The 57671-nt window shown below is 61.7% G+C and carries 41 protein-coding genes and 3 pseudogenes (1 of these 44 running past the window's edge); 26 read left to right on the forward strand and 18 right to left on the reverse strand.

Annotation, left to right across the window (positions count from 1 at the left end):
- The 5 genes and pseudogenes from NKJ81_RS06695 to NKJ81_RS06710 form a co-directional block, all read left to right on the forward strand.
- Positions 1 to 749 (forward strand): glycosyltransferase family 4 protein (locus NKJ81_RS06695; RefSeq protein WP_352540043.1); only part of this gene is annotated, 749 nt, incomplete at its 5' end.
- 540 nt (positions 750 to 1289) lie between these two features.
- A complete protein-coding gene (locus NKJ81_RS06700) occupies positions 1290 to 2603 on the forward strand; it encodes an amylo-alpha-1,6-glucosidase (protein ID WP_352540044.1) in 1314 nt (437 codons plus the stop codon).
- 56 nt (positions 2604 to 2659) lie between these two features.
- Positions 2660 to 3007: pseudogene (locus tag NKJ81_RS32625) on the forward strand (amylo-alpha-1,6-glucosidase); the annotation flags it as partial.
- An 89-nt stretch (positions 3008 to 3096) separates the two neighbouring features.
- Complete coding sequence (locus tag NKJ81_RS06705; protein WP_352470473.1) at positions 3097 to 3447, forward strand: hypothetical protein; 351 nt, start codon at positions 3097 to 3099, stop codon at positions 3445 to 3447.
- A 627-nt stretch (positions 3448 to 4074) separates the two neighbouring features.
- Positions 4075 to 4968, forward strand: a complete 894-nt coding sequence (locus NKJ81_RS06710) for a hypothetical protein (RefSeq protein ID WP_352540045.1) — start codon at positions 4075 to 4077, stop codon at positions 4966 to 4968.
- Between the two features lie 322 nt (positions 4969 to 5290).
- Here NKJ81_RS06710 and NKJ81_RS06715 read toward each other — a convergent pair whose 3' ends face one another.
- The gene (locus NKJ81_RS06715; RefSeq protein WP_352540046.1) at positions 5291 to 6061 is read right to left on the reverse strand and encodes an IS110 family RNA-guided transposase; all 771 of its coding nucleotides are present in this window, start codon (positions 6059 to 6061) and stop codon (positions 5291 to 5293) included.
- 908 nt (positions 6062 to 6969) lie between these two features.
- Between NKJ81_RS06715 and NKJ81_RS06720 the strand changes: the two genes are divergently transcribed.
- Positions 6970 to 7275, forward strand: coding sequence for a hypothetical protein (locus NKJ81_RS06720; protein ID WP_352470477.1), 306 nt, complete (start codon positions 6970 to 6972; stop codon positions 7273 to 7275).
- Positions 7276 to 8003: 728 nt separating this feature from the next.
- Here the strand turns inward: NKJ81_RS06720 and NKJ81_RS06725 are convergent.
- Positions 8004 to 8603 carry a type IV secretory system conjugative DNA transfer family protein gene (locus NKJ81_RS06725; RefSeq protein WP_352470694.1) on the reverse strand — a complete coding sequence of 200 codons (600 nt, stop codon included), beginning with the start codon at positions 8601 to 8603 and terminating at the stop codon, positions 8004 to 8006.
- 144 nt (positions 8604 to 8747) lie between these two features.
- Here NKJ81_RS06725 and NKJ81_RS06730 point away from each other — a divergent pair, with 144 nt between their 5' ends.
- The 4 genes from NKJ81_RS06730 (at position 8748) to NKJ81_RS06745 (ending at position 10500) form a co-directional block, all read left to right on the forward strand.
- Positions 8748 to 9101, forward strand: a complete 354-nt coding sequence (locus NKJ81_RS06730) for an ArsR/SmtB family transcription factor (protein WP_352470478.1) — start codon at positions 8748 to 8750, stop codon at positions 9099 to 9101.
- Positions 9098 to 9586: an SRPBCC family protein gene (locus NKJ81_RS06735; protein WP_352470479.1), complete on the forward strand. Its 489-nt coding sequence runs from the start codon at positions 9098 to 9100 to the stop codon at positions 9584 to 9586. The genes NKJ81_RS06730 and NKJ81_RS06735 overlap by 4 nt, the downstream gene beginning before the upstream one ends.
- Positions 9587 to 9902: 316 nt before the next feature.
- Positions 9903 to 10073 carry a hypothetical protein gene (locus NKJ81_RS06740; RefSeq protein ID WP_352470481.1) on the forward strand — a complete coding sequence of 57 codons (171 nt, stop codon included), beginning with the start codon at positions 9903 to 9905 and terminating at the stop codon, positions 10071 to 10073.
- Between the two features lie 106 nt (positions 10074 to 10179).
- A complete protein-coding gene (locus NKJ81_RS06745) occupies positions 10180 to 10500 on the forward strand; it encodes a GGDEF domain-containing protein (protein ID WP_352470483.1) in 321 nt (106 codons plus the stop codon).
- 416 nt (positions 10501 to 10916) lie between these two features.
- Here the strand turns inward: NKJ81_RS06745 and ligD are convergent, their stop codons facing one another.
- Positions 10917 to 11228 (reverse strand): non-homologous end-joining DNA ligase LigD, encoded by a 312-nt coding sequence (gene ligD / locus NKJ81_RS32630; protein WP_502904274.1) that lies wholly within the window; start codon positions 11226 to 11228, stop codon positions 10917 to 10919.
- Positions 11229 to 11319: 91 nt separating this feature from the next.
- Here ligD and NKJ81_RS06755 point away from each other — a divergent pair, with 91 nt between their 5' ends.
- Entirely contained in the window at positions 11320 to 11766 is a 447-nt protein-coding gene (locus NKJ81_RS06755) for a KOW domain-containing RNA-binding protein (protein ID WP_352540047.1), read from the forward strand.
- 157 nt (positions 11767 to 11923) lie between these two features.
- Entirely contained in the window at positions 11924 to 12061 is a 138-nt protein-coding gene (locus NKJ81_RS06760; RefSeq protein WP_352540048.1) for a hypothetical protein, read from the forward strand.
- Between the two features lie 469 nt (positions 12062 to 12530).
- On the opposite strand, the gene NKJ81_RS06765 is transcribed toward NKJ81_RS06760, so the two are convergent.
- Positions 12531 to 12749, reverse strand: a complete 219-nt coding sequence (locus NKJ81_RS06765; RefSeq protein ID WP_352470486.1) for a KTSC domain-containing protein — start codon at positions 12747 to 12749, stop codon at positions 12531 to 12533.
- 304 nt (positions 12750 to 13053) lie between these two features.
- Between NKJ81_RS06765 and NKJ81_RS06770 the strand changes: the two genes are divergently transcribed.
- Complete coding sequence (locus tag NKJ81_RS06770) at positions 13054 to 13563, forward strand: ferritin-like domain-containing protein (RefSeq protein ID WP_352540049.1); 510 nt, start codon at positions 13054 to 13056, stop codon at positions 13561 to 13563.
- A gap of 220 nt (positions 13564 to 13783) precedes the next feature.
- Here NKJ81_RS06770 and NKJ81_RS06775 read toward each other — a convergent pair.
- The 7 genes and pseudogenes from NKJ81_RS06775 to NKJ81_RS06805 form a co-directional block, all read right to left on the reverse strand.
- Positions 13784 to 14546 (reverse strand): annotated as a pseudogene (locus tag NKJ81_RS06775) (Gfo/Idh/MocA family protein); the annotation flags it as partial.
- A complete protein-coding gene (locus NKJ81_RS06780; protein WP_352470490.1) occupies positions 14539 to 14859 on the reverse strand; it encodes a putative quinol monooxygenase in 321 nt (106 codons plus the stop codon). The gene NKJ81_RS06780 and the pseudogene NKJ81_RS06775, both read right to left, overlap by 8 nt.
- 1 nt (position 14860) lies before the next feature.
- Positions 14861 to 15832 carry an ABC transporter permease gene (locus NKJ81_RS06785; protein ID WP_352540050.1) on the reverse strand — a complete coding sequence of 324 codons (972 nt, stop codon included), beginning with the start codon at positions 15830 to 15832 and terminating at the stop codon, positions 14861 to 14863.
- Positions 15822 to 17408 (reverse strand): sugar ABC transporter ATP-binding protein, encoded by a 1587-nt coding sequence (locus NKJ81_RS06790; protein ID WP_352470493.1) that lies wholly within the window; start codon positions 17406 to 17408, stop codon positions 15822 to 15824. The genes NKJ81_RS06785 and NKJ81_RS06790 overlap by 11 nt, the downstream gene beginning before the upstream one ends.
- Positions 17405 to 18574: a levoglucosan dehydrogenase gene (locus NKJ81_RS06795; RefSeq protein WP_352470494.1), complete on the reverse strand. Its 1170-nt coding sequence runs from the start codon at positions 18572 to 18574 to the stop codon at positions 17405 to 17407. Before NKJ81_RS06795 ends, NKJ81_RS06790 begins: the two co-directional genes overlap by 4 nt.
- A 62-nt stretch (positions 18575 to 18636) precedes the next feature.
- Complete coding sequence (locus NKJ81_RS06800) at positions 18637 to 19758, reverse strand: substrate-binding domain-containing protein (RefSeq protein WP_352470495.1); 1122 nt, start codon at positions 19756 to 19758, stop codon at positions 18637 to 18639.
- 41 nt (positions 19759 to 19799) lie between these two features.
- Positions 19800 to 20627 (reverse strand): sugar phosphate isomerase/epimerase family protein, encoded by an 828-nt coding sequence (locus NKJ81_RS06805; protein WP_352470497.1) that lies wholly within the window; start codon positions 20625 to 20627, stop codon positions 19800 to 19802.
- A gap of 352 nt (positions 20628 to 20979) precedes the next feature.
- Between NKJ81_RS06805 and NKJ81_RS06810 the strand changes: the two genes are divergently transcribed.
- Complete coding sequence (locus tag NKJ81_RS06810) at positions 20980 to 22338, forward strand: ROK family protein (protein WP_352470499.1); 1359 nt, start codon at positions 20980 to 20982, stop codon at positions 22336 to 22338.
- Between the two features lie 49 nt (positions 22339 to 22387).
- The gene (locus NKJ81_RS06815) at positions 22388 to 23401 is read left to right on the forward strand and encodes a substrate-binding domain-containing protein (RefSeq protein ID WP_352540051.1); all 1014 of its coding nucleotides are present in this window, start codon (positions 22388 to 22390) and stop codon (positions 23399 to 23401) included.
- 685 nt (positions 23402 to 24086) lie between these two features.
- On the opposite strand, the gene NKJ81_RS06820 is transcribed toward NKJ81_RS06815, so the two are convergent.
- On the reverse strand, positions 24087 to 25673 hold the full coding sequence (locus NKJ81_RS06820; protein ID WP_352540052.1) for a serine hydrolase: 1587 nt from the start codon (positions 25671 to 25673) through the stop codon (positions 24087 to 24089).
- A 1125-nt stretch (positions 25674 to 26798) separates the two neighbouring features.
- On the opposite strand from NKJ81_RS06820, the gene NKJ81_RS06825 reads away from it, so the two are divergent.
- The 11 genes from NKJ81_RS06825 to NKJ81_RS06875 all read left to right on the forward strand — a co-directional run bounded on the left by NKJ81_RS06825 (position 26799) and on the right by NKJ81_RS06875 (position 49907).
- Entirely contained in the window at positions 26799 to 27008 is a 210-nt protein-coding gene (locus tag NKJ81_RS06825) for a hypothetical protein (protein ID WP_352470503.1), read from the forward strand.
- Between the two features lie 80 nt (positions 27009 to 27088).
- On the forward strand, positions 27089 to 27643 hold the full coding sequence (locus tag NKJ81_RS06830; RefSeq protein ID WP_352470504.1) for an Lcl C-terminal domain-containing protein: 555 nt from the start codon (positions 27089 to 27091) through the stop codon (positions 27641 to 27643).
- Positions 27644 to 28017: 374 nt separating this feature from the next.
- Complete coding sequence (locus NKJ81_RS06835) at positions 28018 to 29148, forward strand: hypothetical protein (protein ID WP_352540053.1); 1131 nt, start codon at positions 28018 to 28020, stop codon at positions 29146 to 29148.
- Entirely contained in the window at positions 29145 to 30473 is a 1329-nt protein-coding gene (locus tag NKJ81_RS06840; protein WP_352540054.1) for a hypothetical protein, read from the forward strand. Before NKJ81_RS06835 ends, NKJ81_RS06840 begins: the two co-directional genes overlap by 4 nt.
- Positions 30470 to 34318, forward strand: a complete 3849-nt coding sequence (locus NKJ81_RS06845) for a hypothetical protein (protein WP_352540055.1) — start codon at positions 30470 to 30472, stop codon at positions 34316 to 34318. Before NKJ81_RS06840 ends, NKJ81_RS06845 begins: the two co-directional genes overlap by 4 nt.
- The gene (locus tag NKJ81_RS06850; RefSeq protein WP_352540056.1) at positions 34315 to 35655 is read left to right on the forward strand and encodes a hypothetical protein; all 1341 of its coding nucleotides are present in this window, start codon (positions 34315 to 34317) and stop codon (positions 35653 to 35655) included. The genes NKJ81_RS06845 and NKJ81_RS06850 overlap by 4 nt, the downstream gene beginning before the upstream one ends.
- Positions 35652 to 37697 (forward strand): hypothetical protein, encoded by a 2046-nt coding sequence (locus NKJ81_RS06855; RefSeq protein ID WP_352540057.1) that lies wholly within the window; start codon positions 35652 to 35654, stop codon positions 37695 to 37697. The genes NKJ81_RS06850 and NKJ81_RS06855 overlap by 4 nt, the downstream gene beginning before the upstream one ends.
- Before the next feature lie 19 nt (positions 37698 to 37716).
- Positions 37717 to 39834: an RICIN domain-containing protein gene (locus NKJ81_RS06860; RefSeq protein WP_352540058.1), complete on the forward strand. Its 2118-nt coding sequence runs from the start codon at positions 37717 to 37719 to the stop codon at positions 39832 to 39834.
- A gap of 65 nt (positions 39835 to 39899) precedes the next feature.
- Positions 39900 to 42737 (forward strand): leucine-rich repeat domain-containing protein, encoded by a 2838-nt coding sequence (locus NKJ81_RS06865; RefSeq protein ID WP_352540059.1) that lies wholly within the window; start codon positions 39900 to 39902, stop codon positions 42735 to 42737.
- Positions 42738 to 42762: 25 nt separating this feature from the next.
- Positions 42763 to 49224 (forward strand): RHS repeat-associated core domain-containing protein, encoded by a 6462-nt coding sequence (locus NKJ81_RS06870; protein ID WP_352540060.1) that lies wholly within the window; start codon positions 42763 to 42765, stop codon positions 49222 to 49224.
- 32 nt (positions 49225 to 49256) lie between these two features.
- Complete coding sequence (locus NKJ81_RS06875; protein WP_352502906.1) at positions 49257 to 49907, forward strand: hypothetical protein; 651 nt, start codon at positions 49257 to 49259, stop codon at positions 49905 to 49907.
- A 722-nt stretch (positions 49908 to 50629) separates the two neighbouring features.
- Here the strand turns inward: NKJ81_RS06875 and NKJ81_RS06880 are convergent.
- The 6 genes and pseudogenes from NKJ81_RS06880 to NKJ81_RS06905 all read right to left on the reverse strand — a co-directional run.
- A pseudogene (locus tag NKJ81_RS06880) lies at positions 50630 to 51620 on the reverse strand (substrate-binding domain-containing protein).
- Positions 51621 to 51693: 73 nt separating this feature from the next.
- Complete coding sequence (locus NKJ81_RS06885; protein ID WP_352540061.1) at positions 51694 to 52749, reverse strand: ABC transporter permease; 1056 nt, start codon at positions 52747 to 52749, stop codon at positions 51694 to 51696.
- The gene (locus tag NKJ81_RS06890) at positions 52749 to 54266 is read right to left on the reverse strand and encodes a sugar ABC transporter ATP-binding protein (RefSeq protein WP_352540062.1); all 1518 of its coding nucleotides are present in this window, start codon (positions 54264 to 54266) and stop codon (positions 52749 to 52751) included. The genes NKJ81_RS06885 and NKJ81_RS06890 overlap by 1 nt, the downstream gene beginning before the upstream one ends.
- Complete coding sequence (locus tag NKJ81_RS06895) at positions 54263 to 55261, reverse strand: LacI family DNA-binding transcriptional regulator (RefSeq protein WP_352540063.1); 999 nt, start codon at positions 55259 to 55261, stop codon at positions 54263 to 54265. The genes NKJ81_RS06890 and NKJ81_RS06895 overlap by 4 nt, the downstream gene beginning before the upstream one ends.
- Before the next feature lie 297 nt (positions 55262 to 55558).
- Positions 55559 to 56014 (reverse strand): CopG family transcriptional regulator, encoded by a 456-nt coding sequence (locus NKJ81_RS06900; RefSeq protein WP_352470524.1) that lies wholly within the window; start codon positions 56012 to 56014, stop codon positions 55559 to 55561.
- A protein-coding gene (locus NKJ81_RS06905) for a conjugal transfer protein TraG (RefSeq protein ID WP_352540064.1) crosses the window boundary here: on the reverse strand, positions 55998 to 57671 show its 3' portion. It continues 324 nt past the right edge of the window; 1674 of the gene's 1998 nt are visible here — the last part of the coding sequence; its start codon lies off the right edge, out of view; it ends in the stop codon at positions 55998 to 56000. The genes NKJ81_RS06900 and NKJ81_RS06905 overlap by 17 nt, the downstream gene beginning before the upstream one ends.

Consider the following 57671-nt stretch of genomic DNA (forward strand, 5'->3'; position numbering starts at 1 on the left):
ACGTTCCCCTGGTCTCGATTTCCTTCGACCAGCGCCGGCCCATGCCGCCCGTCAATTGGGTTGGAACCGTGCATCATGGCCTACCCCGCGATCTTCTGCCATTTCACCCGAACACCTCCGGCTATCTTGCGTTTCTCGGTCGCATCTCGCCGGAAAAGGGGCCGGAAGCGGCCATACAAATAGCAGCGCGGGCCGGGTTTCCCCTGAAGATCGCCGCCAAAATCGACAAGGTGGACCAGTCGTTCTGGAAGGAAAGGGTCGAGCCGCAAGTGCTGCGGCATTCGAACGTGGAGTTCATTGGCGAGATCGATGAGCGGCAAAAGGCGGATTTTCTGGGCAATGCGAAAGCGCTTTTGTTTCCGATCGACTGGCCGGAACCCTTCGGTCTCGTAACGATCGAAGCAATGGCCTGCGGTACGCCGGTGGTTGCGTTCCGGCGTGGCGCCGTCCCGGAGATCATCGATGACGGTGTGTCCGGATGGATCGTGGATACGGTGGAGGAAGCCGTGGGCGCGCTCCGGCGCATAGACAGCCTCGATCGCGCACGAGTGCGGCAGACGTTCGAGAAGCGGTTCACGGTCGAGCGCATGTGCAGCGATTATCTGGCACTCTACCGAGCACTCACGAACACCGGGATAGCAACACTTGGGTCCGATCACCATGAGAGCATGCGCCGTCGAGCGCGCTCCGCGCCGTTACGGTTGCCTGCCCATGCACGGAATGGTCATCGCACGCCACCTGGTCCCTGAAGTGCCGCCGTATTCGAACACTCTGGTGCAGACGGTGCTGCCAATGTGGTGTCCATCGTTCTGGGCTGCGCGACTTCACGCCTTCGGGTCTAGCCTCGGTGGGAATATCGGACTCGCCTGGTTTTCAGAACCGCAGTGGTCGTTCGCAACGTGGAGCATGCAGCCAATGTAGGCCTCGCTCCGGGCGGCGCTTCCCCATATAACTGGGACGCACCTCTGCTCAGCCAACGGGCGCGCTTTAGGCTGGCCTTCGTTTATGGAGTGCAAAATGCGTTGCGCGGCCTGCCGTTCTCCTCGTTGACAGTCGCCCAGAATACACCAGTTTGATCTGAAGACACGTCGAAGGGTTGTCCGCCTCTGTTCGCGGCTAGGTGCTCGAGGCGGCAGATTGTTCGAACTCTCGATGGATGATTTTGTGACGGTCTGGGGCCAAGCGTTCAAGGCAGGCGTCAGTTCTCGTGGCCGAAGATCGCGATGCCGGCGCACAATGGCTGTTCAATCTGTTCCCGTGGATGCCGATCAAGGGTGACGATTGAACCAATGACGCTAGAGCTCACAGTCGGACCACCCCGCCTGGCAATTAACCAGGGACGCAGCTTCCTTGTCACCGAACCGGATGGCCAGATCGCCTGGCCGACGTACAACGGGTTGTATGCGTCTGACACACGCCTGATATCCAGCTGGCAGATCTTTGCCAATGGGCAACGATGGGACCTCCTCAATTCCGGAAACATCGCCTACTTCGCCGCCAAGATCTATCTGGTCAATCAGGCGTTCACTGCTGAAACGAACCGTGTACCAGCAGGCAACCTGGGGCTGGTAATCGGCCGCGCCTTGGATGGGGGGCTGCATGAGGACTTTGAACTCGTAAACCACGGGCAAATGGCAGCGCGCTTCAATTTGGAAGTTGCCATGCGCAGCGACTTTGCCGATCTTTTCGAAGTCAAGGCCGACGCAATCATCCGCCGCGGACGTATCACCACGGAATGGTTGTCCAGAGCGGCGAGCCTTCGTACCTCCTACGTCAATCGGGACTTCAAGCGAGACGTCATTGTCAAGGTCCGCCGGACGGCCACAAGGCCCGTCTATGCCAATGGCCGGATCAGCTTCGACATCGAGCTCGAACCGGGCGCGACATGGCATGCTTGCCTTCTTTACAACTTTGGCAACGGCGAGACAATCTATCGGGCACCGCGAGCCTGCATTGACAAATGCCTCGAGTCGAAGGCTGCAAAACGCCTCGCGGGATGGCAAGGCAGCGCATTGAAGTTCCACTGTTCCAATGACGAATTTCACAGCTTCTATAATCAGGCGGTCGAAGACATGGCGGCGCTGCGGCTGCCGATCGAAGGCACGGACGAGCTCGAATACGTCCCGGCCGCCGGACTACCATGGTTCATAAGCCTGTTCGGTCGCGACAGCCTGATAGTCTCGCTTCAGAATGCTTTGGTCTACCCAGATTTTTCGCGCGGTGCCTTGGACGTTTTAGGGCGATTTCAGGCCACCGAACGCGACGACTACCGCGATGCGGAACCGGGAAAGATAATGCATGAGCTTCGCAGCGGCGAACTCGCTCATTTCAATTTGATCCCCCATACGCCCTATTACGGCACGGCCGATGCCACCCCTCTGTATCTTATCGTGCTCCACAATACCTGGCGTTGCGCCGGTGACGCCAGCCTGCTCGAGCGACACATGGCAACGGCCGAGAAGTGCCTGGATTGGATTGACCGGTATGGTGACCGTGACGGCGACGGTCTCCAGGAATACGAAACCCGCTCGGTTGCGGGGTACGAGAACCAGAGCTGGAAAGACTCGGTGACGCCTTGGTTTATCCCGACGGCACCCTGGTGAAGGGACCCAAGGCGCTTTGCGAATTGCAAGGCTATGTCTATGATGCTTGGCAGCGCATGGCTGAAATCTTCGATGCCACAGGCGATGGCGCTCGTGCCGGGCAGCTTCGCCTCAAAGCCAAAAACCTGTTCGATCGATTCAACCAGGTCTTCTGGGACGAGGCGTCCGGCTTCTACGCATTCGCGTTGGATGGCGACAAGAAGCCGGTGCTGAGCGTCGCTTCCAACCCCGGTCACTGTCTTTGGTCGGGAATAGTCCCACCCGAACGAGCCGCCAGGGTGGTGCATAGGCTGATGAGGCAGGATATGTGGAGCGGTTGGGGGATCCGGACACTTTCGGCCGATCACCCGGCCTACAATCCACATTCCTATCAACGCGGCTCTGTATGGCCGCATGACAACGGGCTGATCGCGCTCGGCTTCCGGCGCTATGGCTTTTTCGCGAATGCCTGCCGCCTCTCTCGCACGCCGCAATCTACTTCATGCAACATCGAATGCCAGAGCTGTTCGCCGGATTGTCGCGAACGCCCACGACTTTCCCCGTGCAGTATAAGGGAGCGAACGTTCCGCAGGCATGGGCAGCCGGATCCTGCTTTTCGCTTCTGCAGGCGATCATCGGCTTCCAGCCCGATGCTCCTAATGGCAAACTGTACATCGATCCCAGGCTGCCCGACTGGATCGAGGAACTCACCTTGAACGACATGCGCCTGGGCAACAACCGCCTCGAACTCCATTTCTGGCGCGTCGGCGCCGCGACCCGTTGGCAAGTACGCGGCGGCGATCCTTCACTGGTGGAAGCGCGAAGTTGTGCCACCGGGGCAAACTTGCGCTCGGCCTGCGTATGAGGTGAGCCCCGGCGGGTTCGCTCCCTGTCGCCTCGGCGGAGCAGATGCCTTCTTGCCCGTGAAGCGCCGTAACCAGCATCGTTGCGGGCATCATAGGGACTTCTCGTTCCGCATCTTAAATTCCTGGAGGCAACAATTCGTCTGCGGTCATTGGGCAGTTGCCGACAGCCTTTACGTCAAGATTGCGACGGTGGTCATTCGTCACCTCAAGCCCCGCCTCGGAAGTGCTTAGCTGTCGTCCTTGTAAGACTTGGCGGCTTCATCGATCTTACGCCAATCGTTTCCGTGGCGCCGCACAAGCTCTCGCGCCTGGGCTGGCGATATACTTTGCGTTTCGACGATGTGGTTCACTTCCGTCTCCTCGCCTTTCAGGGGACGCGAGCGAGGGCCCGTTGGCAGTCCGGCCGTTGGGTTTTTTGCATATCTTCTGGGCATGGATGGACCTCTCCTGGAGCAATATAAACGGTCCGGCGCAGCGAAGGTTTCGCCACGTTAGCGTGTTGAGCAGTTTCACCGATCGCCTCATCGGCTTCCCCTTGCAGGTCTGACTATACGTTCTGATGTTCTTGGACCCAAATGAGCTGCACCGCGTTGTTTGCGCGCATGCTGTGCTTCGCAATCTGACTGATGGAAAAATCCGACGCCCCTGCTGAACCGCAGACAACTCCTGGCGCCGAAGCGCGCTTTCCGTACGATCGTGCGGCGGTTGAGCGGTTTCGACAGAGATTCCCGCGCGCCAGGTGGAGTGACGAGCGCAGAACCTGGTTCGTGCCAGGAAAGACTGCAGCGCGGCGCATCCAGCGCTGGCTTGCGCAAGAGGCGGATCTACGAGCAGCACATGATGACAGCAAGGGACGGGATGCCTTCGCCTTCGATCCTCTGTCGAGCCGGTATCTGGAAGTCGCGGACGACCTTCGCATCCGCACGCCTTATTCGCGGACGGTTCTCGAGGAACTGCGAGCCGTTCCATGGGCGAGCTGGGACGACGAACTGCGGGCCTGGAGGGTGCCTTTCCGCTCATACGAGGAGTTGAAGCGCCATTGGCCAAGCATCGAAAGGGCCGCAGGCCGCGCAGAACCGGAGGAGAGGAAACGGCGACGAGAAGCCTCCAAAGACTCCGAGGAATATAAGGCCGCCAGATTGCGGTATGCCGAACGCAGGCGACGTCGCTATCCACTGCCCCCAGACGATTTACCCCTGCTTGGCCGTGCCGTGGCAACGGAGCAATACGGTATCGTGGTCTTCACCGAGATTTCGGGTGAACTCGTGGACGCCTCGCAGATAGCAGCGTTCTATCCGCATTTGATCGAGGCGAACGTCGACCACGTCTGGGGCCGATGGCGTCCGGCGACGTTGGCTGAATTGATTAGAACATGGCCCGCTCGGCGTGCTGCCGGATTAGCGGAACGGCAGCGAGGCTGGTGGCAACCAACGCTGCCCGAACTCAGGATAGCTCGCCAAAGAGCTCGAAGCCTGGTGCGAAGAAGGGCACAAGGCTTATGGCATTGTTCTAGCCTTTGAAGCTGGGGCCGTTTTCCACCGTCTGTCCGGTTGCCTTAGTGTTGAGGTGTCACCCCGACCGGAGCCTTCGATGTGCAACGATTTGTCTGATTGCGATTGTCACCGCAACCTTCCTCTGCCAACTGCACGTCAAGTCCCGCGAGGCTCTCTCTTGTCTACGAGCTCGATGCTTGATCGCCTCAAGATGGTGGTCCGATAATCGAAGGCTGCTATCTACGAAACGTGCACTGGAGCACAATCGTTGCAGCGCAGTCACTTCGACCAGGTCCTTGCGGGACATCACTCTGCCTCAGGCAGATTCTGGAATTCGATTCACGCCAAATCAGTTGGCAGTCGCGGCTTTGCTCTCCCAATGATATTCGGTTCCGTCCGCCCAGACGCGATGCATGACGATGGCGAGCTTCCGAGCGACGGCCACCACTGTCCGCCGAAAGCCGCGTCTCTTCGCGACTGCGAGACCCCACGCCCTGATGCCCGAGTTCTTGGTCGAGCGCGTCAGTAACGCGAGACTGGCTTGGTAGGGGGTAGACCGCATCGCGACGTCACCACATCTGGAGATGCCGCTGTTTCGGTCGACCTCACCGGAAGCGTATTTCTTCGGCGTCAGGCCAAGGTGTGCACCGACGTCTCGAGAACGTTCAAAACGGGCTGGATCATCAATGGTCGTGAGATAGGTCACGGCGGTGATCGCTCCGACGCCAGGGATGGTCATCAGCTGACGGCACGTTTCGTCCTTCCGAACCATGTCCAGCATCATCTTGTGCAACACCGCGCATTGCTGTCGAAGAGCCGCTCGGGCGATCAGCATCGGTTTCACCATGGCCGCCAGGCGAGGCGTGTTCTCGATCAGCTCTAGAACGCGCCCTTCGAAAGGGCCGGAGGTTATGCGACCGGCGAACTTGATGCCGAAAACACGGAGTGTCCCGCGGATGTCGTTCTCGATGTCGATCTGTTTCGTCTGAAGCGTAAGGCGGTTGCAGAGAAGCATCCGGATTTCCTGGCTCTCATCACTTTTGACATCGACGATGGAGAACCAGCCATGCGCATGCAGCCGGCGACTCCGGTCGTTCATGATCGGCATCGTCTTGGTCAAGCCCGCAGCCGCCGCGGATCGATGGAGATTGCGGCCAGTCCGCGTTTCATCAGGCCGTTGTACAGCCAAGCTGCGGTTGCGCCGGCTTCAAGCCCAACCTTTGCCAGGTTCAGATCGAGCCGCTCGAGCCAGTCGGCGATCTCGTTTGGACTCCGAGGCTGCTACTCCTTCCCGGAAAATGATACCATCCTCGTCGACCACACAGATTGCGGTTTCAGCCAACGACACATCAGACCGACATAGTGCTTCATGCCCTGCTCCCTTCTCGATCATCATATTGCGCGAAGCAGACCAAGACCTGGGAGCGACCCCAATCACCCCATCTGCGAACAACATATGGCTGAACATTGCTCGATGATGACGTCGCTGGCCTTGAAGTTCCCATGCATGAAACCGAACCTGACGTGCGCGTAGGCGCACGACACCAGCATCGATGATCCGGCTCCAATAACCCGCGTGGCAGTAAAGCCATCGACCGGCTTCTATGACGTTTGGAACGCACCGGCCGGACCTAGACTAACGGTGGGCGGGTGGTCAACTTCCCTTCCGAGGGAGCTTGGGAACAGCACACGATTCCTGCTTCCGGCGTGGCGTTCCTCGAATTTACTAGAACGATGTACCTGAACGCGAAAGATTCATTTCCGCTCCACGCTCAGCGTTTATGGCCATCGCCGGACTGCGATGAAGTCCGCCGCTCCGCTACCGCGTGGCGGGCGCGCCAAGGTCGTCCTGAGCGTCAAACCGTTTGTGCAGAATTTTGACGCACAAGGCCGATCCGAGGCCAACTGGGAGTGCACACCAGCTTGGAATTGTGCGGAACCGTACGAAGTCGATTGCAAGCAACCAACCTGGTTGGCCGGGCATTAATTTAGCAAAGCGTGAATTAGGAAGGCATCGGGAGGAAGACCATGCTGCACGTTAACATGCCTCGCGAATTTGAAGTCGGCGATGAGGTGGCGCTGGCAGGTATCGTCATCGCGATTCTCCCCAGTGGGCGCGCCAGGGTGAGCATTCCTTCGTATGACCATCCTTATACGATTGATCCCCCACCGAAAGTCCGGGCCGGCGACAGAGTGGTTCTTGTTGGGGACGTCACCCGCGTCGATCGCGGGGTGAACAAACTCACTGTGCGGATTGACTGCGGCGGGGTGATCACTGTCGACAAGTCGGCGATTACTCGGCTGAGAAAGCACAACCGGACTTCAGCGGGTTGACGCTCCGGATACAGCGGCCGGTGTCGGCGCAGGGAAGATGCGAGCGCCTTTGAGCAGCCCAAGGGTGCGGCCGGATGGAGCGGACGAACCGATAGATGGGAGCTCGACGGCTAGGGCACGCGTCCAGCGCAGCGCGTCCCTGGCGTCTTCCGGGTTACTGGTGAAGCAAGTCAGATTCGGGCCAACGCAAGCGCGCTTCACCTGCTGTCCGCTCTCGGCAACAGGCGGCTCGCCCGTCCAAGACGCGTAGCATGTGCCTTCGCGTGAAGGCACCCGGGCATCGCGACCGATCGTAACCTTTCTCTGCAACGAGCGCCTGTTAGCCGATCAGCAATTTCAATCGCGATAGGCTCCGGTTGGTACGCATTGTGGAGATCACATGTTCGTCCCGGCCCGCGATGCCGGCAAAGGTCTGCTTCGGAGCGTCGCGCGGGAACTGCGCGACATATTGCAGTGGAGTAAGCGTCCCCTTGGTTAACAACCCGGTCAGTGACGGCCATGCCGGTCGGTGACGGCCACAACCGCATCGACAACGCCCGCAACGGCAATCAAGTCGTCGCTGAAAGCCCGCAAGGTTTCTGTCACGACATAGCGTGCCGGCGAAGCTCCGCCCTGGCGACGGGGATTCGTTGTAGGCCGACCGGACGGCAACGCCGGCCAGATGAGCGAGAACTCGGTGTTGGTCTCGATCAGGGTCGACGTTCGTCGACGACCGTCGGCATTGCCGACTACGAGTCGAGGTCGTAGGGCTCGTGGCCCAGCTCGTTGTGATGAAGCGCCTCTGCCATACACCTGATATCGAACGCCTGGCCGCACGCCGGGCAGACGACATAATACTCCTCCTCCCGAAGTGGCGAAGCGTCGTGGTCTTGGGGAATGACGATGTCATCGTCGGGCATTGGGTCCTCCGGCAACCCGCCCGCTATGCTGGAACGCTTGTCGGCGGGATTTGTTTCAAAGTTATTGCGCCTGTCGAGGTCGAACTCATCGTCGCAGCGTGGCGTTCGTTCCGGCGCGATGTCTTCGTGTTCGGGAAGCTCGGGCTGGCGGCGAATGCCGCCATTGGCCGGATCCTCGTCCTGCTGATCCCTGGCAAGCCTCAGCTTGCGAGATTTGCCTTCCGGCTCAGCAAGAAGTGTCGTGTCGGTCCAGTCGTCAGGGCGAGCGTTCTGCGTTGTCCCTCCGGTCCTTGGTGGCGGCAAGACGCGCTCGGCAAGACGCGGGTCGGCAAAGTAGCGTGCCTTCTTCGCACGGATTGGGAACTGGCCCGAGATCATGATGATCGCCTCGGTCGGCGGCAGCTGCATCATCTCGCCCGGCATCATCAGTGCACGCGCCGTGGGCGGTACCGGCCTATCGGGTTCTTGTCGTCGCCCGCAGGCCCGCGGAAAATCCTGAGGTAACCGTGCGGTGGTCGAGGCGGGCGTGCTTTACATTTAGTCACCGAGTAGCGCGACATGGAACACCCCAGCTTGACAGCGCAGGCCCATCGATTTAAGTTCGCGTTAGTGGCCACTAACGCGAAACTTTGGACAGCGCTCGGAGACTCGACGAGGCGCACGATATTCGAATTGTTGGTCGAACAGCCTTGTTCGGTCAGCGGACTTGCTCGTGTGCTGCCTGTGACCAGGCCGGCGGTCTCCCAGCACCTGAAAGTACTTAAGGATGCCGGGCTCGTGGCCGACACGCGCTCTGGCAAGGAACGAATATACCGTATCGACCAAAACGGCCTGGCAAGTCTGCGCGCGGAAATCGATCAGTTCTGGAGCAAGACCCTGGGGAGCTACAAACTGGCCGTCGAGCACCCAAAGAAGGACCAGCCATGAGCAAGCTTCCTGCAACCGCGCCCGTAAGGCATTTCGTCGTTGTCGAGGCACCTATCGCGCGTGCCTTCAAGGTCTTCACCGAGGATTTCGGGAAATTCAAACCTCGCGAGCACAATCTTCTTGCCGTGCCGATCGCAGAGACCATCTTCGAACCCAGGGTCGGGGGCCACGTTTACGATCGCGGCGTGGACGGCAGCGAGTGCCGCTGGGCTCGTGTGTTGGCTTACGATCCCCCCGGCCGGCTCGTTCTGAGCTGGGACATCAGTCCTCGGTGGCAGATTGAGAGCGACCTGAACAAGACCAGCGAATGGGAAGTCAGGTTCACGGCTGAGACGGAGAACCGAACCCGGGTTGAGATCGAGCACCGGAACCTCGAGCGCCATGGCGAAGGCTGGGAGGGCGTGCGCGTGGGGGTTGATAGCGATCAAGGCTGGCCGCTGTACCTGCGGCGGTTCCAGGGCCTTTTCCCCGGTGCGGCGGCCTGACCGTCCGCGCCCTTGCGAGCATCACTCGCAAGCACCGTCTGGTCCACTGCGATTCCAGGCAGTGGAGACAACATGGAAGTCTTATTGGTTAAGTCTTCTCGGCGTGCTCGCGCTCTATTTGCTATCTGTCGTATTGGCAGTCTACTCAGGTTCGTCAAACGGGGTTTGCAAGAGCGCTGGCAGGACCGGTAGTCCCGGCAGACGACGACAACCGGCTCTATAGGATCGACCGCGTTCACATGAACTCGGTCGAGGCGCTGGCGCCCTTTGTCGTGCCCGCTGCGCTAGCGATGAAGGTGGTGTTGAAGCGGCCACTTTGGCGATATTGGTCTGGACCCACGTCGCGATGCGCCTCCTCCACCTGGGAGTTTACCTGCGGGGCGGAAACGCCGCCAAGGGAGGTAGTGTCAGAGCGATCCTGTACGTCTCTGGCGCGCTGGTCACGTTTGCCCTTATTCTTGTCCCTGGATGGGCAGCACTCAATTGACGATGCCCCCACTGCAGAGTCAGTTGTCGCTTTTGATGATCGATGCAGATCACTTCAAGACTTCAAGCGCTATAACGACAGCCATGGCCACATGGCGGGGGGTGAGGTGCTCAAGCAGGTCGCCGGTGTGATCCAGAGCAGTTGCAATCGCTCCACGGATCTTGCTGCGCGATATGGAGGCGAGGAGTTTGTTGTTGTGATGGTCGATGCCTCGTTGGTCCAATCGGGCATCGTCGCGGAGCGGCTCGTCCAGAGCGTGCGAGAGTTGAGCATTCCGCACGGGTCTGAGCGAGTGACCATAAGCGTTGGTGTGGCAACCACGGTACCCAATGAGATCCATACGCCCCATGATCTCATCAACGCAGCCGACCTGGCGCTGTTCCGGGCCAAGTCGGAAGGACGAGACCGCGTCGTGTATCAAGAATAATTTAGAGCGTCCTGACAGGGGCGCATATCGATGGCGCTGACGAGCAGCTTATGGAGGTGGCCTCTCGTCGCGACCTTTTCTGATGTCTGACCAGTTGAGCCACCTCATATGTCTCACAGGCAACCCGAAATGAGAACGGCCAAGGGGCCTTTTGGCATCGTGCTGCGGCAGTGGTTGGACAGAACGCTTTCCTGCCGCGTGCGCTCGATAGACGAAGAGTGAAACGGAGGGACCGCAAAGGCTCGTCTTCCGTGATCACGGAATTACCTGAATCTCCAAGCCCACTATTATTCCCGGTGGCGGACCCCAACCCGCTGGGCCGGCGTCTACTTGGCATTTACCCCAACTGCCCCCAATGACGCCGGCCACTTGCCGTGATCGCAGTGACGCCCGCGTTAAGGCCATCGCGCATGGGACTAACATCTCGCAATTGCTATCGGTGTTTGCGCGTGGACCAGGCCATCTCCGCCGACCGACATGCCTCTCCAACGTAAACGCGTCTGGCAAATTCCCTTTTCGAGCTGCTTCCATGTGATTGGACCGGCTATCGGAAAGCCTGAACGAGCTCGAGGCGAGTAAACGCCGACAGCTGTGTTGCCGCGGCCTCTGCGGAGATAATCCAGAAAAATACGCCCACAACGAGCCGACGGCGCAGCCGGCAAAAGGTAGCGGTCGGGATCTTTCTGAGGAGAATTGGAGGCGGGCAACCGAGAGTCGGCCAGAGCCAAATTGCGGTGCCGTATGTTAGAAACACCTTGAACATCGCCCAGTCCGCTCCAGACTCAATTCATGGCTCGCGGAATAGGCGTTGGTGACCAGGTGGCCATTACAGCCACGGTTCTGAGGCGGGTAACAGAGGACCGCGTAAGCGTCTCGATCCCACGTTACGACTTTCCACATTCCATCATCGATCACACCAAGGTCAACCGAGGCCAGCAAATCCAGCTAAGAGGCGAGGTCACGCGCATCGACGAGGACACCGTGACGATCGACCTCGGGCCATTGGTCACGGTCGACCGTGAGAAGGTCCGGTTGATGAGAACTATCGGCCGCCAAAACGACGAAAGGCATTTGCCGATGCCCCGGATTAGAACCGACAACATCGCGACAGGCTATGAGGGCAGGCCGCATGACGGGCCGGTAGAGGACGAGTCGAAGCACTTTGTGCGCTGCCCAGTCTGCGGCCAAACGTTCGACGCGCGCGATCTTGGACAGGTGTTCCACCACGCTGAGCCGCAGCACAAGGCGCTTCCGGTCGAGCAATAGTCCAGCAGTTGAGCTCCGGCGGCAGATCGACCTTGAACCCTTCAGCGCGCCAGCGACGTTGGATTCGGAGAAAATGGGTGACCTCAATACCACTCCAACTTCGTGCGATGGAATTTTCCCTTTGAGACAGGCACGCCCGAGGTAAGGAGTGATGGCCATGACCGTCCTCGCCTACAGCATTGCCAACGACATCAAAGAATCGTGGAGAGTCGTCTTCGTGCGTGACGAACTGCATTTGTATGCACCTGGACATGGAGTTCAGTCAGCTAGAGGCGATTCAGATCCGCTCGATTGAATGAGCCTTGATGACTTCCCTGCACGGCGGCCAGTCGGCGCACTCCACAAGCGAGCGCGCGACAGCTTGGTTCCGCTGATTTGTAAGGCGCTGACAGAGCCTCCGAATTTACGCGATCGCCTGTAGCGGGAACACTTGATGGCGGGCTGATCCACAGACATTCGCCAAAAGCCCGCGTCTCTGGATTGAGGAGACGCGGGCTGGATCGGAGCACCACCGATCTTGCAGCAATATCAGGGAGGATGTACTGCGTGCGCCGAACCTTACCCGCGCCCCGGTGTTCCATCTGGGGCGCGAAAAAATCCCGCCGCACACTGCCAGGGCGGCGGGACCGATCAAGCGCCTTTGCACCAGGCAGATGGGCTTTGCGAGTGCGCGCGGACCGAAACCGAACCTAGAGCAACAGCGGCAACGCATCCGTCAACCGCCGGTTGGAGCGACAGGACGATTGAGCCACCGGCAGGTCAGGTCATCCCGGGTCGCTATCGCTCGCAACCAGATGGTAGCGGAAATTGTTGCGGATATGGTCGTTGAAATAGCGGCCCTTGGCGAACGCCGCCCGGAACGCGGCAAAGGTTTCCGGCGGCACTTCCTCAAACTCGTAGCGTTTGCCGCTGGCCACGAACCAGACCGAGAGGATTCTTCTGTGAGGATCGTATTCCGTTTTGCGTATCGATGTGGAGGGCATGACGGCGGCTCGAGTCGAAAAGCAATCAACGAGCGGAGAGGCCGTCGCGTTCCTTGTGACTATGGTGGTGCGGTGAGGCACGAGGCTCAATGCGGAGCGCCAGCGGTCGCGATCGGGCCGTTTTCCTTGCGCCGACCCTCGCGATCTTGGTCTTCCCCACGCATCGCTGCGGGATTTTCGCAAGGTGAATTGAGACCCGCCAAGACACTGATCCTCTGGGACTGTCAGGGCTGTTCGACGCATTCTATTCCGGAACAATGTCTTCTTCTGAAAGTTTTTCCTTACATCGCAAAGGAGATTCGAAATGTCAGAAACCCGCGAATGGTTTGTCCAATGGCTTAGAGATGCTCATGCCATGGAAGAGCAGGCTGAAACGATGTTGAACGGGCAGTTGAGCCGTATTGAGAATTATCCCGAACTGAGCGACCGAATCCGACAGCACCTCGACGAAACCAAGCAGCAGGCTGCTCGGCTGAAGACTTGTCTCGATCGGATGGACGAGGGTTCATCCATGATGAAGGATGCTGGCGGTAAACTGACGGCGATGGCGCAATCGCTGAGCGGTGTCTTCGCCGGAGACGAGGTGATGAAAGGATCGCTCGCGAGCTACACGTTCGAGCACATGGAAATCGCCTCCTACACGATCCTGATTGCCGCTGCTCGATCGCTCGGCGAAACCGAGGTTCTTCGGGCTTGCGAAGAGAATCTGCGAGAGGAAGTCGCGATGGCGGATTGGCTGAAATCCCGTCTTCCGTCCACGACCGAGCAGTTCCTTGCGCGGGCCGAAGCGGACAGCGACAGCGCCAAGCGGTGAGCGGGTGGGAACGTAGGGATCGTGAAGTGGATGATAGGGATTCGTCCGCTAGCGCGTCTCCTTCGTGGACGCTGGGCAAACGAACCCGGCGATTTGGCCGTGAACCCATAAAGGACGGGGTGGAGTATCCCAGTTTGTTTTCGGCCCTCAACACCTACACAGCCGAGCGGCCGACCATGTCCGTCGCAGCGGGCGTGGAGCTTGGTGGTGAAGCCGCTTGGCCGGGCGCCACCTGGCTTGCCCAGATCATTCCCTTGGCCGGGTGCGACCCGCCGACCGGCTTGAAGCGCAGCAGCACATTGATGTTGTCGTCGAGCAGCCTCCCCGGCACGAAAGCATCGAGATCGGCCGACAACGAATCGAGCTCCAGCCCGGAGACGAAACGGGCCAGGTTGTAGGCATGCGTGCCGATATTGCCCAGCGCGCCGCAGGCACCCGCCTGCTTCGGGTCAGAGCGCCACGCTGCCTGCTTCTGGCCGGTGGCGGCCAGGTCTTCGGTCAGCCAGTCCTGCGGATATTCCGACTGCACGATACGGATATCGCCGAGCTGTCCCTTGGCCACCATCTCGCGTGTAGTTATGAACACCTTGCCGGCCTTTTCGACCAGCGCCGCCAGCCTCTTTGCCTCGGCCACAGTCGTCGCCAGTGGCTTGTCGCAGATGACGTGGATGCCGGCCCCGAGAAAAGCCTTGGCAGCCGGCACGTGCACATTGTTCGGCGTGACGATGGCCACCACCTCAATGCCGTCCTGCCGCTTGGCCTCCGCCTTTGGCCATGTTGGCACAGGAGCCGTAGCTGCGTGTCGGATCCAGCCCAAGCTCGGCCGCCGAGGCCTTGGCACGCTTCGGATTCGATGACAGAGCGCCGGCGACCAGCACGAACTCGTTGTCCATACGCGCCGGAATACCGTGCACCGCGCCGACAAAGGCGCCTTGTCCGCCGCCGATCATGCCATAGCGGATCGGGGCAAAGCGATCAGTCATGGGTTTGCTTTGCAATATGACTCAGCATGACGAAGCGACGGACATCGACCGGCCGTGCGACGAGATCATCGAGGCGCCCGAACAGCGGCTTCAGATGCGGCATCGCCAGATGCCGGTTGAGGTCGTCCTTCGAGCGCCAGTTCTCGTAGAACATGAACACGCATGGGTCGACCGGGTCGACATGGAGGTCGTAGTTGATGCACCCGTCCTCGACCCGCGTCGGCTCGACGAAACTCGACAGGATTTTTTGCAGTTCCTCGCGGGTTTCGGGTTTGGCGACGACGGTGCCGATGACCGTGTAAGGGACCATCATCTCATTTTCTTCCTTGGCTAAGGGCGACGGCAAGAATGATGATAGCGCCGCGTGCAATCAGTTGTTGGCTGAACTCCAGCCCGATGAGGATCAGGCCATTGTTGATGAGACCGATCATCAGCGCGCCGACAATCGTGCCGATCACCGTGCCGGAACCGCCGAACAGGCTGGTGCCGCCAAGGACCGCCCCGGCGATGACCGACAACTCGTCGCCTTGGCCGAGCTGGAAGCGTCCGGATTGCAGCCGCCCTGCATAGAGCATGCCGGCCAGCGCCGCCGCCATGGCCGAGATGATGAGGACGCGGAATTTGATCGACTTGGTGTCGATGCCGGAATAGCGCGCCGCGATCTCGCCGCCACCGGTGGCCAGCACGCGCCGGCCGAAGCTCGTTCGCCTCAGCACGACATGGCCGACAGCGCCCAGCACGAGCATCCAGATCAGCAGCACCGGCACCGGTCCGACATTGCCGCCGCCAAAAATCCAGGAATAGCTCTTCGAGATGATCGGTACCGCAGCCGTATCGCTGATCCACATGGCTGTGCCCGTGGCGATGCCCATCGTGGCCAGCGTGGTGAGGAACGACGGTATGCCGATCCGCGTTGTCAAAAGGCCGTTGAAGGTTCCGACGAGGGCGCCGGTGGCGAGCCCCGCCAACACACCGGTGAGCGGTCCTCCAGCGTCAATCGCCATCGCTGTCGTCACGGAGGCCAGCCCGGCCACGGCGCCAACGGAAAGGTCGATCTCGCCGGCCGAAAGCACGTAGGTCATGGCCGTCGCCATAACCGCGATCATCGCCGTCTGGCGCACGATGTTGAGCAGATTGTTGGGATTGAGAAAGCCCTTGTCGAACAGCGTGGTCGCGAAAATGATGAAGATGATCACGAAGCCGATATAGATGATGTTCTGCCGCCAATTGGTGAGGCCGAGCCTCGCCGTGAGCGAGGGTGCGGATGCGCTGGCACTAGTGGACATGTGTCCCTCCCTGGCTTTTGGTCAGAGCATTCTGGATGACGATCTGCAGCTTGCGCTCGGCGGCCTGCAACTGCGCGACCGGATCGTCTTTTGGCGCCGACGGATCGTCGAGATCGGCACGGCTGATATCGTCCATGACACGCCCATCCGAGATAACGAGGATTCGGTCGCAGGCGGACAGCATCTCGGACAGCTCGGAGGAGATCATGACGATTGCCTTGCCGGCCTTGGCGAGCTCGCGAACCAGCATGATTATTTCCGACTTCGAGCCGATATCGATGCCGGAAGTCGGCTCGTCGAGGACAAGGATTTCCGGCTCGGTCGAAAGCCATTTGCCAATGACGACCTTCTGCTGGTTACCGCCCGAAAGCGTACGCACCGCGCTGTCGCGCGACGCGGTCTTGACCCGCAGTTTTGCGACCTGATCGTCGGTCACGTCGCGCACCTTTTTGTTCGACACGAACGTGTTGCTGCTCAACCGGTCGAGCACGGCGAGCGTCATGTTGGAGGCGACCGAATGGTCGGCGATGACGCCTTGGCGCAGCCGATCCTCCGGCACCAGCGCCACGCCGGCCTCGATAGCATCACTTGGCCTCGTGATCACCACCGGCTTGCCGGCGATGCGGATCTCGCCTTCGATGATCGGGTCGATGCCGGCGATGACGCGCGCGATCGCCGAACGACCGGAGCCGAGCAGGCCGGCAAGGCCGACAACCTCGCCACTGTGGACGACGAAGCTGGCATTCCTGGGCTTCAGCGCTCCCGAAACATTCTCGAGCTCAAGCAGTGGCTTGCCGATACTCGATTCACCGCGCACCACATCCGACAGGCCACGCGAGCGTTTGCCGACGATGTGCTCGATCATCGCTTCGATCGGTAATTCCGACAGCGGTGCCGTGATGACGTGGCGGCCATCGCGCAGGATGGTGGCGCGGTCGGCGATGCGGGCGATCTCGTCCATACGATGCGAGACATAGATGATGGCGACACCTTCCGATCTCAGCTTGCGCAGGAAGGCAAACAGCCGCTCGACATCGGATACCGCGAGCGCCGTCGACGGCTCGTCGAGCACCAGCACCTTGGCGTTCTGCGAGATCGCCTTGACGATCTCGGTCAGTTGCCGCTGGCCGGCGCCCAGATTGCCGACCATCGCCTTTGGATCGACCTCAACCTTGAGCATGTCGAACAGGTCCCCGGCGCGCTTCTCGGCGGTGCGGTCATCGATCAGGCCGAATGGGCCCTTGGCTTCGCGGGTAAGAAACACGTTCTGTGCCACCGTCAGCGTCGGTATCAGGCTCATTTCCTGAAAAATCATCGCGATACCCGCCCGGCGCGAGGCCTCGGGCGAGATCTCTGTCAATGGCTTGCCGTCAACCAGAATGGTGCCGGTGTCCGGCACATGCACGCCGTTCAGCACTTTCAGAATAGTCGACTTGCCGGCACCATTTCCGCCCAGCAGCGCGTGGATTTCGCCCTTCTCTACCTGCAGGTCGACGTCGACCAGCGCCTTGACGCCGCCGAAAGATTTGGTGACGCCCTTCATTTCCACCGCATGAACAGGCGCCGCACTATTCATGACCGCACTGTGGTCCACAGCCCGGATTCACCGGATTCGATCAGCGCGTCGGCGACGCGCTCGGTCTTATAGCCATCCTCGAAATTGGGTGAAGGCTGCCTGCCCGAGGCGATGGCCGAGAAGAAATCGAAACACTCGACGATCTTGGTTTCGGAATAGCCAATGCCGAGCGCCGGGATTGGCCACAGGCCTGCCCCATAAGGGTGCGCCGGACCGGAATAGACAGTCCTGAAGCCGCGCGCATCGGCAGGATCATCGGCAAACATCACCTGCAATTCGTCGCGCCGTTCGTAGTTGAAAGCAATCGAGCCCTTGGTGCCGTGGATCTCGAAGGTGATGAAATTGTTGCGGCCATAGGCGTTTCGGGTGGCCTCGAGCGAGCCGATCGCGCCGTCGGCGAATTTCAGCAGTGTCACCACCTCGTCGTCGACATCGACCTCGGCCCACGCGGCGCCGGTGTTCTTCTCGGCTGCCCCCAGCCTGTCGAGATTGCCGCGCTGGATCGGCCGCGTCTTGTTGTAGGTGCGCACCAGCGCGCTGACCTCGGCGATCTCGCCAACCAGGTAGCGGGCAAGATCGACGACGTGGGTGCCGATATCGCCGATAGAGCCCGAGCCGGCGATCTTCTTCTGGAAGCGCCAAGACAGAGGCGAATCCGGATCGGCTGACCAGTCCTGCAGATATGTGCCGCGGAAGTTCAGGATCTTGCCGATCCGCCCCTCCTCTATGTACTGGCGGGCGAGCGCCACGGCCGGTGTGCGACGGTAGTTGAAGGCGACCATGTGGATGACGCCGGCCTTCTTCACCGCGTCGAGCATGGTCTTTGCCTCGTCGCCGCCGCGCGCCAGCGGCTTTTCGCAGATAATATGCTTGCCGGCTTCCGCCGCCGCGATCGCGATCGCCGCATGGCTGTCGTTCGGCGTGACGATGTCGACGACGTCGATATCGGGCCGCTTCACCACCGCCCGCCAGTCTGAAGACGATTCCTCGAAACCGTAGCGGCGACGCCCTTCGTCGGCCAGCGCGTCGGTGACGTCAACCACCACCTTGCACACGGGAATGGCGGGCGCCGGCCAGAAGAACATCGGCATCGCCGCATAGGCAAGCGCATGGGCCTTGCCCATGAAGCCGCCGCCGATCATCGCCACGTTGAGCGTCCGGGTCATGATAGTCTCCTGTGGAACTGAAGTGGAGCGGCCGGCAGGGAGTGCGCCGGCCGTAGGGTGCGCTACATGCTGCCCTTGATCTTGTCGGTCGCCTCGGCGTGGTAGACGGCCTTCCAGCCCTCGAGCAGCGTGTCCTTGGTGACCGGGAGCGCCGGCAGGGCGACGAAGGCCGGAGCCTCCTTACCGAGCAGGCCGTAGCCGGCGAGCAGGGCTTCAGTGACGCCCTGGTCGAACGGACGCTGGGCGCCCAGGCCCTTGACGAAGCCGCCGTTCGCCATGTTGATGGCGACGTTCTCACCAAGGTCGCAAGTGGTGATGACGAGGTCGTCGCGACCGGCGGTGCGCGCCGCCGAGATGACGCCTTCGGCCGGCACGTCCCACACCGCCCAGATGCCGTTGATGGTCGGGTGAGAGGTGAGGATCGCCGAGGCCGCCTTGTCGGCGTCGCCGGTGAAGTCCGGCCCGCCAATGCCTTGTTCGACGACGATCTTGATGTCGGGATAGTTGTCGGCGATCGTCTTCTTGAAGCCGTCATAGCGCTGCTTGGTGACGAAGAAGTCGGCGGCGTGGAAGACGAGGCCAATGTCGCCCTTGCCGCCCAGCGCCTTGGCCATCAGATGCGCCGCCGCGACACCATTGCCGTAATTGTCGGCGGATACGATGGAGACGTAGTCCTTGCCGGCGACAAAGCCGGTCGGCACATTGTCCATGAACACCAGTTTCACGCCCTTGTCGGCGACAGCCTTGTAGGCGGAGGCGGTTGCCGACGGATCGGTCGGGATTGAAACGATAATCTTGGGGTTCTGCGCCATCACCGTTTCGAGGTCGGCGACCTGCTTTTCCGGTTTGAAGCCGGAATCGGTGGTGGCGATCACCTCGATGCCCATCTTGCCGAACTGGTCCTTGAGCCCGGCGATCTGCGCGCGCGACCAGTCATTGCCCCCATAGTGCATGACGATCGCCGCCGTCGCCTTCATGTCCTTGATCTTTGCCAGTTCTTCGTCCGTCAGTTTGACGGATGCCGCCGACGCCGGGGTTTCGCCGTTCGGGCCCTTGGAGAGCACCGTCTTCTGCAATTCAGCCAGCGCCGAATCCGGGTCGGCGAAGGCGGGGGCTGCGGTGTAGAGGCCAGTGGCCAGCAGTGCGCCTGTGAAAGCTCCGGCTATTGTCTTGAAACGTGTCATTTAGGTCTCCTCCCTGTGACAGGCGCGCTATGCCCGTCGGTTCAACTCGGCCCTATGGCCTTCTTCAGATAGCTCATGCTCAGTTCCGCCCCTTGCCTGGGGTCGGGCCAGGCGTCGAGTTCGGTAGCGATCCAGCCGGAATATCCGGTGTCCTTGAGCGCTTTGACGATGGGCGCCATGTCGAGATCTCCACGATCGAGCGGCGTGAAGGCAAAGGGCTCGCGCTGCCAGCCCTTGAGATGCACGTAGCTGATGCGGTTCCTGAATTCGCGGATCTGCGCGGCCGGATCGCCGCCTGCGGCAGCCAGATGCGCCGTGTCGGGGCAGAAATCGATTGCGGTGTGCCCAAAGACCTCGCGGACCTCGTCGGGACCTTCGACGATGGTCGACAGATGCGGATGGTAGTGCGCACGCAGGCCCGCTTTGGCCGCGATGTCGATGACCATGTCGAGTGCAGCGCCGAGGCGCTTGAAATCGTCGGGCTGGCGGCCGTTGGCGCGCTTGGCGCCGCCGCCGACGACCAGATGTTCAGCGCCGAGTTCGGCCGCTGCACCCGCCGCACGTTCGATGCGCGCCAATTCCTCGCCAAGGATATCTTCAAAGACGAAGTTGGCGCCGGAATAAGCGGCAACAAGCGCGACACCGGACTGCTTCAGTGCACTGCGCAGCACACCATAGCGGCCTTCGTAGTCCAGAAGATTGCCATCGAAGAGTTCGGTGCCAATATATCCAGCCGCGCCGATCTCGCCGATCGCCTGCTCCATGTCGCCAAAGGTGCGATAGGTTAGCTGGGTGATCGAGGTGACACCGACGGCATTGCCACCGAGCGCGCCCCAGCAATTGGCATGATAGGCCAGCTTCACCTGCATGTCGTCTCCTCCAAGCATAGCCGATTGGCAACCACGCTGCGTGTGGATCCCGGCATTATCGACTTGAAGAGATGCCGTGACTGCCCGTGCGGCAATCCCTGTCCTTGGCGTCGGGGCGTAGGCTCTCCTCCGAACCTCGGCCGAACTTATGCGCGGCTTACACGATACGTCAACATTTAAAATGCAAAAGTTGGCAGTCTTTTGCTGATAAACGACAAAAGTTGCCACTTGATCCGTAAATGAGGTCACGTTACCCATGCCAAATGGCCTGACGACAACCATTAAAGCGATCCCTTTCTCGCGCGATGGAAGACGTGATGCGCCGGATCAGGGAACGAGACGCGGCAAGGATATGGACGAGCGCAGCACCGCAGACGGAGAGACCGCCCAGCCGCGTCGTACCGCTGGCCGGCCTCGCGCCAGCGAATCCGCGCATGGCAGTCTGGCCTCGCTGCTCAACCTCGTGCGGAACGGAGTGGCGACGACCCGCCAGGAGCTGGAGAACCAGTCCGAGCTTGGACGCGCCGTCGTCACCGATCGCCTAGCAACTCTGCTTCGTATCGGGTTGATCGAGGAAGGCGAACTCGGGCCGGCGATCGGCGGACGGGCGCCGCGCCATGTTCGCTTCCGGCCGCGCATGGGCATGATCCTTGCCGCCGTACTCGATCATTCCTCGCTGGCGGTCGGCATTTCCGATCTTTCCGGCCGTCTGCTGGCGGAGCATCACGAGGCCGTGGAGCTGGCGGCGGGACCCGCGCCGGTGGTCCAACGGCTGGCGACGCTGTTTGCCTGGATGCTGGAGGAACACGGTAGCGAGGGCGGCATCTGGGGTATTGGGCTGGCCGTGCCTGGTCCGGTCGAGAAGCCTGACGGTCAGCGCCTCTTTGCCCCGGCGCTGAGCGCCTTCCAGAACTGGGATGGATTTCCCTTTGTCGAGCAGTTGGCCACGCTTGTTGGCGCACCGGTCTGGGTGCGAAGCGGCGTCCAGACGATGACAATGGGCGAGCTGAAATCGGGCAGCGGCATCGGTCTGACCGATATGATCTTCGTCAAGCTCGGACGGTCGATCAGTGCCGGTGTTGTTTCGGACGGCGCGCTGCACCGCGGTGCCCAAGGCGCTGCCGGCATGATCGGCTACACTTTCATCGACGGTGGAAACCTCGAGGCTGTCGCCGGTAGCGAGGCGCTGGGCCGCGAGGCCCGCCAAGCAGCCGAAAGCGGCCGCAGTCCCTACCTGACCGAGGTACTGGCGCGTGCTGGCGAGGTCACCGTCACCGATGCCGGCCATGGCGCCCAGTTAGGCGACGCTTTTTGCATCGACCTGCTCGGGCGCAGCGGCCGGGCGGTTGGCGAGGTGCTGGCGCCGATGGCCAATCTGCTCAACCCCGCGCTGATAGTGCTCGGTGGCAGCGTCGCCCAGACTGGGGATATCCTGCTGGCGGCCGTGCGCGAGGCGGTCTATCGCCAGTCGCATCCGGTGGTCACGCGCGACCTGCGCATCGTGCGCTCGCAGATGGGCGGTTCGGCCGGACTGGTCGGCGCCGCGCAGGTCGTGGCCGAAGCGCTGTTCGATACGAGATTCCTGCAGGGATGGATTACGCTGGGCTCGCCACGTGAGCATCCCGAATTCAAGGATTTTCTCTCACGGGCAGCACTCGACACCAGCGCCAGGCCGGCCAAACCCCGGCCACCGGGTGGGACGCTTGCATAATATCCGCAGAATCGATCGAGCGCTGCGAGCGCCTGAGGAGGATTGAGCAATGGCAATCACCGGCCTGGGGCCGCATGGCGAACGAGCGGTTCCGGCCGACCAGGTCGGCCTGTCGGATGCGGATGCCGATGCTGCCCGCGGCCGGCACTTTTCGGTCGCCGTCGTTCTCCACACCACGATGAGCGACTGGGCCAAGGAGGAACTGGCCGGGATCGTCACCACGCTTGGCCGCTATGGCGCGGCGGTGGTCGAGGTCATCGACTGCGCCTTCGATATCGACAGGCAGATTTCCGAATTGAAGCGGCTTGCCGGCGAAGCCGTGGATGCGGTGGTTTCCATTCCGATCGGCAGCAGCCGGGCCGCCGATGACCATCGTGCCATATCGGCGGCGGGAAAGAAGCTTCTGCTACTCGACAATGCTCCCACCGGCATGCTGCCCGGCAAGGACTATGTCAGCGTCATCTCGGCCGACAATTTCGGCCTGGGCCAGATCGGCGCGGAATTGCTGGCGCCGCACGTAACCCAAGGCGGCAAGGTCGGCGTGCTGGCCTATGGCGTTGATTTTTTCGCGACCCACGAGCGCGAGATCGCCTTCCGCAAATGGATGGCAGCCCACCGGCCTGACCTTTCGCTGGTGCGCGGCAAGTTTGCCGATGTCTCCCACGCGAAGGCTGCAACCGCAGGTCTGCTGCAAGCCAATCCCGATCTTGCCGGCCTGTTCGCTGTCTGGGACGTGCCGGCGACCGGCGCCGTCGCCGCGATCCATGATGCCGGAATGGCGATCCCGATCACCACCGTCGACCTCGGCAACGATGTCGCGGCCGACCTTGCCAGTGGCGGCTTGATCAAGGGCATTGCAGCGCAACTGCCTTACGACCAGGGTGTTGCCGCCGGAATTGCCACTATTCTCGGGCTTCTCGGGCGCCAGCCGCCGCCCTGGATCGCGCTTCCCGGCCTCAGCGTAACCGCGAACAATGTCGTAGAGGCATATCAGGTCGTTTGGCGCACGCCGGCCCCCGCCGCCCTGCTGCGGGCGCGCAAGCCGCGAAAAAGCATACCTTAGCGCAAGACTGCAGAACGCAGTTTACCTGCGATGCGATCTCTGCCCGTTGCGCCTAGCGGGGCCATGAGCCCCAGCTCAAAGTTCTGCTTTTAGGAAGTCAGTTGACCCAGTAAGATCAGCAGTATTCTCAAGCCCTCGGCTTACTGCTAACGCGCCTCAATGTACGAAACTTCCCGATACAACAAACCTGATCGCCACCAAAATATATAAAGCCATATTTCAGCGTCCTCTTCGCGCTGTCGGACGCCAAAATATCTGTCGAGATGCAACGCCGCACCGCCTCGCAAGTTGATTTGAAAGGATTTTTTCTAGAATTCCATAGCGATTTGTATCACAGTTGTACCTCAGTCCGTATCGCACGACGCGGACCTGGCCACTTTGTAAGTCGCCCTTCTTACGAGGAGCCGAAACGACATTCAGCGTTGTCGTGCTTGCGCCAAGAGCTGTTCTCGCCGAGCCAACCCCCAAGTGTCGCGTTTGTGGGCCGGGAGCCGTCGGTTGCTTCGGATCAGCGGCTGGCCAAAGCCGACGTAGCTTGTCGGAAGCTCGCGAGCAAATGCCGGCTTCCTGATTTCCACGCCCGGAAGCGAACCGTCACAAATCCGCCATCTCAGGCATCACCTTGCAGACGGCCGGTTCGCCTTTTCGACGGCATAGGGTGTATGGAGCACCCGACGCCCCACCCCTACCTCTGAAAATGCCCCAACCCGTTCTCATTGAGATAGTCCACCGTCATCACCCGCGCGCGAATGCCGCCGGAGGAACCGACGAACTTCACCGATGACAGCGAGCCGGTCGGCGCGTTTTCTCCGCGGGGCGTGAGGGCGTAGGTGTCGCCGTCCCAGTGCTCGAGCGTGAACTGCATGGGCTTGGGGCCGAGTTCGAGCATCAGCTTGTCGCCATCGGCCCGCACGGTGGCGGTGTCGAAATAGCTGCTCGTATATTGGCCCTCGTAGAAGGATGGACTGCCCGCCTTGGCGGGGTTCGTCGGCTTGACCTTGCCGGCGAGGTCGCCCACCGGCTTGTAGTAGCCCATGAACCGCGGCTTGATGTAGGGATACCAGTCGCGGGTGACCTGGCCATATTGCACGATGTCCATGAAGCTGGCGGCGACCGCCTCGGCGGCGCCGACGGGGGAGCCGTTGGTGAGCACGACGATGCCCACATCGGCCGAGGGCAAGATCTGGAAGGTGGTGCCGGCGCCGAGCAGGAAGGCGCCGGAATGGCCCATGGTGGTGCGCCCATTGGCGTTCACCGCCACATTGAAGCCATAGCCATAGGAGCTGGCCCGCGTATCGGGCGTCTCGCCGCGGTAGGTCACGCTCTGCGGTGTGATGGCGGGCTGCAGGATCTTCGGGTCGATCATGGGCTGGCCGCTATAGGTGCCGTCGCCAAGCAGCAGGATCATCCACTTGGCAAGATCCTGGACGCTGGAGGAGACGCCGCCCGCCGGCGCCTGCTGGTCGGGGTCGCGGTCATAGAGCGGCTCGAACACATTCTCCGCCACGCGCGCATGCAGCAGGGCGCGGTTCTTGCCGGCGGCAATGAAGTCCTCGTGCCGATAGCTGCTCGAGCGCATGCCGAGCGGATCGAACAACAGGCTCTCGGCCAGCGGCTCCCAAGGCTGTTTCTCGGCGTGGGCCACTGCCTCGGCGCCGATCGTCGTGCCGAAATTGGCGTAGTGATAGGAGATGCGGAAGGGATCGAGCGGCACCATCCACAGGCTCCCGACGATCTGCTTGCGCTGGAAGCCGAGATCCTCGAGTTCGTCGCCCGCCGCCATCGGCAGGCCCGAGCGATGGGCGAAGAAATCGCCGATGGTGGCGTTGCCCGAGACATAGTCGAGATTGAGGCGGAAGCCGTCCCAGACCTTGCCGACCGGGGTGTCCCAGTCGAAGCTGCGGTCCTTCGTCATGGCGATCGCGGCCACCGTGGCCGAGATCGACTTCGACACCGAGGCGACCTGGAAAATGGTGGTGCTGCTGACCTTAGAAGTGTCGTCCCGGTTGTCGCGAAGGCCATAGCCCTCGTCAAAGATCATTTTGCCGCCATGCACCACCGCCACGGCGAAGCCGGGAACGTCGGATGCTTCCTTGACTTTCTTGACGATGTCCGGCAGCGCGGCCAGCGCCTTCTCGATACCGCCGGGATACAGCTGCACAGCATCCTGCGGCGGCGATGGCCCAAGCTCCGGCACGTAGGACTGGGCGGCTGCCATGGCGGGCAGCATGGTAACCAGGGAAAGCACGACGAGAGCAGCGGCCTTGTTCATTGCATGTCCTCAAACTTGCACGGCAGATGATCGGATCATACGCGGCAAGATGAAAGATGGTTACAGCTATTTTCTACTGATGTGTTTAAGTCCAAGGATCGGACAGCGACGGCGGCTGCGTGTCATGTGATTTCGGGACCTGGCGAAGTATCCGCGTTACCTACGCGCCCGGCAATTGGATGGGATTGCGCGGGAGAACGTCAACTTTCCAAGCCCGAGCGGCAAATGGCATCCGATCACCAGTTGTTCGCCAACGGGCTGGCGGCCAACCAGAAAGTCATCGAAGCCGACTATATGAGGCAGATGGCCTGTACCCAAGGGTCCTAATGGCCGAGGGGCCGGGACGCTTCGTCTTCGCCGATCCTGCCTGCCGCACGAGGCCGGAGATCGGGATAGGGGCCCCTCGCGGCGCCGCCTCTCCCACACCACCCGGCATACGGATCACGTACCACGGCGGTTCGACCGGATTAAGCTTGGACAGAGACATAGAGACGGGGGAGACCGAGCGACTCGAAGTGTTGGTTGGGCAGGGCCTGTTGGACTGCCGGGTGTCCTGACATGCGCCAGAATCCCGTCGGTGAACCGGCAGCAACCGCGGCCCGGAGCTTTGGCACGCCACGACGGCGCAGCTCCTTGTAGCGGTTGTGGCCGTTCCCCATTGCCGCCAAAGATACATACGCAATCTTCGGCGGGTCCACGCTTCCAAGTTGGTAAGCACCCGCGGGGTCTGGCCTGCAGCGGTCATTCTGCTGCTTCCTGGTGTCAGGGAAACGCATAGTTTCGCATCGATCGGTGATGTGAAGCCCGACGCGCTGTTGCCGCTTTGACGCCTGCGCATCGTCCTATCGATCAGACAAGTGTCCACACGACGTAACCGGTAGCCAGTGGGGTGAGGATGTCTTCGGTCACATAGGGCGTGGCCACCGTTGTCGTTCAACTATGTCAACCTTACCCCTGTAGACTTGAGACACGCGCCCTCTGCGTTGGAAGGCCATTTCTCGCTACCGCATCGCAGACTGGCCCTGCTTGGTCTCAACCCTCATGCTCGCTTCCCGATCGAGATGGTCGCTCGCGTCATCGAGCTTTGTTGAATCTCGCCATCGCATGTTGCGCGGATGTGACCTTGTGAAGACCAACATCGAAAGCTTGGTCAGCGGTCCGAAGATAAGGACGCGTGCGGTCGAGCTTGTTCTCTGGCTCGACGGCGCAGAAACGGCCGAGGATTACTTCCAGACCAGAATTGATCGTTCGGTGTTCGGCTCGAGGATTGCTGCACGCACACACTTCGTCGGACCAAGGCCCTCGATCATCTACAAGGCAACCAGGGAAGTGTAGGAACTTTCAATTGTTCGCCGGTTCAAGTACGTTTATTCGATTGCCATGTCGAACGCGCGGCCAAGGAGGAGGAGGAAGGCATGCTTCGGATCGCCACTCTTGCGGCTTTCAGCATAGGGCTTGCCGTTTTCGCAACCATATCAGCGTCACAATCCCAAGCCGCACCTTGCGGTATCGTGCACAAGCAAGCCCGCCAGCCGCTGAGTGATCAAAATTTCTGGCTGCTCGCTGAACATGACGGCAAAGCTTTCGTCGACCAACGCACTTGCCTCGTTGCCCGGCTAGACAGGCTTGATCAACCCGCAACGCTCAGCGATGCGATGGGGTACTGCGCTACGCTCGGGCAAGGTGGGCCGTACGGCGACATGGGCTGGCAGCTTCCAACGATGGCGGAACTGACGAGCCTCGATTCGGCAGACTGGCCAAGGCAGCGCGAGGCGTTCGCGCAATACAAGCTGCCGCCGCTCGCACGTAGCGAAACCGAATACTGGACCCGCACTGAATGGCCGGGCCTGGCAGGGTCCTTTGCGGTCGTTGCGTTCAGTGCCCCTACCACTCTGGTGCGTCCGCTTGAAGCGTCCAAGAAGGCAGGCGTATGGTGCGTTTTTGGGGCGCCCGCCACGGGCTTGGATTAGCTGCCTGGCAGGCCGCGCAGATTGGTTGAGGTTAGGGCCCAAGGCCAGATCGTGACCTCCCGCATTCGAACCGTGGGCGCCGAACGATGCTTGGACGGGGCCAAGAGAGCGGAAAAGACAACTCTTTACGATGCGTTAACTGCATCAACACTTAGGCACGCATTTCCGTAACGGAATGCAAAAAGCCACGTGTATCGACAGACAAACCGTTCTATCTTACTTTAGCAGTGCATTTTAAAGCGAAGCTGAATTTGAATTGGCCACGCCTTCGGCGGCCAATTTCCGCTGTAGCGAACAAATACCAAAAGTAGCCTGCTAGCATATTGCCAGTAAAGAGCAATGAGGCCGCCGTTTCGACGGTGGGGGAGGCTTTTGTGCATTTTCCTTTGGTCGTTATGTTGAAGAGGTACATCTTCAATCGAGCGATCATCGTCGCGGCGTTTCTTGTGCACGGCGAAGGAATTGACCCCGCTGCAGCCCAGCAAATCTGCGGCCCCGCGCTATCGCAGTGCGACCTGCAGACCGACCCCGCATGCCTTGAACGCACCTATGCGTGCGGTGAATACGATACCGTTGTCCAGTCGCTCTTCGTCGAGCGGTTCGAACCGACGCCCGACCAGAAATACTTCGTCGGCGCCTCATTCTACGGCCGCCACATTCGCGAACGTGCCGCCGGCGTGCAGTGCGAGATGGTGAAGTTCGCGCGCGAATACCTGACCGACTATCTGTCCGGCGTCGAGACCGAGTTCACCACCAGCGGCTCCTTCGGCACGGTGCGACAGATGGATCAAATCTATCATGCCGCGCAGATGCTGACCGACCTCGGCAGCGTAACCGGTTGCCCGGAATCGGCACTCACACGCGCCGCCGTCGAGGACATCGCCCGCAGTGAGGCCGTACGCTATGCGCGCTCGGTGTTCCTGCAGCCGCCGCCGGAAGCCCGTTCCTCGTTCGAAACGCTGCAAGGCGCGCTGAGTGGCTTCGTCAGTCGGGCGTCAGACCTCGAAACGGGCATCGCGCTGCGCCGCGTCGAGATTAAGTCGGCCGACACGCACTTGAAGGCGATCCGCACCATTTTCGCGGAGATCTTCGGACCGGTGAGCGGTGCGGGCGCGACGCTGGTCGCCAACACCTCGATCCTCGACGGGTTGGCAGCGAAGACGACGCAGATGCTGCGCTCCGTCGAAGTCTCGGAGGAAGAGTTCAAGCGGGCGCTCGGCAACGTAACGCCTGAGCAATACGCCAGTCTTAATCGCAAGACCGTCGCTAGCGCTGAGGACTTTCTCAAAGTCTCCGCCTTCCACATCAATATGATCGGGGTGCTGCTCCCGACCGATCCGGCAAAGCCCTTCTGGCGACTGGATGCCGAGGTTCATGCCGACAACGCGGCACAGGGCGCATTCAATGATCTCACCAAGATTAAGGCGGACTGGAAGGCGCACGGCGCTGCGACCGGCATCTGCGCCCAGGCAGGCGCAGCCGACAGGGTGTGGTACTGCCGATGACAAGCTTCCGAGACATCGCGTTATTCGTCATCGTCAGTTGCGTGTTGGCCAGCGAAGCCGGCGGCGCATCGATTCTGGAGCGCGCTTACACATCGGAAAAACTTGACGGCTTCTGGAACGCCACGCTCTCGAACGCGACGCCCGAGACGACCCGGTTCAGCCTGCTCGCCCCCGGCCCCGCCGCCGTCGAACCGAGTCACGAGGCGACGCAGCCCGATTTCGGCCTGCCCTTCGCCGGCGAGGTGATCGGCGAGGCATCTGCCCCCTCGGGCGGCAGCCGCAGCGTCGGCTTTCCGGTCATCCCGCTTTCGGCCGACGACGCCTCGGTGCTGATGCGCCGCCTCGCCTGGGCGGAGATCTATCTCAGCCGCTACCGCTTCTTCGCCCCGGTCTCGACCGATAGCGCCGAAGAGCTCGCCGCCCTCGTCGGGCGACAATACGCAGCCGCGATCGAGGCTTATCTGATCACCGGGCGGCTTTACTTTTCCGGGGCCGACTTGCAGGAGAAATGCCGGCATCTGACGCGTTTGAACGAGATCGATGCTGGACCTTTGTCGGGCGCAAGCGCGGATGCGCTGCCTGCTGCCTGGCGCCCGCTATTCCCGATGGTTGGGGCGGTGCGCGCACGGCTCGGCTCGGACGCGCTGGCAAAGCTGGTCTGTTCGGCCAAGCCAGTGCGTGGGCGGGCCGAGACGACCGGCCTCATCGAGACGCGGGTGCGCGAACAGATCGTCAAGGCGGTCCGGACGAAGGTCGACGACACGCTCAACCTGATGAACGCCGCTTCGACCCAATATCAGTCGCTGGTCAACGAGATGGACGTGACGATCAAGTCGGCCGAGGTGATGGAGTTGGAGCGAGTACTCGGCAACGCTCAGGCCAACATGGTGCTTGTCAAGGAGGACCAGCTGAAAGCAGCCGAGACGATCGCCACGCTGCAGGCGGTCGATCTCTCCAGCCTCAACCAGCCGGATTCGCTGAAGGAGTTCGAGGACGGTAAGGCAAGGATGGCGCAGATCGTCGGACAAATCGAAGGGGTGATGACGGCTCTGTCCGGCCTCGCGCATGTCGTCGAGGATCCGACGATCACGGCAGAGCTTTCTTCCTGCGCAGGACTGGCCGGCGCGTATTCGACGCTCGACCTCACGCTGGACACCGGCGCGCTGACTGCGAAGATCAATGGGCCCTACGAAGACTGCATCAATCATGCCCGGGCGGTGGTCGGGCGGTTCCAGAATCCTTCGCTTTCCAAGGCGCAGATGGCCGAACTTGCCCGGCACGTGCGCCAGATTTCCGAGGTTCTTCTGACGACGGGGCAGCCATGAGACGGTTTTTCCTGCTTTGCGGACTGGTTGCCGGCGTCGTCTTCGGCGCTGCGGGAATGGCGCGCGCGCAGGACTGCATGGCGCTCGACGTCGACGCGGCGGCCGGCCATGCCGGCGAGCTGACGACCCTGCTGAAGATCGCTAATTTCCGCGCCGACGTGAAATATATGGGTGAAGTCGCCACCGAACTCGAACAGTTCCTGACGACCTGCGGCGACGAGGCGACCGGGCGGCTGGCGATCGTGTGCGATTTCGACTGCCATCTGCAACTCGGGCGCTACCGCCTGTTCCTCGCCGCCGACATGCCTTTCCTGTCCTCGGCGAGCGGTGTCAGCCGAAACGACACGCCGGTTTCGCCGCAGGCGGCGCAGGAATTCGGCCGGCAAGGCATCGAGATCGTCGACAGGGGTCTTCGCATTCTCGCGCGGCAACAAGGCAACGACCAGGGAGCCGCGGCGGGAGCGGATGCGAGTTACCGCAGCTTCGTGCGGCAGTTGACGGCGCTGTCCTCGCTGAAGATCCAGTTGCTTATGAACACCGGCGACGTCTGGTACCAGACCCTCTCGGAGGCGCGCGTCAAGGCGCTCGACTTCCTGGTCCACGATACGTTGGGCGCTGTCGGAGGCGCCGGCCTCGACAGCCAACCCAACCTCTCCAAGGCCTACACCAATTACGAGGCCGCAATGTGGGTGCTGGTCGAGACGCAGATGGATATTCCGGGCGAGTCCACCTACGACGACTTGCGCGCCGACCTGCTGCTGCAGCAGAGCGACCTCGATGCCCGCATGGACAGCGCGCACAAGGGTTTCCTGTTCCTCAACATCGACCCCATGCAGTTCACGACGATCCCGTTCGAAGAACTGCAGCAGGCCTTGGCCGAAAGCGAACAGCGACTGACCGAGGTCGAGCGCAATGTCGAGGCGCTGGTTGAGCGGTGGTACGCGAACAAGGAAGGCCAAGCGACCCGCGCGATCGATGAGGAGCGGACGATCCGCAGCCAGGAAGTCAACCTGATCGCCCACAAAATCGGCAAGCTGGAGCACGAGGCACAGACCTTCGCCACCACTGTCCAGCAAGAGATCAACGCGGTCGACGCCGAGAAAGACACGTTCGGCTATCGCCAGCAGATCAGGTCGCTGGAGATCGAGCTCGGCACCAAGATCGCCGAGTTCGAGAACCAGCGCCGTCAGATCAATGACAGGCAGGAACTCGACCTCATCGTCCTCTCCAAGGAGGCCGAGGTCGAGCGGCGCAACGAACTGCGCTGGCTGCTGAATTGGGAAATGACGCAGATGAACCTCGATCTGCAGATTTCCTCGCTCGAGAGCCAGATCACCGAATATGCCCGCCAGACCGAGCGCAACGCCAACCAGCTCGAACAGGCGGTTCGCCAGCGGCAGATCCTCCAAACCCAGATCACCAACAACCAGGGTGCGATCGCCCGCGCCAACGACGCTATCACCGAACTGCAACTGCGCCAGACCGATCTCTATCAGCGCCGCCGGGCCGTCGACCGCGAACAGCTTTGCGGCATCGAGAACCAGCTCGCCCTGATCGGAGAGGCGCCGGCTCATCCATTCACCCCGCTGCTTGCGGGCGAACAGCCGTGCCAGACAGTGACGCCGGCCTTCACGCGCAACCAGTATGTCGCCCAGATGTGCGGCCCTGATGGACAGTCGGGCCTCAGGGCTCAGCTCTTGGCCACACAGACCCAGGCCAGGGCTTTCCTGATGAAGTGCGTCATCGGTGACGCCGATTTCGCCGACGTCGAGCCGCTGATGTCCGACCAGCAGATGATCACGTCGAACGTCTCGCTGCCGCAGGAACTGGCGAACGTCAGTTGCGGCTCGTTCACACAGACGGAAACCGACTTCGCCAAGAAGCTCTATGAAGCCGAGCGTGACGCCTATGCCAAGAAAAAGGCGGACCTTGAGGAAGCTCGCGACCAGGTCGACGGCCAGTTGACCGAAGTGATCGCCTGGTTCGCTGCGTTCAACGGCACGACGCAGGCCGCGCAGATCACGCTCACCGCCATCCAGGCCGCCTACGCGATCTCCGCGGCGATACCCGAGGTCAATGTCTGCGCCTGCGGGCTCGCCAGCGGCGCGGCGACCAAGATCGACACTTCCAAGGTCGTCAAGGCGTCGCTCGAAGCGGCACAGTCGATCTTGTCGACGATCATCGCGACCGGGCGGGTGACGCAGGAGAACATCAACCAGATCAACGGCCTGCAGCAGAGGATCACGCAGCTGCGCCAAGCGAATGAGGAACTCGACCTCGACAAGGCGCTCAAGGCCCGGGCGCTGATCGACACGCATTTCCAACTCGCCGGCCGGCTGGCGCAAGGGGCCGAAGAGATCAAGGAGCTGACACTGCAGGGCTCGATGGCGGCGGTCGACTGCCAGAGCCAGGATCTCGGCATCGACGAGCAGGTGGCGCGGCTCACGTCCGACCATGAACGAATACTTGCCGGACTCGATCTTCAGGCGCGCGAAAACGACATGCTCAGTTTCCAGATCACCGATCAGCAGCGTACGATCGACCGGCTGACCAACGAGATCGCGATCCTCAATCTCGAACTCGACAAGCTGTCCTTGTCGGAAGCTCAGCTCAACGAGGACAATGCACGTGTTGCCGAACTGGTCGCGGCAACCAACGGCCGCATCGAGCGCGTCCGCGCTGCGCAGACAACCGTCACCGGCCTCGCCGAGAGATCAAATGCCTCGACCAACCTGATCAACGAACTACGCGACAGGCAGAGGGACAAGATGCTGGCGCTGAACGATGCCGAACTCGCCTTCGTCGAGCAGCGCATCACGCAGTCGCGCGGCAACACCGAGGAACTCGTCGCGGGCCTGAACCAGGCCAAGGATCTCGGTCTCAAGAGCCGCGCGCTCCAGGACAGCATCCTGAAGTTCCAGGGCAATATTCAGGCGGAGGTGACAAAGCAGCAAGAAGACATGACCAAGCTCGTTACCCAAATCGACGATCCGGCGACGGGCAAGAATCTGTTCATCGCGACCCAGGACACCGTAGCCGACCTGATGAAGGGCATTCCCGAATATCTGGTGACCAAGCGGCGCGTTCTTGAGACCGCCAACCGGCTGATGCACCTGATGCGCCGCCGCTTTGAAGTGGTGCAGGCCTTCACCGGCGAGGCCGCGACTGTGCCCGAGGTCTATGTGCGCAACGCAACCCAGCTGCAGGCAATGATCGACGACATTGTCGCCAAGCGCTTTTTCGACGAGCGGCAGATCAATATCGATGTCGCCCAGATCGTAGTGCCCGCCAATTCCGGTTTCGCCCGCAAGCTGGCGCTCGACGAGAATGTCGAGTTCGAGGTTTCGCCCTTCGCATCGACCGACGGGCTGATGAAAGCGAACGGCTATTTCGCGCTATGGGCGCCCAACAAATTCCGCGAGCGCAAGAACCTAACCCTGATCGATGTCTTCGTCGGCACCGACTACCAGTGCACTGGCGCGCAGTGGAACCGCTTCGCCTTGCAACACCGCGGCAGCGGCTTCGTGTTCAAGCCGCTGACCAAGGGGTCGAACGAGGTCCGCGCCGACATTTCGGTCGGGCCGGAGCGGGTCGCCTTGCAGACCTTTTTCAACCAGGCCGACAGCGGCGACGAGATCAGCCGGATCATCCGCTACTGGGTTCAGGATCGCTACCAGGCGCGCAAGTTCCCGCGCGCACCCGGACCGTCGAACGACACAAGCCTGATCCTGCCCTATCTCGGCGCGCCGCTGATCGGCTCGTACCGGCTGTCGCTGCAGCCGAGCGACTGCCCCTTCGACGGCGCTGTGTTCACCCTCTATTTCATCTTCGCGAGCGCGCCATGAGAGCGATCATCGCCACAGCGGCGCTCGGTCTGGCGCTTGGCGCGACGGGAGCGGCCGCGCGCGACCTCTTCGTCGACAATCTTGCCGGCTATACGATCGAATCGCGTGTTCTCGACGCTCCAAACTGCGAGGGGCCGGCCATTCCGGACGGCACGCTGAAAACCTTCGAGCAAGGCCTCTGCGTCTTCCACCGCCCGGCCCGCAGTCCCGAAGACAGCCAACGCGCCGCCAATCTAATGCGGGAGGCGCAGACACGCGGACTGCCGCCCGTCCACCAGCAGCTTGCCGGGCTGATTTCAGGTCTGGCGACCTGCGCCGAGGCGACGCGTCACCTCGACGCCTACCGCGCTTCGGGCAACCAGAGCCGGATGGAGCAGACGCTGTTCTGCCGCGACCGGCGGCACAGCCAGGCTGACTTGAATGCTATCGAATGGAATCATGCGCTGTTCGAGTATGCCGACGGGCTCGCTTCGAACCGGACGCTCGATCAGAGACTGGCGGAGATGAGCTCCTGCCAGGCCGGGCCCTTGAGCGCCGATTTCGACGCCCAGTGCGGCCTGATCTCCAATCTGTCCGACACCGAGATCAATGCCTTCGCCGACGGAGCGGCCGGCAAGGTGATCGAAAACTACTTCGCCAGCGTCGAGAGCCCGATTACGGCGATGTTTTCCCGCAAGCTGAAGCGTGCCGAGGGTCTGGTGCAGAGTTCGCGCGCCGGCATCGACGGTATCAAGGCGGGCGCCGACGCGGTGAACAAGGAATACGCTGCGCTAAACCAGGTTTACGAGGCGGCGCGCGACACCAAGATGGGGCCGATCTACAACGCCTACCGCGAAGCGATCCTGAGGGCGACCTCGATCCTCGACGAGTTCGACCGCTGGAAAGGCGGCCTGTTCATAACGTCGGAAAACATCAACCTGATGCCGAAGATCACCGAACGGTCGGGCGAGATTGCGGGCGAGAAGACTCGCGTCGAAGGCCTAGCGTTCGCAGCCAAGGCGAGCGGCGTGATCACCGACATCAAGCGCATCATCAATGCCGACGCCGAGAACCGCGCCGCAGTCGCCGCGCTTTGCCGCATCTACTTCTGCGAACTGACCAACCGCCGCGCAATGGCAGACGTCATCCGCACCTGCCGTCGGCCGGCGCTCGCCAACAATCCGCTGTGCATCGGCCAGAACGGGCAGATGAGCAATGGAACTCTCAAGGTCGATTTCCAGGGGCCGCACTCGATCTCGGTCAAGGAGCTGTGCCAGTCGGCCGGCCTCGATCCGTTGATGACCGAAGTCAATATGGACCCCACCCGTGCGGCAAGCTGCCTGAGCGAACTGAGATGAGACAGGCGGCCGCATTGCTCACCCTGTTTCTCGCCAGCACTTCGGTGGCCCGCGCCGAGCCGCAGCTTGACGCTTTCGTCACCGATCAGAACAAGGACGTCTATGTCGCGCTTTTCGACGGCAAGGCGGTGGAGCTTGCCGGCTGCGCCAGCGCCGGCCAGGCGAAGCGGCTGCTGCACCTGCCTGACACCGCTATCGTCTCGGAGGCAACGTTCGCCAAGCTTCAGACCGAAAACGGCTTCGGCGCGCAGCCGCGCTTGCCATGCCCCGGCACGGCCTTCGATATCGACTGGCCGGCGACGACCGCCATCTGGGCCGATGTCGAGGCATCGGGCAACTACTATCTCCCCGCCGTCTCGGGCCGCGGTTATTTCGCCGTCCCCGCCGCCTGCGCGGAGATCAAGGCAGCGCTCGCCATCCGCGAGCGGTTGCAACTCCCTGGCGTACTGCAGGGCTTCGTCGCGCCGCCCGATGTCGGGACACCCTTCGTGTTCGATTGCGGGCGCGCCGATCTTGGCGGCACATCGAATGTAGCGGTGGCGAGTGCGGCGCGCTGGAGTCTGCACCGGTTTGAAACCTTCCTCAGCGCCGAAAGCATTGGCGACACGATCTATGTCGTGCGCTACGCGCCGCCGGGCGAAGGTGCGCAGCCCTCCTACCTGCCGATTGTGCGCCTTGACGGCAAGGCGACGCGCGACATCATTGCCGATGCAGCCGGAGCGGAAGCGGCGGAGAAGAAGCTGCGATCATTCTTCGGCATCGCTGAGGCCGAGGCCGTAACCCTGCTCGGCGCCGACGCGGTGGCGGCGCTTCGTTCGGCGCCCTTCGTCGACCTGTGTCTGTCGAATTGCGATGGCTATCAGCGCGAGCACTCGACCTTCGCGCAGCCGGGTATCGACCTCGGCCTGACCCCGCTGTCAGCCGGCCTGTCCATCACCTCGCTTGACTCCCTCGGCAATGCGCGGCTGGATTGGATCTTCGCGGAGGGGCGAAGCCTGTCATTTACGGGTTGCCCGCGTCTGACGTTGGCGCTCGGCCTCTCCGCCCCCGGCATTGGCGACTGGATGGGCGAGACGGATCGCGCGCTGACAGCCGCTCCGGCGCCGGGTACCGGGTTCGACTGTCGGGGTTCGGCCGGCGATACGTGCCTTCGCCGCATCAATGATGGCGGCACGCTGACGCTGGCGCAATTCTCTGCCGAGGGCGATTGCGCCGGGCGGGCGAATCTCAGGCTCGAACTGCCCGCATCGGTCCAGATGCCGCAGACGCTAATCCTGAAGGGATTGCCGTTCAAGACCGTGCACATGGCGCCGGCCCCCGGCGTTGCCCGCACGCGGCTCGTCGGCACCGCCAACCGAGTGCCTGCCGGCACGTCGTCATGCATCCTGTCAGCCACAGGCGTGATCATCGTCGCCGATGGATTGCCGCGGCTCGAACTCGAGCGGATCGATCTGGCGCGGGCAGCCGCTCAAACGACCGACGAGGTCGTCGCCGTGATCGCGCAGAATGGCGCGGTCGCGCTCGACGATGTGACTATCGGCACCGTGGCGGACGGACTGTCGCCGATCGCGCGGGGCGCGTCGCTGTGCCTGGCGGACCTTTATGCGCGCGGGCTCAGGGTCGAAGCAGACATGCTGGCGATCCAAGGCGTTCGGGCACGGCTGCTGATCTCGGCCCAAGCGCCTGCCCGCTCCAGCATTGTGCGCGCACGCTTCGGCGCGGTGCTCACCTCCGACAGCCTGATGCGGATGGCCTTCACCGACATCGCCGCCGCCAATCCGCTAGTTCTGCGCGGCGCGGTCGTGGCGGGTCGCTCGGACGGGCTCGCGCCCATGGCCGCTGGCCTTACGGTCGGCTCCGCCATCCAGCTCGAGCGCGGTTCGTCGGCGAATTTCACCACCTCGACGGTGTCCGGCTTCCGCTGCGCGGTCAGTTTCGCCGACAGCGCCTCCAGCGCCAGTTTCCTGCTGCCGGGCAACGACATTGCACACGACAATACCAGCCGGGCCTGCGGGCCAGGCCGCTTCAGCCTGGTCGAATAGAGCGGAAAGGAGAAACCAGATGACCCGCATAGCCCGATCGCTGCTCCTGCTGGCGCTGCTTGCGGTGATCGGCGCCGGTCGGGCCCGAGCCGAGGAACCGAAGCTCGTTCTGTTGGAGGACCCGACGCTGAACGCCACTCGCTTGCACTATCCCCTGCTCATCTCCGAAGGACGCGGCTACCGCATTCGCTGCAGTGTTCAGGCGGACGAGGAAGCAGTGATCCGCGGACTGGGCTTAGTAACCGTCCCGTCGCAAATGCTGAGCGCCGTCGACAATGCGGTCATCGCGGCCGACCCAGCCGCCAATCCGCTGTTGTGCCCATCCGACGAGCACTACCCGATCAAGGTCTTTGCGCATGATAGCGGCAGCGGGCTCGTCTACTACCTGCAGTTCCCGACCGATTTCGGGTCAACATCCTTTTCCGACCAACTCTACATTCCCGGCTGCGCGCCGTTGGTCGAAGGATTAAAGCTCAACCTCAATCAGGCGATCGAGGCCGACCCCACCCCTTTCTTTGCCGGAAAGGTCCATACCATCGCATGCCTGGCGGGCCCGCCGCTTGTCGGACGGCCGACGACCTTTGCCAGTTGGTGCATCAAGAACGACCTTGATCCTGCCCAGCAGACGACGGTCGAGGAGCTGCTCGAGCTGACACCCGGCGGTGCCTCCGCGTTGGGCAATCCGGCGGCGTGCGCAAGCGCGCAGGACTTTCTCGCGTCGAGCACGACGCTCGACCTTGCCGGGCGACGGCTGACAAATCTCGAGCCGCTGGCGACACTTACCCATCTGACGCGCCTGACCTTGTCCGGCAATGAAATAGCCGACACGCGCGATCTGGAAAAGCTGACCAAGCTTACCTTTCTCGATCTGTCGCGAAACAGGATCAGCAACATCAACGTGACTGGCGTGATGAAGGATTTGGCCGACGCCGACCTCAGTTCCAACGAGATCGCCGACCTGCGGCCGCTCGCCTCGGCGCGGGCGCTGACGCGACTGGTTCTGGCCAGCAACAAGATCGCCGACGTGTCGCCGTTGCGGTTTCTGCAAGAGCTCACGGCGCTCGACCTGTCGAAAAACCGCGTCACGGATGCGCGCGCCTTGATGGGCCTTACCGAACTCACCTCTCTTAACCTGCGCGCGAACCGTCTGGCCACGGTGCAGTCCGTCAGCGCCATCCTGCCATTCAAGCCTTCGCTGGACGGCAATCCGGTCTGCATCAGTCGACCGGAGCAATCGACCGCGGCCACCGGGAAAATTTTCGAAGCCTGCATCACGGCGATCAAGGAGGGAGACGTGGTGCTGGCAAACATGCAGACCGGCAAATGCCTGGCAGTTTCCGAGGGGCGCCTCGACAACAACGCGCCGGCCGTACAGTTCAACTGCGACGGCGACCAGTGGCGCCGCTGGAAGCTGGTCGAGACGAATGACGGTTTTCAGTTACAGAACGTGCGGACCGGAAAATGCCTGACGATTGCCGGCGGTGTCAGCACCGACAACAACATACCGGCCCTTCAATTCGACTGCGACCGAGATCCGTCGCGGCGCTGGAAGCTGACCGCAACCGGCGACGGCTTCCAGGCTGAAAACATGCAGACGAGCAAATGCCTGACCATTGCCGGCGGGGTGAGCACCGATGACAACGTCCCTGCCCTCCAATTCAACTCCGACCGCGATCCGTCGCGGTTCTGGAGCATCCGGGCGGCCGACCCGGAAGTGTTGCTGGTGAACCGGCAAACCGAAAGGTGCCTTTCGGTCGCGGAAGGACGAACCGACAACAATGCACCGACGGTGCAATTCGACTGCGACGGCAGTCAATGGCAGCGCTGGAGGCTGGTCGAGACGGGCGATGGCTTCCAGGTGGCCAACGTCCGGACAAGCAAGTGCCTGACGATTGCCGGCGGAGTCAGTACCGAAGACAACATCCCGGCCTTGCAGTTCAACTGTGACAGCGATCCTTCGCGTCGTTGGAACCTTGTCGAGACGCGCGACGGAGTTCAGGCGGAAAACGTCCAGACAGGCAAGTGCCTGATCATTGCCGGCGGGGTTAGCAACTTGAACAACATCCCAGCCCTTCAGTTCACTTGCGATCGCGAGCCGTCGAGCTTTTGGACCATCAAGACCGCGGACGAGATGTAGCGCTGCCATTGGTTCGGGCTGATTGGGCCGCATCGATCAGCCTGAGCCTCGAAAGGAGAAACCAGATGAACCGCATCGGCCAATCGCTGCTCCTTGTTCTGGTCATGCTCGTGGCCGCCGCCGCCGGCCCGGCCCGCGCGGACGAGCCGAAGGTTGTGCTGTTCGAGGATCCGGCGCTGGAGGCGAACCGGCTGCATTATCCGTTGCTTATCTCCGACGGGCGCGGCTACCGCATCCGCTGCAAGGACCAGGCGGACGAGGAAGCAGTGATCCGCGGACTTGGCTTCGCGACGGTTCCCTCGGAGGTGTTGACCGCCGTCGACAGCGCGATCGTCGCCGCGGATCCGGCCGCCAATCCGCTGCTGTGCCCCTCGGGCGAGACATACCCAATAAAGGTGTTCGCGTACGATAATGGCAGCGGCCTCATCTACTACTTGCAATTTCCCTCAGACTTCGGCGCGACGACATTTTCCGACCGGCTCTACATTCCATCCTGCGCACCGCTGGTCACCGAGTTGAAGCTCAATCTCGACCAGGCGCTGAACGCCGACCCCACGCCGTTCTTCGCCGGCAAGATCCACACCATCACGTGCCTCTCGGGCGCGCCGCTGGTCAACAAGCCGACCACCTTCGCGAAATGGTGCATCAAGGGCGACCGCACGCCGGCTGAAACGGCGACCGTGATGGCGGTGCTCGATTCAACGCCCGGCGGAGTCTCCGCGCTCGGCAACCCGGCCGCCTGCGCCACCGCACAGACCTTCCTGGAATCGATCACGACGCTGAACCTGAGCGGCAAGGGCGTGCAATCACTCGAGCCGATTGCGGTGCTGACGAACCTCACCAGCCTGTCGATCGCCGGCAACAACTCGATCGCCGAACTCGGGCCGCTGGCCAAGCTCAAGACACTGACCTTTCTTGATATTTCCGGCAATCACGTCAGCAACATCAACGCCCTGGCGCCACTGATCGCGCTGACGCGGGCCGACGTCTCCGACAACGACATCACCGACATCCGCGCGCTGTCGGCGCTCGCGTTGCTGACGAACCTCACACTCGACGACAACAAGATCGCCAGCCTTGAGCCGCTGCAATTCCTGCAGGCGCTCTCGATCCTGTCCATCGCCAACAATGGCCTCACGGGCGACATGCTCGATCCGCTCAGCGCGCTCGGCGGCCTGACCAGTCTGAACCTCGCCAACAACAAGATCGAGACCTTCGCCAATCTCGGCAGCTTCCCCTCGACGCTGGCCATCAATCTCAGCGGCAATCCAATCGTGGCGAATGGCGGGCAGAGCTTCGTTGACCTGTGCGTGCTGCACCGCGACGCGGCGACCCCGCTTGGGCAAACCATACGAGCCATGGTCGAACTGGAGGGTGGCGGGACGTGCTTGGTGGTCGGCAACAAGCTGCTGGCGACCACCGCACTCGATCTGTCGTCGAAGATCGTCAGCGACCTGCGTCCGCTCGCCACCTTACCGCAACTCACCTCGCTCAACCTGTCCAACAATGCCATCACGGACGTCTCGCCGCTTGCCGGCCTGACCAATCTCGGCACACTCAACCTGTCGAAGAATTCGATCGCCAATGTCAGACCGCTGGCAGCGCTGTCGGGCCTGATCAGTCTCGATCTTTCCGACAATCCCGTGCAAGCGAGCGACTTCCTGTCGGCATGTATGATGCGGAACCAGACCGACTTTCTAACGCCCGCGCAAACCGCGGAAGTGAACGCGCTGCTATCGATCTCGGGCAAGACTGTTTGCGGCAGAGCCTATGACGATCTCAGTTCGCGCCAGTTCGCCGATGCGAAGAACCGCGGGTTGACCAGCGTCTCGCTCTTCCCAGTGATGGGAAATCTGACCTCCATCGACCTGTCCGACAACCAATTGTCCGACGTCTCGGCGCTGTCGGCGGTACCGGGGCTGACGAAGCTTTGGATCCGCAACAACCAGATCCCCTCGATCCAGGGCATCCTCCAGCTGCGCCGCCTCGAACAACTGAACATCGACGGCAATCCCCTGTCGAACCTGATCGGCATCGGGATGCTCAACAAGCTGACAAAGCTCTATTTCTCGAACACACACGTACAATCCGTGACGCCGTTGGCGGACCTGCCGCTGCTCGAGGATGCCGGCATGCGCAATCTGCCGCTGCAATACGCCAGCTTCGCTGAATACTGCATCGTCTACCGGTTCGATTCTATTGCGCTCGGCGACGCCCGCGGCTTCATGGCGGCGCTCGACAGCCGCATGCAGGCCGACCACGTCGACAGCGCAGATTGCAGTGCAGCGCAGAACTGGGCGCAGTCACTGACCAGCCTGACTCTGAACAAGAAATCGATCATCGCCGTCAACCCCGTGGTCCATTTCCGGGCGCTGGGCGAACTTAACCTCTTCGACAATGTGATCACCGACGCGTCGCCGATCGCTTCGCTGACAGGACTTCAGAAACTGAACCTCGCCACCAACCGGCTATCCGCGATCCCGCGCTTCGGATCGAGCGGGCTCAAATACATCTACCTGAACGACAACCAGATCACCAATGTCGGCAATCTATCGAACATGCCGGCGTTGTCGGATATCGATCTGCGCAACAACCGGGTCTTCGATGCGCTGCCCCTTGGCTCGCTTCCGGCGCTGTCAGTCGTCGATCTGAGAGGCAATCGGATCGAGAACTTCGCTAGCGTCCATCCGGTGATCGGAAAGACCTATCTGGGCAACAATCCGGTCTGCTCCTTCCCGCAGCCGCTCCTCCCTCAAGTCGCCGAAGCCTGCAACCGCGAGCCGTGGCGCATCTTCGATGGAAACATTCACCTGCACGACGCGATCGCCGTCCAGCCCTCGGTCATCTGTCCGCGCCCGAACTGCTTACAGCTCATCATCGTGGGTCCGCAAATTCATCAGTAGTGCCTGCATCCGGAGAGGTAGTCCCATGTTCATAAAGACCCTTACCGCCCTCGCAGCCCTGGCCGCTGGCGCCGCAGTACTCGGCTCACCGGCCCGCGCCGAAGACAAATCTGCGACGTCGATCGTGCAGTTGCCCGCTGCGGGCGGCACTGTCACGCAGGAGGAAGGCAGCTTCACGCTGAACAACAATACGGGATCGGCGAACTTCACCGTGCCGCTACCCACCCTGCCGACGCGCGGCCAGTTCGGGCCGCAACTGAGCCTCACCTACAGCCAGTTCGCGGGCGATACCGGCAACGGGCTCGGTATCGGCTGGCAGTTCAATACCCAGGCGATCGCCGCCAATGACGATCTCGGCACGGCCGTGCCCGGCACCAAGCCAGGCGGCGATTTCTTCTCCCGCCTGTCGTATATGGGCGCGCGACTCATCTTCCTCGGCAACCAGAACGGCGTCTGGGAGTACAAGCCCGAATATGCCGAGGATTTCGTCAAGATCCTCTACCACACTGGCGCGTTCGACGTCCTTTCGCTCGACCTGACGGGCGGCCTACACACCGACACCATCTCCTCCGGTTTCGAGGTGATCAACGCCAACGGAACACGGCTGATCTTCAGCGGCGATTCCTCCGTGGCGGAGGGCAATTTCGATGTAGCCGCGCCCTATGTCACGAAATGGCCGCTGGTGCTGCAGCTCAATGCCAACCGCGAAGCCATCCGCTACGAGTACCAGCGTTTCGGTGGACGCAGCTACCTGACAAAGGCCAGCTTCGCCGGCGGTCAGAGCAGCTATCAGTTCGAGCTGATCGAGACGCAATCGACGCTCGTAAGCCACACCAATGGCAGCAAACAGGAGAACGCCCGGCTCTACGGCAAGGTGACGGCCAAGTTCAAAGACACCGTCTACGCCCAATGGTGCATGGGATATGTCGGCCGTGATACCAGTGACACGTCGAAGTTCGTCGTCCGGGCGCATCCGGACTGCCTGGCGAAGGCTCAGGCCGACCTCACGCCGCTCATCGACGCGCAGTCGGTCAATGTGCTCGACCAGCTGCGCGTGCTCTACCGGTATGGTGACACCGGCGGCGAGGCGCTGGCGCAATCGACGCTGAAGTTCCCGGACATCCATTTCGGCTATTCGTCGTGGACAAGCGCCGAACTGGCGTCGCGCCCCGTCGTGTTCGAAGCGCCGAAAATGGCGTTCGCCGGCGACATCCCGCCGCAGAATTTCGAATTGGCCGACCTCAACATGGATGCACTGGTCGACATCGTGCAGACCAAGGATGACGGCGCGACCGTGCATCTCGGAAGCGGCGACCTGAACAGCGCCTTCGGCGACACCAGCCAACTCGTGCTGTCGCGTCCGACCGAGGCTGGACTAATGCGCCAGATCGCCCCCCGGCTCACCGACAATCGCTTCGCTTTTGCCGACATCCTGGGCGACAGCTTCGTCGATATCGTCGAAATCGAAGACGGGCTGATGCACGTCTATGACGGCAAAGCCGACGGGACCTTCCCTTATCTCGGCCGCTCGATCCCGCTGCCCGGCGTCTCGCCAACGACATTCGCGGGCGGCAACGGCCGCTTCGCCGACGTTAATATGGACAGCCTGTCCGACATCGTCACGACGCGCCTCAATGCTGATCGCCGCACGGAATGGCGGATATTTCTCAATCTCACCCGGCGGCAGGCCGATGGGGGTTACAACGTCAATTTCGGAGCGCTTACCAAAGCGTTCCCATTCAACAGTCAGGACGGCCAGATACTCGGCCGCAACAATGTGCGGATGGTCGACATCAATGGCGACCGGCTGCCCGATCTCGTCGTCATCCGCCCGGCTGACCAGGGCTTCTGCCTCTATGAGAACCAGGGCAACATGTTCTCGAAGGACCCGAATGCGCTGCTGTTTGGCGACGCCGCGATCAACGATCCGGTCTGCGGTCACGGCAGCTTCTCGAAGATTGGCGGCATGCAGCCCGGCGATAACCTCGCCACAATGTGGTACATCGATGCCAACGGCGACGGCATCATCGATTTCGCGTCGATGGGCGAGCGCACTGACCAGATGCGCGTCTGGCTCGGCTTCGGCGACGGGACCTACCTGAAGGATCCGCTCAGCATCGCGCTCAATCTGCGGGTTCAACTGGGCGCGTCGACGCAGACCTTCGCTTCGCGCGTCGCAGACATCGACGGCGACGGCCAGAGCGAAATCATCGTGTTCCAGAAGCCGTCCGGCGACGAGGTGAAGCCCGTCGTCGTGATTGACTTCAACCGCACCGACACGGTGCAGTTGGTCAAGGCCAACCTGCTCACGGTCGTCGACTTCGATTCCGGCCGCCGGCACGACATTCGCTATGCGACTTCGATCGACGAGATGCTGCGCGACCGCGCCAACGGCCAGCCGACGCGCAACCTGCATTTTCCCGTTGTCGTTGCCAAGCAACTCGTCACGTCGCAGGGCATACCCGGCCAGGTTCGCGCCCAAGTGCAGACGGACGAATATTTCTACCACAATCCATTTTACGATGTGATCAATCGCCGTTTTATCGGCTTCTCGGACGTCGAGAGGATCGCGTACGGCGACGAGAACGCGGCCGGCCAGCGGGTCACGCAGCGCTCAAGCCTCGATCGCGAACAGTATTACACCTTCGCGGAAACGGCGGCTGACCTGAACCTCGCCGGCAAACTGAAGATCCGCAAGACCTATGAAGTGAAGCCCGAGGCGACGCTCGTCGCGAGCGCGGAGACGACCGAGACGCTCGATCCGTCGGCGGCGGCGCTGCACTCGCTGTCGACCGCCACGCGCACCCAGAAGCTGCCGACGACGGGGATGATGTTGAAGTGCGAGTCGTCGGTGTGGGAGACGTTTTCGCGTGGCGACGGCTCGTCCTATCTCAGAAAGGTCAAGGAGACGCTGACCGGTTCCGCCGGCGACGCCGAACAGCAGGACCCGGCCGATCCCGAATGTAAGGACCCGGTGAAGGTCCAGACGTATGCCGATTTCGACGAATTCAATATGCCCGCCTCGGAAACTGTGCAGGTTCGCGATATCCCGGGACCCGCGGATTTGACCATTCAGGGCTTTAGCCGCACCACCCAGACCGGGTATGCGCAGTCGCGTGCCGATCTCGCCGCGCTCAGCATTGTCAACGCCGCATCCGAGCGCCGTATCCTAACCGGAACGCGACTGCTCAGCCGTGAAAGCTTCACCTATCTAGCCGACGCGGGCGGTCGCATGGGCACCCGGACACTCGAAGTCTTTTCCGGCCTCAGCAACTTGCCGGCGTCGCTCGAGCAGTTCCGCAACGCCACCCGCACCCTCACCAAGAGAATGGGCTATGACGTCTTCGGCAACACCACCGCGCTGTCGGACGACCTTGGGCAGACAGAGGCCGTTCTCTACGAAGAGACCGGCACCTTGCCGATGAGCCACACCAAGATGGCGGGTGGTGCGCCTGAGCTCAACCAGATCACGTCAATGACCTACGACGGGCCACGGGCCGGAGCTGTGCGAACGATGACGACTCCCCTCGGCATGGTCGTCACCAACGACTATGACGCGCTCGGCCGTAGGATCCATGAGGTGGCAGCCGACGGTGCGGAGAAATTCTACAGCTACAAGATCGGCGAGAGCGGCCTGCCCTCACTGATCTTGACATCGAAGCGCCGTTACGCAAGCGCTGCCCAAACTCCGGAAAGCGAGAGCGAATTCATTGCCGAGCTCGCCGCCTACAACGCCCGCGGCAACCAGATCGCCGACCTGGAAAGCGTTGCCGAGGGGGGCGTGCGGGTCCGCAACTTCGCGCTCTACAATCGCAACGAGAAACTGGTCTTCCGCTGGACCCCATTCGTCGTCAGGAGCTTCGGCGGTATCGACGATCTGAACCTGCAGAAGGTCTTCGAGCTGGGCGACGTTCCGCGTCCGGATCACGAAATCGGCAACACATATACCTACGACGCAACGGGCCGCATGGTGCGTGAGTCTTACCCGTCGGGCAAGGTTTCCGAGATGACCTTCGGGCCTTGGGGCACGCACACAATAACGACCTATGCCGATCAGTTCGACGGTACGGTGCGGAGCGAGGAATATTCGCTCAGCAACGAGAACGGGGTGACCGGCTTCATCGCCGCCAATGGCGACGGCGTGATGCAAATTTCCCGCTTCGTGCGCGATTCCTTCGGCTATTTGAGCGAGATTTGGCTGCCGGGCGAAACTGCGCCTCGACGGTTGATCTACAATTCGGTCGGCGACATCGAATTCCAGTCGATCCCCGGAATGGGCGACCGGTACGCCTTCTACGACGCGCGCGGGCGGCAATCAGCGATCGCGCGCGTCGGCGTGAACGGCGAAGCTTCCGTGCAGACGTCCACCTACGACTTCCTTAACCGCAAGCTCACAGAGGTTGACGACGGTGTCCTCCATCTCGAATACCGCTACGACCGGGGCGTCGAGATAGCCTCTGCGGCCGGGTTCGAAGTGCCGATCGCGTTGCCGCTCGATAAAATAACCGAGGTCATCATCCACGATCCCAACGGCCTGTTCGATGCGGCCGAACGCTACGCCTACAACGCGAACGGCCGCATGACCGCCAACGAGGTGGAGATCAACCACGCAAAGTATGCCGATCGCTTCCATCACACGCTTGATGGCCGGATCGATTCATCGATCGGCCCACGCGGCCTGACGTCGAAATTCGCGCTCGGACCGGACAAGAATCTCCGCTCCGTGACGGTATCCCATCCGGACTTCGCCGGCCCGCAGAAAGTGATCGAGAACATCACGTACAATCCGGAAGGACGGGTCGAGCGCGTCAACTACCGGCTCGGCGCCTTCACGCAGATGACCTACGATCCGACGACGCTGTTCCTGACGCATATCGTCTCGCAAGCGGGAGGCGTTCCGCTGCAGGACTTGACCATGGCTTTCAACTCGAACGGCTCCATCACACAGATCGTCGATGCGCTGGGCAGTGGCGCCGGCGACGCGACCCATGTCGACCGTTCCGGCACCTTTCACTATGACTTCAAGAACGAGCTCGTGAGTATCGATCGCTATGGCAAGCATGCCGAATTCGGCTATTCGCCTGCCGGCACCTTCGCCCGCAATGACGAGCTCGATCCCGGAGCAGGGATTGTCCCGGCGGCAGCCAGCGCGACCGGCCTCATTCCGACCGGCAGCGCGTCCAAGCCATATGGTTTCGATGGCTTCGGCCAGCTGGCGACGTCGCCGAACCTTACCGGCACTGTCTTTGACATCAACGGCCGGCTCATCCGAGCGCAAACCGCGACCAACGACGTCTTCTACGGCTACGACCAGACCGGTCGACGCCTATACAAGAAGATTGTCGCTCCGGACGGATCGAAGCCAGACCAGCTTTATCTCTATCCAGTGGAGACATTCGAGGTCGGCCCAAAGGGCGAAGAGAGCTATGTCAACATTGCCTCGACCAAGTTGGTGCGGCTCGAGCACGGCACCGGTAAATGGTTCTATTACCTCAAGGATCATATCGAGAGCAGCGACTATGTGATCGCCTCGGGCGGCGCCCCGGTCGAGCAAATGCTCTATCGGGCATACGGAACCGAGCACAAGCCAGAAGTACTGGCTCCTGCCTGGGCCGATCACTTGACAGACATTTCGGGCGAGTTGCCGCGCGAAAAAACCCACCATCGGTTCACCGGCAAATATCTCGACGACGATACCGGGCTCTACTACTTCGGTGCCCGCTACTACGATCCGGCCCTTGGCCGCTTCGTCTCACCCGACCCGCTGTATGTCGGCGATCCTGAGCGCTGCACCGGCAACCCCACATCATGCAATCTCTTCGCCTATGCCAACAATAATCCGATGGCCTATATCGACCCGACAGGTCTCAAGGAGATCGTGGCCGGCGATGCCGCCTATCGGCGGCAAGTTGAGGAGGATATCCAACGCACAGACCCGACTGCCCGAGTCGACAGCAAGACTGGCGAAGTTTCGCAAAGCTGGCTCCACGGGGCCTGGCTCGACGTCAAGGACTTCTTCGTACCCGGTACCGGGATGGATACAGGGCGCGAACTCACCAAGAGGATTGTCGACAGCCCAGAAACGGTGACGATCCAGAACGTGGCCGGCCGCACCGGAACCGATCTCGCCGATCATACGAAGGATCCGACGACGACACCGGGAGGGGCGGTCATCTCTTACGATCCGGCGGCAGCCCGTATCCGCACGTCGAGCGAGTTCGACAAATCGACCGGCACTGTCGCGACAAACCCGGCCGATCCTGGCATCGTGCTCGCCCATGAGCAGATCCACGCCTCCCACATCCAGGCGGGACAGATTTCCGGCATGGGTCCAGCCACCTACAACGGGCTTGATGGAAAGCCACATACCTCCATGGACGAGGAAGCGCGGACCGTCGGTGTCGGCGGAACGCCGCGGCCTGACGACATAACGGAGAACCAATTGCGCGACATGCTCGGTATCAAGCCGCGCAACCACTACAACTGATTCGCGGCAACGCAGAAGGACGGAGGCATGACATGCGTAACTTCCCTCTCTCTACGGCAGCGCTGGCCGGGCTGGCGATGCTCATCACTGCGGCGGCCCTCGCTCAATCCATGAACCCGCAGATGAAGGAGCCGCAAGCGATGCCACTCGATTTCCTGACCTGGATCGATCGTGACGCAGACTGGCTGCAGAAGCAAATTGCCGCACTTGGCGGGTCGGGAAAGCTCACCATCGATGGCGGCATTCTGGAGACGACCGACCTTGATACGTTGAAGGCAGCCAATCGCATTCGTGCCTTTGCCTACCTCGCGACCAAGGGGCTGAGGCCTCCCTATTTCGATCTGACGATCGCTGCGGGTGACGCGACGAAGCGGTGCGTCACGCAATTCCCCCGCAGCATTGCTCCAGGCATCGGTCCCATGGATTTCGCAAGGAAGAGTTTCCCGGCGGACGCTGCCGACCAAACCGAACTGAAATCCTGCACGGTCGCAGGTCAGGGTAAAGACTATGCCGGGCTTGACCGGGCGACCTTTCGAGATCGCTACTTCGATGCATCAGGCACATTGAAGCCGGAATTTCGCAACCTCGGCGACGATCCCGCTTTCAGAGCCAAGGCTATCGACGAGGGCTTCTTCCTGGCGACGGAGGATTATAGCGGGCTGTTGCAGCTGGACCTGCGGTAGGCCAGCCGCGAGGTAGCAAGCAACACCTGGCGCCGGCGAAACGCTAGACTTGTATTGTCCACGTGCTTTGTGGGGCCGACCAGCGCCAGCACCAGGCGGGGCCGGTCCTTGTCGCCTTCTCCGCGCCCTCCCGGTGTGCCAATGCCAGAGATAGGAATATCGGAAGACCTGTGCGACCTTGGACTTTGGTTTTGGCTCAGAGAGCTCGTCGTGAGATGGTCGAGACTGGGCTCCATGCGGAGACTTCGACCGCAGCGATATCGTCCTTGTTGAGCTCCGCTATCAACTCGACCCGCCTGTCGCGCTTCAACAGCCGGACAAAAACCTCGTAGGCCAGCAGCACGGTGCGTGCGATGACGACCGGATTGCGGACGGAGGTATCTTCATAAGCGCCGAAGTTTTTCTCGAGAGGGCGGCGGCGGTGACGGTGGCGGTCATCGGCGTCACGGGTTTAACCCGGAATAGAGGCGCTTTTCGCGCTTTCCGCGAGTGCCTGGCGCCAACCAAATGGAAACGAGCCCGTGACAAGGCTGCTTGCAAGATCCAGCTGAAATCGCGGCGAGACGGGCTGAAGCCGTCTACGCGCTCAACTGCTTGCCGTCCTTCGACCGCCGGGATCTAGCCGGAGTTTTGACCGACGACGACCACGCCGGCTCGCTCACAAAAACAACAAGGCCCACTCCCGGGGCCTTGCCGTATCAACTCTGCTGTCGGCCCGGCCCTCAGTTTCCCATTATCTGCTTGGCATTTTCCGGCGTGATCGCGGTCGTGTCCACCGTCACCGTCGGCTCCACCGACGAAGCACACTCAAGCAGGATCTTCTTCGACATCTCGACCGCTTCCTTGGCGCCGGTCGGGTAGGTGAAGGTTGCCGCCCAGTCGCCCTTGGCCACGGCCTCGATGCCGCCGGCCGGACCCGGCAGGCCATCGGTGCCGATGATCTTGACCTGCTTGCCCGCGCCCCTGGCTGCGAGCAGCGCACCCGCCGCCATCATGTCGTTCGAGGCATAGAGCACCTTGATGTCCGGGTGCGCTTGCAGCATGGCGGAAAAGGCGGTCTGAGCTTTGTCGGGCACCCAGTCGGCGGCCTGCTCGGCCACCACTTGGATTTTGGCATTCTCCTTCACACCGTCCTTGAAGCCGTTGAGCCGCTCCACCGCTGGCGTCGAACTCGGCAGCCCCTTCAAGCACCGCCGCCTCGCCGCCTTCCGGGAGCAGGGTCTTTGCGGTGTACTTGCCCGCTTCGAGCGCGATCTTGTAATTGTCGCCGCCGATGAAGGCGGTGTAGTCCTTGCCGGGGTCGCCTACCGTTTTGCGGTCTAGTTCGATGACGGGAATGCCGGCATCCAGCGCGCGCTTCACCGCCGGGGTCATGGGTGCTGCCTCGAAGGGCGAGATCAACAGCAGATCAACTTTCTGGGTTATGAAGTTGTCGACCTGCGAGGTCTGCGTGTTGACGTTGCCGGCGCCGTCGGCGATCTGCAGCGTGAACTGCGGCACATCCTTGACCGCCGCGGTCAGCTCGTCATTGACATGCTGGCGGTAGGGCTCGGCATTGTTCGCCTGCGAAAAGCCGATGATGAACTGGCCGTCCTTGGCGCAGGCCTTGACCATCGGGTCGGCCGCTTGGGCAGCACCCGCCATGCACAGGCAAGAGCCTGCCAGAAAGGCGACCTGCAGGGCGCGCCTCGATCCTTTTTCCATCGTTGTCATGCTTGCTCTCCTCCTCGTCGGGCCTATGGCCAGACCTTGGTTTCATGGTCTTCCAAATGCTGCCGCCGGCCTCCTATCGTCCCAAACCCTCGCGGCGGCGAACGAGGGATTGAAGCACTGCCGCCAGAACGATGATCGCGGCGGTCGCGAGCAGCTGCATGGCGGGGGTAATGTTGTTGAGCTGAAGGATGTTGGCGAGCGCGCCGAGCATGATGGTGCCGGCAACGGTGCCGACCATCGAGCCGGCGCCGCCGAACAAGCTGGTGCCGCCGATGACCACGGCCGCGATGGCCGTGAGCTCATAGCCCATACCGTCATTGGCGCTGCCGAAGTTGAACTGACCCGCATGCACGATGCCGGCAAGGGCGGCGGCAAATCCGGTAATGGCGTAGACCGAGATCTTGACCATAGAGACCGGAACGCCCGAAATGCGCGCCGCTCGCTCGTTGCCGCCGACGGCAAAGACATAGCGGCCGAAGCGCGTGGTATTCAGTACCAAGGTAGCAATCGCGGCGAAGACGATGAAGACGATGGTCGCCACCGGCACTGTGTTGTTGAACAGGCGCTCGCCCAGTACCGCGAAGACAGGTGGCGCCAGGCCGGGCCCCTCGCCATAGGAAATATTAATGTACTGGTTGCCGGAAACGACCAGCGCGAGACCTCGCGCCGCCTGCAGGCCGGCGAGCGTGACGATGAACGGCTCAAGCCGAAAGCGGCTGGAAATGGTGCCCTGGATCACGCCGAAGACGGTGCCCATTACCAGCACCGCGAGAATGGTCGGGATAAGCCCGAAGCCGCCGGAGATCATCATCGTCGCGGTGACGACGCTGGAGAGACCAAGCACTGCCCCCACCGAAAGGTCGATGCCGGCGGTGATAATGACGAAGGTCATGCCGATGGCGATAATGCCGGTCTCCGACACGGCGCGCACGATGTTGGCCATGTTGTCGGGCGCAAGGAACAGTATCTCGCCATGGCGCCTGGGCGAGAAGATGACGCCGCCGATCGCCACCAGCACCAGGCCGATCAAGCTCTGGAAGCGCACGATCAGCGCGAGTGGATCGCGATGCTTTGCGGCCGGTGCGGCTAGCACCGGACCGCTCGCAACCGAAATCTTCCGTTCGGACATCACGCCTCCCTGCCAGTTGCCGCTGCCATCACGGTGTGCTCGTCAACGCCACCGGTGAATTCCGCTACATTGCGCCCCTGGCGCAGCACCACGATGCGATCGCACAGGCCAATCAGCTCCGGCATTTCGCTGGAGGCAACTAGGATGCCCAGGCCTTGTGCAGCCAACTGCCGCAGCCGCTGATAGATCTCGCCCTTGGCGCCGACATCGACGCCGCGAGTCGGCTCGTCGAGCAGCAAGAGCCGGGGATTGCCAAGCATCTCCTTGGCCAGCACCACCTTCTGCTGGTTGCCGCCGGACAGCGCGCCGACCGCGATGTCGGGATTCTTCGGCCGAATGTCGAACTGGCCGAACGATTGTTTCACCGCCTCGGCCTGGCGGCCCGGTGACATCAGTCCGCCCGGCGATATTCGCCGGATCACCGACATGACGAGGTTGAGGCCAACCGCCATCCTCAGCATTAGGCCACTGCCACGGCGGTCGTCCGTGACGAAGGCGATGCCGGCAAGGCGCGCGGCTCTGATCGAATCAAGCTTGACCGGACGGCCGGAAATGACCACGCCGCCCTCCCATTGGCCGGAAAGGCCGGTGCCGTAAAGCGCGCTCAGGAGCTCGGTGCGCCCTGCCCCCATGATGCCGGCCAGCCCGACGATCTCGCCTTCATGCACCTCGAGTGAAAGCCCTGTCGGGGCCTGCCAGCCGGCGCTGTCGCGCGCTAGCTGGAAGCTGGCATTGCGCAGGCTGAGCAGAGCCCGGCCGACGGCCGTGGTGCGCTGGGGATAGAGTTCGTCCAGTGGGCGCCCGACGAGCAGCCGCACCAGTTCGGCCTGCGGTGTGTGCGGATCGGTGATGCCAGCTACACGTCCGTCCCGCATCACCGTCACCCGGTCCGCGATCTGCGGCACTTCCTCCAGACGGTGGGAGATATAGACGATGCCGACGCCACTGACGGCGAGCTTGCGCATGATGTCGAACAGCCTCTCGACCTCGCCCACCGTTAGGGCCGCCGTCGGCTCGTCCATGATCAGGACCCGCGTCGCATAGGACAACGCTTTGACGATCGCAACGACCTGGCGTTGCCCTATCGAGAGGTCGCCGACTAGCCCGGCGGGATCGATAGCCAGTTCGATAGCTTGCAGACGCTTGCGAGCTTCGCGGCGCATCCCCGCCACATCGAGCAGTCCGCCCGAGCGCATCAATTCGCGGCCAAGGAAGAGGTTTGACGCGACATCGAGCGTTGGAACGAGATCAAGCTCCTGAAAAATGGTCGCAATTCCGGCCGTCTGCGCCTCGCGCGGGTTGTTGAACCGCACCGGCTTGCCGTCAATCTGGATTGTACCTTCGTCGGGTGCGTAAACTCCCGACAGCAGATTCATCAATGTCGATTTGCCGGCGCCGTTCTCGCCCAGCAGGGCGTGGATCTCGCCTGGCTTGAGATCAAAATCGACACCGCGTAGTGCCTGAACGCCGCCGAAGCGTTTCACGGCCCCTGTCACCGATAGAAGCGGCGCGCTCATGCCGGCCTCCCGCAGGATTGACGGGCATGCAGCGTCGCCTGAAGCCGCACCGAGCGGGGCTCTGTATCCGTTGATGCAATTCGGGCGCTAAGCAGCGATGCGGCCTGCCGCCCGATTTCGGCGCAAGGCTGCGCAATAAGGGTCAGTTGCGGCTCAAAACAATCGGCCCATTCGAAGTCGTCAAAGCCGACAAGTGAAAGATCCCGAGGTATTTCGAGACCTTTTTCGCGAACCGCTCGGACCGCTCCGATCGTCGCCATATTGTTGCCGGTGACCAAGGCCGTAGGCGGCGAAGGCAACGACAACATCGCGCGGGTCGACGCCGTAGCGCTCGCCGTGTCGACGTTCCCTGGCTGCAGATATTCCGACACGTAGGCAAGTCCGTTAGCCATCAAAGCTGACTTGAACGCATCGATACGTTCGCGAGTCGTAGCAAGGCCCGGCTGCCCTGCAATGAACCCAATCCGCTGATGGCCGAAGGATGCGACGTGATCGATAAGAGCGCGCATCGCAGATTGGTTCTCAACGCCGATCTGGTCAAATCGTTCGTCGGCAAACCGGTCGATCAGAACGCAGGGAACCATTTTCTCGGCAAGGTAATTGGTGGCTCGCTCTGGGGCACCCGAGGGCGCCAAAATAACGCCGTCAACACGTCGTTGATGGAAGGCGCGAACGACCGCAAGCTCCCGATCAGGATCGTCCTGCGTGTCGGAAAGGAAAACCATGAGGCCAAGACGCGCGCATTCCGCTTCCACGGCACAGATGATGTCAGTGAAATACGGGTTCGAGATCGCCGAAATCGCCAAGCCGACGCTGTTGGTTGAAGCGACCTTGAGGGAACGCGCCAGCCCATTGGGCTGATATCCAAGCAAAGCAATCGCTTCGTTAATGGCTCTCGATTTCGCAGGCGAGACAAAGCGCGTGCGGTTGATCACATGTGACACCGTTGAGACCGACACCCCGGCACGACGGGCTACCTCAACCATCGTTGCCATTGCGGCTCAAACGGAGTGCTACACGCAAGCGCTCCTCCCTGATGTTGCGCTTTAAACCCGCTCTGTCCTGGCGGATACAATAACCATAGTGCCATCGAAACGTTTGCGCAATCGATTCGATAGTCGTTTTGATCTAATTAGACTAATGTTGTCTGGAATGGAGCAAAGCAGACATACGACGTCCGCTCGCTCACCACCCGAACTTTGTGGGCACGTTTAGGAACGGTGCGCGAGCAGATACCAACCCGTCGGAAAGATCACGGTCCCGAGAGACGCTTCAATCTGGCGTCACGCACCTTATCGGCTCGCTGGCGGCACTGGCGGGACATCGTCGGCTATCTCCTGCCTGAGCCTTGGTCCTTTGCTGAGCCGGCGACCGAGCGCATCGACGAAATTGTCGTAGCGCTGCAAGCCCTTGGCGCGCGCCTCCGCTTGCGCCGATTCCGGCAAGGCTGGAGTCGAGTTGAGCCAAAACCGGACGAACAATGCTAGCGTCTCAATAGCAATTCCGACGTCCCGCTCGACCCGCTGCACGCGTCGATCGATCTGGTCGAGGCGGCGAGTGATCGCCGCTTGCTTTCGTTCTTCGGCATCAGGCGACAGGAACGACGCGAGCGCAGCCTCGGCGACCAGTGACAGCGAGACCTCGCGCCGCCCAGCGTAATCCGCCAGTGCCCTCATTATGTCAGGGTCGAGATAGGCAGACAGACGTCTTTTCTTGGCGTTCTTCATGCGCTCAAAGCTCAATGCCATCATTGGGGTCAAGGGCGGCCTGACGAGCTGCGCGTCTCATGGCTTGATCGACACTGCGGCGACGAACGGCGTCATCATCGGGCTCGTCCCTGTCGAGGTCGAACTCATCGTCGCAGCGTGCCGTTCGTTCCGGCGCGATGTCTTCGTGTTCGGGAAGCTCGGGCTGGCGGCGAATGCCGCCATTGGCCGGATCCTCGTCCTGCTGATCCCTGGCAAGCCTCAGCTTGCGAGATTTGCCTTCCGGCCCAGCAAGAAGTGTCGTGTCGGTCCAGTCGTCAGGGCGAGCGTTCTGCGTTGTCCCTCCGGTCCTTGGTGGCGGCAAGACACGCTCGGCAAGACGCGGGTCGGCAAAGTAGCGTGCCTTCTTCGCCCGGATTGGGAACTGGCCCGAGATCATAATGATCGCCTCGGTCGGCGGCAGTTGCATGATCTCGCCCGGCGTCATCAGTGCACGCGCCGTTTCCTGCCGCGAGACCATCAGATGCCCGAGCCAGGGCGACAATCTGTGCCCCGCATAGTTCTTCATGGCGCGCAACTCGGTCGCGGTCCCCAGAGAGTCTGAGACGCGCTTGGCCGTCCTTTCGTCATTGGTGGCGAAGCTCACCCGCACATGACAATTGTCGAGGATGGAATTGTTCGGTCCGTAGGCCTTCTCGATCTGATTGAGCGATTGTGCAATCAGGAACGACTTGATGCCATACCCGGCCATGAAGGCCAGCGCGCTTTCGAAGAAATCGAGCCTGCCGAGCGCGGGAAACTCGTCCAGCAGCATCAAAAGACGCTGCCGGTGATCCTTCGCGTGAAGATCTTCGGCGAGCCTGCGGCCGATCTGGTTAAGCACGAGTCGCATCAGCGGCTTTGTGCGACTGATGTCCGATGGCGGTACGACCAGATAAAGCGTCGTCGGCCGTGCCTCCTCGACAAGGTCTGCGATCCGCCAGTCACAGCATGACGTCACCTTGGCCACAACTGGATCGCGGTAGAGGCCCAGAAAACTCATGGCTGTCGAGAGCACGCCGGAACGCTCGTTCTCGGACTTGTTAAGCAGTTCCCGAGCAGCCGACGCCACGACGGGATGCGGGCCTGCATCACCCAAATGCCGCGTCAGCATCATGGCGCGCAGCGTTGCCTCGATTGGCCGCTCTGGATCGGAAAGGAAGTTCGCCACGCCTGCGAGGGTCTTGTCTTTCTCCGCATAGAGCACGTGCAGTATTGCGCCGACCAGCAACGCATGGCTGGTCTTCTCCCAGTGGTTGCGGCGTTCCAATGTGCCTTCTGGGTCGACCAGGACATCCGCCACGTTCTGCACATCTCGAACTTCCCATTCGCCCCGTCGCACCTCCAGCAGAGGATTGTAGGCTGCTGATCCAGCATTGGTCGGGTCGAACAGAAGCACGTGGCCGAAACGGGCCCGCCATCCGGCCGTCAGTTCCCAGTTTTCGCCCTTGATGTCGTGGACGATTGCCGAACCCGGCCAGGTCAGTAGTGACGGCACGACCAGGCCGACGCCTTTGCCGCTTCGGGTCGGTGCGAAACATAGCACGTGTTCCGGACCGTCGTGGCGCAGATAGTGTCGGCCCAACATACCCAGGATCACCCCATCCTGACCGATCATCCCAGCGGCCTTGATTTCGTCTCGCGTCGCCCAGCGCGCCGA

This window comes from Mesorhizobium sp. M0018 (genome assembly GCF_040323955.1).
Lineage (GTDB): Bacteria > Pseudomonadota > Alphaproteobacteria > Rhizobiales > Rhizobiaceae > Mesorhizobium.

Bases quoted from the DNA above. Each gene is read 5' to 3' on its own strand.
- NKJ81_RS06700 (WP_352540044.1), top strand. From the start codon at position 1,290: ATGACGCTAGAGCTCACAGTCGGACCACCCCGCCTGGCAATTAACCAG.
- NKJ81_RS06705 (WP_352470473.1), top strand. From the start codon at position 3,097: ATGCCAGAGCTGTTCGCCGGATTGTCGCGAACGCCCACGACTTTCCCC.
- NKJ81_RS06710 (WP_352540045.1), top strand. From the start codon at position 4,075: ATGGAAAAATCCGACGCCCCTGCTGAACCGCAGACAACTCCTGGCGCC.
- NKJ81_RS06720 (WP_352470477.1), top strand. From the start codon at position 6,970: ATGCTGCACGTTAACATGCCTCGCGAATTTGAAGTCGGCGATGAGGTG.
- NKJ81_RS06735 (WP_352470479.1), top strand. From the start codon at position 9,098: ATGAGCAAGCTTCCTGCAACCGCGCCCGTAAGGCATTTCGTCGTTGTC.
- NKJ81_RS06760 (WP_352540048.1), top strand. From the start codon at position 11,924: ATGACCGTCCTCGCCTACAGCATTGCCAACGACATCAAAGAATCGTGG.
- NKJ81_RS06765 (WP_352470486.1), bottom strand. From the start codon at position 12,749: ATGCCCTCCACATCGATACGCAAAACGGAATACGATCCTCACAGAAGA.
- NKJ81_RS06770 (WP_352540049.1), top strand. From the start codon at position 13,054: ATGTCAGAAACCCGCGAATGGTTTGTCCAATGGCTTAGAGATGCTCAT.
- NKJ81_RS06780 (WP_352470490.1), bottom strand. From the start codon at position 14,859: ATGATGGTCCCTTACACGGTCATCGGCACCGTCGTCGCCAAACCCGAA.
- NKJ81_RS06785 (WP_352540050.1), bottom strand. From the start codon at position 15,832: ATGTCCACTAGTGCCAGCGCATCCGCACCCTCGCTCACGGCGAGGCTC.
- NKJ81_RS06790 (WP_352470493.1), bottom strand. From the start codon at position 17,408: ATGAATAGTGCGGCGCCTGTTCATGCGGTGGAAATGAAGGGCGTCACC.
- NKJ81_RS06795 (WP_352470494.1), bottom strand. From the start codon at position 18,574: ATGACCCGGACGCTCAACGTGGCGATGATCGGCGGCGGCTTCATGGGC.
- NKJ81_RS06800 (WP_352470495.1), bottom strand. From the start codon at position 19,758: ATGACACGTTTCAAGACAATAGCCGGAGCTTTCACAGGCGCACTGCTG.
- NKJ81_RS06805 (WP_352470497.1), bottom strand. From the start codon at position 20,627: ATGCAGGTGAAGCTGGCCTATCATGCCAATTGCTGGGGCGCGCTCGGT.
- NKJ81_RS06810 (WP_352470499.1), top strand. From the start codon at position 20,980: ATGGACGAGCGCAGCACCGCAGACGGAGAGACCGCCCAGCCGCGTCGT.
- NKJ81_RS06815 (WP_352540051.1), top strand. From the start codon at position 22,388: ATGGCAATCACCGGCCTGGGGCCGCATGGCGAACGAGCGGTTCCGGCC.
- NKJ81_RS06820 (WP_352540052.1), bottom strand. From the start codon at position 25,673: ATGAACAAGGCCGCTGCTCTCGTCGTGCTTTCCCTGGTTACCATGCTG.
- NKJ81_RS06830 (WP_352470504.1), top strand. From the start codon at position 27,089: ATGCTTCGGATCGCCACTCTTGCGGCTTTCAGCATAGGGCTTGCCGTT.
- NKJ81_RS06840 (WP_352540054.1), top strand. From the start codon at position 29,145: ATGACAAGCTTCCGAGACATCGCGTTATTCGTCATCGTCAGTTGCGTG.
- NKJ81_RS06845 (WP_352540055.1), top strand. From the start codon at position 30,470: ATGAGACGGTTTTTCCTGCTTTGCGGACTGGTTGCCGGCGTCGTCTTC.
- NKJ81_RS06850 (WP_352540056.1), top strand. From the start codon at position 34,315: ATGAGAGCGATCATCGCCACAGCGGCGCTCGGTCTGGCGCTTGGCGCG.
- NKJ81_RS06855 (WP_352540057.1), top strand. From the start codon at position 35,652: ATGAGACAGGCGGCCGCATTGCTCACCCTGTTTCTCGCCAGCACTTCG.
- NKJ81_RS06860 (WP_352540058.1), top strand. From the start codon at position 37,717: ATGACCCGCATAGCCCGATCGCTGCTCCTGCTGGCGCTGCTTGCGGTG.
- NKJ81_RS06865 (WP_352540059.1), top strand. From the start codon at position 39,900: ATGAACCGCATCGGCCAATCGCTGCTCCTTGTTCTGGTCATGCTCGTG.
- NKJ81_RS06870 (WP_352540060.1), top strand. From the start codon at position 42,763: ATGTTCATAAAGACCCTTACCGCCCTCGCAGCCCTGGCCGCTGGCGCC.
- NKJ81_RS06875 (WP_352502906.1), top strand. From the start codon at position 49,257: ATGCGTAACTTCCCTCTCTCTACGGCAGCGCTGGCCGGGCTGGCGATG.
- NKJ81_RS06885 (WP_352540061.1), bottom strand. From the start codon at position 52,749: ATGTCCGAACGGAAGATTTCGGTTGCGAGCGGTCCGGTGCTAGCCGCA.
- NKJ81_RS06890 (WP_352540062.1), bottom strand. From the start codon at position 54,266: ATGAGCGCGCCGCTTCTATCGGTGACAGGGGCCGTGAAACGCTTCGGC.
- NKJ81_RS06895 (WP_352540063.1), bottom strand. From the start codon at position 55,261: ATGGCAACGATGGTTGAGGTAGCCCGTCGTGCCGGGGTGTCGGTCTCA.
- NKJ81_RS06900 (WP_352470524.1), bottom strand. From the start codon at position 56,014: ATGGCATTGAGCTTTGAGCGCATGAAGAACGCCAAGAAAAGACGTCTG.